The organism is Paractinoplanes ferrugineus (assembly GCF_016862195.1).
GTDB classification, from domain to species: Bacteria; Actinomycetota; Actinomycetes; order Mycobacteriales; family Micromonosporaceae; genus Actinoplanes; species Actinoplanes ferrugineus.
Genome location: NZ_BOMM01000067.1, coordinates 1 through 56,765, shown reverse-complemented (window position 1 = coordinate 56,765; position 56,765 = coordinate 1). Strand labels below are relative to the sequence as shown.

Genomic DNA, 56,765 nt, shown 5'->3' with positions numbered 1-56,765 from the left:
GCTCTATCAGTTCACCTATTTTGTCGGGCCGGTCAATTACTACTACCGCAGCGGTGACCGGTCGTTCTGCGTTCCGATGAGCACCGGTGACTCGGTGTGGGGGCTCCCCTTCGCACCGCATTCGTTCACCGCGCGCTCAGCGACCGAGCCCGCCTACATTCTGGCCCTCACCTACGGCGGTGAGCTCACCGGAGACGCACAGCGGGAGCTGTCCGCATTCGGCCACGCCATCACCGGCTCGCTCGCGCTGACCCCCGGCGATCACGGGGCGATGCTGCGGGCGCTGATGGCGGCCCGGCTCGTGACCGTGCCGGAACTCGCGCGCCGCTCCGGCCTGACCGGGGAGCGGATCTCACAGCTGGGCGCGACACCGGGCCGGGCCGGCTGGGACGAGCTCGTGGCGCTGGCCGGGGCGCTCGGCGTGTCCGTCCGGGAGCTACTGGTCCCGCACACCACCACCGAGCACGACGTACGGCTGCAGCCCGCCGGCGCCGCACCGACGTGGGAGCATCCCGGACCGGCCGGTCCCGCGTACCGCTTCACGCAACTCGCCGGCGACCCGCTGCACCCGCACACCACCAGCCTGCAGGTCGAGGTGCTGACGTCCCGGGCGGACTCCCCGCTGCCACCGACGTACCAGCATCAGTACCTGTTCGTCCTCGGGGACGAACCGCTGACCGTGCACTGGCACCACCACGACGAGCCGTTCGCGGCCCGCCTCGAACCGGGTGACTCCGCCTACGTCATCCCCGGCATCGAGCTGAGCCTGAGCGCCGAGGCGCGTACCCGCCTGCTGATGCTGCGCATCGCCGGCTCCACCACGCCGGAGGTCCGGTTCGCCCTGGGCGCGATGCCGGCCGGCGGCCTCGGCCGCTACGTCGCCGAGGACCGGCTCTGGTACTGACCCGCACCGCACCGACATCCGCAGGAAGGACATCCATGACCGGCACCGTCCGACCCCTCGCCGCGCCGCTGACCCGAGCCACCACGTGGTGATCGCGTCCCGGAGCATGCTGGACCTGCTTGCCGCCCACGACTACGGACTGGTGACCGGCGTCCCCTGCTCCTACTTCGCGGGGCCCCTGCGACTGCTGGCCCGAGGCGAGGGGCCGCGATACGTCGCCGCGGTCAACGAGGGCAGCGCGATCGCGATTGCCGCCGGCGCGGAACTGGGGGGCCGGCTGTCCCTGGTCCTGGCGCAGAACTCCGGCTTCGGCAACATGATCAATCCGCTCACCTCGCTGGTCCTGCCGTACCGCATCCCGATGACCGTGATGGTCAGCATGCGCGGCTGGCCGGTCGCGGACCCGGGCGAACCGCAGCACCACTGGATGGGCCAGGTGGTCCCGAGCTGGCTGGACTCGCTCGGCGTAGCCCACCGGATGCTCACCGCGGACGGCCCGTCCCTGGGCGACCTGCTCGAGTGGGCACGCTCGGCCCTGGACCACGGCCGGCCGGCCTTCATCCTGGTCGCCAAGGGCGCCATTGCCGACGACGCACGGGCCGACACCCCATCGGCTCCGGCCCGCCCGTCGCCGACCCGCGACGAGGTGGTCTCGGCGGTGCTCGCCGAGGCCGGCGACGCTCGCCTCCTCAGCACGACGGGCTATCTGTCGCGCAGCCTGTTCAACCTCGGCGACAGCGAGCGCAACTTCTACATGCAGGGCTCGATGGGGCACGCCGCCGGCATCGCGGCCGGTGCGGCCCTGGCCCAGCCGGAGCGCCGCTTCATCGTCCTGGACGGCGACGGCGCCGTGCTGATGCACCTGGGCTCACTGGCCACCATCGGCCATCTCGCTCCCGCCAACCTCACGCACGTCATCTTCGACAACGGCGTCTACGACTCGACCGGCGGCCAGCCGACCGGCGGCCGGCGGGTCGACTTCGCCGCGGTGGCGCGGGCCTGCGGCTACCGCAACGCCTGGCGGGCCGACTCGATCGAGCGGCTGCGCACGACCCTGCGCAGCGCACTGGACACCGATGGGCCCTCGGTCGTCGTGGTCACCGGCTCCCCGGGCGGGCCCGCCGGGGACCGGGCCTCGTCCAACGTGAGCGTCGCCGAGATCGGAGACCGCTTCCGCAAGAGCCTGGCGGCGGGCGACCCCCGTGCCGACGGCTGACGCGGCGCTGCCCAGCCGCGTGCGGCTGGCCCCCGGGGCGGTACGCGATCTGCAGCAGGTGCTCGGCGCCGCCCGGCGGGTGCTCGTCGTCCACGGCCGCCGCTCGTTCCGCACGGGCACGGCCGCGGCGGCCGTCGACGACCTCGACGCCGAGGTGCGCGACTACGGCGGCGTCCACCCGAATCCCGAGCTGCGACAGGTACGTGAGGCGGTCGCGCTGGCCCGGGACTACGGCCCCGACGCGGTCGTCGGCATCGGCGGGGGAAGCGCGATGGACGTGGCCAAGTGCGTCGCGGTCCTCGCGCAGTCGCCCGGCGACCCGGGCGCGTACCTGCTCGATCCCGGCGCGATAGCGGCACACCGGGCCGTCGCGCTGGTGCAGATCCCGACGATCTCCGGCTCGGGCAGCGAGCTCACCAGCTTCGCCACCGTCTACGCCGGCCGGCGCAAGCTCTCCCTGGACCATCCGAGCGCGCTCGCCGACCACGTCCTGATCGACCCCGACCTGACCTCGACGGTGCCCGCACCCACCGCCGCGGCCAGTGCCCTGGACGCGCTGGCGCAGGCGATCGAGTCGGCGTGGGCGGTCGCGGCCACGGCCGAGTCGCGCCGCACGGCGATCCTGGCGCTGGAGACGCTGCTGCCGGCGCTGGACAGCGCGACACGGCACGGCAGCTTCGCCGATCCGTGGCTACGGACCGAACTGGCCCACGGGGCCGCGCTGGCCGGCGCCGCCATCAACATCACCCGGACCACGGCGGCGCACGCGTTGTCGTACGCCCTGACGGCCCGGCACGGCATCGCGCACGGCGCCGCCGTGGGGCTGCATCTGCGCTGGCTGATCGGCCACAACGCGGCGGCGACCGACATCGACACCCGTCATCCCGACGGCGCGGAGGCGCTGCGGCTGCTCGTCGCCGATCTGCGGCGGCGGTGCCTGGGCGCGATCGGCGTGCCGGTGGAGGAGTTGATCGATCGCCTGCTCGATCTGCACGGGCTGCGGAACTTCCGGATACCGCTGCGCGACTGGCGCGATGACCTCTCCTCCGGACGGGCCGCCAACAACCCGCGCCTGGTCACCCCGCAGGACGTGCTGACCGGCACGAGCGGGCGCACGACGGGCCTACCGGACGATCACGTCCTCCGGTAACACCGAGACGGGGGTATCGATGCGCCAGCTTCAGCCCGGACAGATCTGCCGGATCTGGACCGCCGGCCCCGGCGAGCCGCCGGTCGCGCGATTCGCGACATCCCGGCTGCGGCTGGAGTCACCGAACTGGCTGTCCGGCGGGGACGACCTGGTCCTCAACGGCGGCGGCCGGCTGTGGCGGCTCTCGCCGGCCACCGGGCGGCTCGACGAGGTCCCGTTCACCGGGCTCCCCCCGGTCAACAACGACCACCTGCCTGACCCCGACGGCAAGCACATCTATCTGTCCGCCTACGACCGGAAGATCTACCGGGCGCCGGTCGAGGGCGGTGCCGCGGAGCTGATCACCGACGATCCCGCGGCCGAGGTGCTGCACTTCCTGCACGGCGTCCATCCGAGCGGCGACCGGCTGGCGTTCATCGGGTTGCCCCCGGGGCAGCGGCCCGGCGAGGGCCACGGCGACGTCTTCACGGTGTCGGCGCGCGGCCGGGACTACCGGCGGCTCACCTGCGGGCCCGGGCACTCCGACGGATGTGAGTACTCACCGGACGGCGAATGGTTGTACTTCAACACCGAGATGTTCGACGGGCACGCCCAGATCGCCCGCATCCGCCCGGACGGTAGCGGGCTCGAACAGCTCACCTTCGACGACGAGGTGAACTGGTTCCCGCACCTATCACCGGACGGGAGATGGGCCACCTACATCGCCTTCCCGGCGGGCACCCGTGGCCATCCGCCGAACGTCCGCATCGACGTGCGCATCGTCGCGCTCGACGACTGGTCCGCGGCCCGGACGGTGGCCACAGTGGCCGGTGGCCAGGGCTCGCTGGACACGAACAGCTGGTCCGCCGACAGCTCCGCGTTCGCCTTCGTGAGCTATCCGGCCGCGCCACCCGAATGACGATCATCACTCAGCAAGCGAGTCTGGAGTGGAAATGACGAGTCGAGCGCAGCGGAAGAGTGCCGGGTCCTACTTCAGTGGAGACGCGGCCCACTACAACGACTCCCGCCCGGCGTACCCGCAAGCTCTGATCCAGCGAATAGCGGAAGCCATCCCCGGAGGGGATGTTCTGAACGCCGGATGCGGCACCGGTATCGAGGCTCGGCAGTTCCAGGCGGCCGGGTGCAGTGTGCTCGGAGTCGATCCGGACACGCAGCTGGCCGAGTTCGCCCGCGGCACCGGTGTGCCGGTCGAGGTCAGTCGGTTCGAGGAGTGGGAACCGGCCGGCCGCACGTTCGACGCGGTCGTCGCCGGGACGGCCTGGCACTGGGTGGACCCGATCGCCGGGGCCGCCAAGGCCGCGACGGTCCTGCGCCAGCGCGGCCTGCTGGCGGTCTTCCACCACGCCTCGCTCACCCCGCCGGAGGTGGCCGACGCGGCCGGCATGTCGCTGCCCCCGTGGACGCTGCGCTCCGCCGACGCCTACCGTCAGGCGGCGTACGCCTCCGCCTTCTCCCCGGACGGACGCCGGCGCTCCCCGTTGGAGCTCTACCAGCCGATGTTCGACACCATCGCCGACGGGATCGGCCGGACCGGAGGCTTCGGCGAGGTGGAACAGTGGCATTTCGGCTGGGAGCGGACCTTCACCCGGGCCGAGTGGCTGAAACTTCTGCCCACCCAGGGCGCCCTGGCCCAACTCACGCCGGAGCGCCTGGCCGAGGTGCTGCGCGCGGTGGGCGACGCGATCGACCGGATGGGCGGCAGCTTCGCCATGCCTTACGCCACCATTGCCGTCGCCGCGGTACGAAAGACCGCAAACTAGGCTTGTCGTGGCACGGTAGTGGTGCCCGCAGCTGTCCGCGACGATCGACGTTTCCCCGAGCGAAGGGTTCACCTGTGCCGACCACCCACGCCAGCGCGGCCGCGACCGATGGTCACGCCACGATCCCCGTGATGTTCCTGACCGGCCCGCCGGGAGCCGGTAAGTCCACCGCCATGAAGGCGTTCCGTCGCCGGTTCCCCGGACTCGTCCACTTCGGGGTCCGGGTCTTCTTCGAACGGCAGGCCGAGCTGGGCACCCAGCTCGGCCTGCGGGCCCTGGAACTGGCCGGCCCCAACCGCTGGTGGCCGGACGAACTCGTCATCGAGGGACTGCCCGGCTGGATCGACGAGAACCTGCCGACCGCCACCTGCCTGATCTTCGAGGGTGGGTATCCCCGCAACCGGTCGCACGCCGCCGACCTCGACCGCGTCCTTGCCGAGCGGGGGCTGCGGGTGAACCGCGTGGTCTACATGGACGTGCCCGACGACGTGGCTACCGACCGCGTGCTCAACCGCCAGGTGTGTGTCGTCTGTGACACCCCGGTGGCCGAGGCGATCCCGGTCCCCGGCTCGGCCTGCGAGCAGTGCGGCCGACCGCTGGTCCACCGCCCGGACGACAACGAGCAGCAGTTCCGCAAGCGTCTGAACCAGCACCGGGAGAACGCCGCACAGTTGCTGGCCCACTACGAGGCTCAGGGCGTGGTCGTCCGGATCGACGGGACCGCCCCGCCGGCCGAGGTGGCCGCGGCCCTGGAAGCGGCCGCGCCGGACACCCTTCCCGACGCACCGGCCGAGCGCCTGCCGGCCTGACCGGAGCCCTCCTCGATCGCGGGTTCCGCCGGGACCAACCCGGGGAACCCGCGACGGGCGCCCGTCGCGCCGCTACGCGCAAGGGCCGCCGGCGTCATCGAGCGTGGTGCTCGGCTCACGGCACCCGTACCGCCCAGTGAGGTCGCTGGACGTCGTCGTTGTACACCACGACATCGGCGTTCTCGGCCGGGCCGGCCTCGGCGAAGTACATCTCCTGCGCCGGGAGATAGCGGATGCGAAATCGCCGCTCGACCTCCGTGACGGTGGCCAGCCGCGCCAGATCGCGGACCCGGGCCCGCTCCATCAGACGCTCGGCCGCGGACATCACGAGGATGCTCAGATCCCATTGGCCGGCAAGCTCCGGGCGCTGCAGGAACACACCGTCGAGCAGCAGCACGGCATCCGCGGGGGCGAGAACCGCGGGCCCGGACAGCGGGGCGTCGTTGTCCCAGTCGTACACCGCGTTCCGATAGTGCCGGTCCCCGCCCGGGCCCAGCGGCTCGAGCAGCACCCGGCGCAGCGCCGGGTAGTCGAAGGAGTCCTGGTAACAGGCCTCCGGCGAGGACTTCCCGCGCCGGTAACGGACCTCCCGCGGGAACATGAAGTAGTCGACGCACGCGCGTATCACCGCACGTCCCCGGGCCCGCAGGATCGCGGCCAGTTCGTCGGCCAGCATGGTCTTGCCCGCGGCGGGCGGGCCGTCGACCGCGACCCGCACCGGGTGCCCGGGGCGGACCGCCTCGATCAACCCGATCAGCCGGTCGAGGAGCTCACCACGATCACCTGCCGCCACGTGCCGTCCCGTTTCGTCGAGTTGTTCCATCACCGCTCCCCCGCCGGACCGTCGGCCGCGTACCGGCTCCGCGGCCGGGACAGGCCGTAGTGCTCGCGCAAGGTCGTGCCGGTGTATTCGGAACGGATCAGCCGGCGGGCCCGCAGAATCGGCACCACATGTTCGACGAACAGCTCGAACCCCGAGGGCAGCGCGGCCGGCATGATGTTGAAGCCGTCCGCCGCGCCCTCGCGCGCCCACTCCTCGATCATGTCCGCGACCTGCTCCGGGCTTCCGGCGAAGGTTCGGTGCCCACGACCGCTGCCGAGCCGTTCGACCAGTTGCCGCACGGTCATCCGCTCGCGCCGGGCCAGCTCGACGATCAGCGTGAACCGGCTCTTGTCCCCCTCGATGTCGTCCACCGTCGGCAGGTGGTCGGGCAGCGGCTCGTCCAGCGGCAACAGAGCCGGGTCCAGGCCCAACTGCCGGGCCACCCGGTTGCGGCCCGACTCCGCCGAGACCAGGCGGTCCAGCTGGCCGCTCAGCTCCCGCGCCTGCGCCTCGGTCGACCCGATCACCGGCACGATCCCGGGGAGGATCTTCACCTCGTCCGGGTCCCGGCCGGCCAGCTTGACGCGGCGCTTGAGGTCCGCGTAGAACGCCTGACCGTCGGCGAGCGTGTGCTGGGCCGTGAAGACCGCCTCGGCGTGCCGGGCCGCGAAGTCGCGGCCGTCCTCCGACGAACCGGCTTGCACCAGCACCGGGTGGCCCTGGGGCGAGCGTGGGGTGTTCGACGGGCCGCGTACCGCGTAGAAGTGATTCTGGTGCTCGATGGGGTGAATTTTCGACTCGTCCGCCCACACGCCGCGCTCGCGGTCGGCGACGACGGCGTCGTCCTCCCAGCTGTCCCACAATTTCTCGACGACCGCGACGAACTCGTCGGCACGCTGGTACCGCTCGAGATGGGAGGCCTGGGAGGCCAGTCCGAAGTTGCGGGCCGAGGCGTCGCCCGCGGTGGTGACGATGTTCCAGCCGGCCCGCCCGCCGCTGATCACGTCCAGCGAGGCGAACCGGCGGGCCAGGTTGAACGGTTCGTTGTAGCTGGTCGAGGCGGTGGCGATCAGCCCGATCCGGCGGGTGGCCCGGGCCACCGCGGTGAGCACCGTGAGCGGGTCCAGCCGGCCGGCCGGGCGGTACCCCGCGCCGTCGAGGGCGACATGGTCGGCCAGGAACACCGAGTCGAACTTCACCGACTCCGCGAGCTGGGCCATCCTCTCGTGGTACTCGATGTCGAGATTGGCCAGCGGGTGGCTGCCGGGCAGACGCCAGGCCCCCTCGTGATGACCGCTGCCGTTGTTGAACAGGTTGAAGTGCAGCGGCTTGCCGTCCGATGAGCCCGCCATCAGCCGGCCACCTTTGCCGTATTCTCCGGATCGCCCTTCAGCTGTGCCGCGTCGGGTGCGGTACGCGCGGCCTCCAGCAGCGCCTGGGCCACCTCGGCCGGGGGCCGGGTCCCGTCGACGCGCACGAGGACTCCGCGGGCCTCGTAATGGGCCAGCAACTCCACCGCACCCTGACGCTGACGGGCCAGGCGCCGCAGGAACGTCGGCCGGTCGTCGTCGGGTCTGCGGACCAACTCCCGGCCGCAGTGCGGGCAGGCGGATCCGGGCACCGGGATGGCGTCGGCCACGATGGTGTCACACTCCACGCACACCTCGCGGCCGGTCACCCGCGCGGCGCAGATCTCGTCGGGCACGTCCAGGGAGACCACGCGGTTCACCCGCAGGCCCCGCTCGGCCAGCAGCCCGTCCACGGCCCGGGCCTGCGACGCGTTGCGGGGAAAACTCTCGAAGACGATGCGGGTCGCGTCCGGCAGTGTCTGGTCCAGCCAGAGCGCGATGCCCTCGAGGATCATCTCGTCCGGGTGCCAGACCCGGCTCTCGTGGAACACCGCGGCGCGCACGCCCAGCGGTGTGCCCAGCTCGATCTGCCGCTGGAAGAAGACCCGGACCCCGAAGTGATCGAGCCCGGGAAAGGAGTGGCGGAAGGTCCGCATCGCGGTCGACTTCCCCGCGCCGGGCGGGCCGGTGAGGATCATGACCGGGAGATCGGACACGGCGACGGGTTCGACTGGCATGAACGGGTCCCTTCGTACGGGTCTGGCCTGGGTCGCAACGGCCCCGGCCGGCCGCGCGGGGTTCCGGTGCCGTGCCCTCGGCCACCGGCGTTCCAGGGCTGAGAGGCTTCCGCGCCATTTCCGAATACGAGCCGGTTCCGATCAAGGCCACTGACCGACGCTTTCCACTCCCCGTGCCCAGCGTCCGCCATGAACAGGAAAGACGATCGGACAGATATCCGCATCGCCGGTATCCGCACTGTTTGTCGCAGAACCACCTGACCGGACTCGTTCTGACCAGGCCGGTTGATCTGAAGGAGATTAACATCTCCACCGCTCGTATCGTCAAGGTCCGATGTGGCCACACATCGCAACTTCCGGTTCGCGAGGCGGGTGCCGCCCGCGGCGCGATCGGGGCGCCCGGACATTTGGCACCGCCTCCCGATAGGGGGAGTGCGGCCACCACCACGGGAAATGCGGCGGCCGACCGATTCACCGCCACCCGGCGAGCCAGGACTGCCTTGTCACGCTATGGCTTCTGTGGTCGTATGACAGTGGCTCCGATCGATTCCGAACGCCGCGTCGTCCGCTGGCACATGGCCGTGCCGGTCTCCACATGCGGTCACGAGTATCGCCCGTACGGGGGGACGGGAGGGTGGGCGAATTCTGTCGTCCACGCCGGAATTATGGGGCTTCCCGGATGATCCGGACCCCACCACGGCCTCAACCGCCACCGAGTCGGACCGGTGCGGCCGAATTCGCCTCGACACATGAAGGAGCAGTTGTGTGCGGAATTTTCGGCGGAATCGGAATCTCTGAACAGGAAGCTCTGATCGCCCTCGAGAACATCCGGAGAGGTGATGACGGAATCACGGTCCGGACCTATGGAGAAGTGGTTCTGGGCAGCCGCCGACATCTCGTCAAGGATTCCGGCAAGGCCGGCGTACCGGAAGGTCAGTCGGATCAGCCTTACGATTCCGGCGTCCGCCCCGTATCACTGGTCTTCAACGGTGAGTTCTTCAACTTCGCCGAACACAAAACGCATCACCTCGCCGGTTCCTCCTTCACGACGACCGGCGACACCGAGGTCTTCCTGAAACTCTACGAGGCCGACGGAATCGACTTCCTGAAGCGTCGTGACATCGATGCGATGTTCGCCCTCGGTATCCTCGACCGCGACCAGCGCAAGCTCTATGTCACCCGCGACTGGCCGGGCCGGGTTCCGCTTTTCTACTACTACGACCGGGAGAGCCGGACGTTCCTGTTCTCCAGCCAGCTCAGCGGGCTGCTCACCCTCGACCGGGTCGACCTGAACGAGGCCCAGGAGCTGGTCCCCGGCCACTACCTCACGCTGGACCTCGACACGTTCGAGCTCAAGACCACCTGTTTCTACAAGGCCGAGCCGATCAAGAAGAACCAGGAGATCCTCGAGATCGGCCGGGAGCTGCATCAACTGCTCCAGCGCAGTGCCCGGAACCGGACGATGGGTGACGTCCCGATCTGCACGATGCTCTCCGGTGGCATCGACAGCCTGATGACGACGTACTACGTCCTGTCGAACATCGACTTCGGCAACGTCTCCTACGAGCCGACCTCGTACGTGTTCTCGGTGGAGGGGTTCGACTCGCCGGATATCCATCGGGCGCGGGCCGCAGCCGAGGGCTTCCGGGAGATCGGCCTCGTCCACAAAGAGATCCATGCGACGGCCGAGCAACTCGTCGACGACCTTCCCGACATCATCCGGCTCTTCGAGATGCGCAACATCAAGGCGCTCAGTGTCTATCCTCTGCCCATCTACTACTACCTCGCGCCGGCCATGCGAGCCGACGGGTTCAAGGTGACGATCGGCGGGCACGGGGTCGACGAGCTGTTGGGCGCCTACGACAGCTGGAAGGAACTCAAGACCCCGCACAAGGTTCAGTCCGGTCATGCCGCGCGTCTTCTCTTCATCAACAACATCTGGGAGAACATGATGCGCCGCGCCTCCATCATCTTCATGGAGCGCGGACCGATCGAGGCTCGCTTCCCGTTCCTGCGTCCGGGGGTGTGTGAATATCTTCTGGGGGTCGATCCCCAGTGGCTCAGCATCAGCTCGCGCAACGCGGAGCTGATGCTGGAGCTGATCTCCCAGCGTGCCGGCCCGCGGGACAACTGGGGACTGCAGCTGCCCTGGGTGCACGACTACCTGGTCGCCTATGTGGACGCCGGCGGCACTCGCCCGGACGGCTTCGACGAAGCTCAGCACACCGACGTGGAGAAGCTGTTCTGGAAGTTCCCGCTGATGGTCGCCGGGATGCACGCCGCCGCCGAGTCGTTCCTGCCGTTCCATCTGCTGTTCAACGCCAAGCTCCGCGGCCAGCACGGCGCCGGGATCAGCGCACTCGAGCACCGGATCGTCGAGAAATACGCGGACCTGGGCGGCAGCGACATCGAGATCTTCCGCGCGATGACGGCCAAGGCCTTCCGCCTGCGCGACGACTGGTTCGCCAAGCCGGCCCGGCCCGGCCGATGATCGAGCACACGACGAGGGAGTGCCGACCGCCATGTTGCTGATTGACGGCAAATGGATCGAGACACCGGACCGGATCGCCGTCCACAACCCGTTCAGCGGGGAGATCGTCGGCTACGCCTCTCGCGCCACCCGGGAGCAGACCCTGCTCGCGGCCCGCTGTGCCAAGGCGTACGAGTCGACGCTGACCGCCTGGGACCGATCGGAGATCCTCCGCGGCACGGCCGCGCAGATCAGCCGCCAGGAGCAGCAGTTCGTCGCGCAGATCGTCGACGAGTGCGGCGCGGCGGTGAAGGAGGCGCGTAAGGAGGTCCGGCGCGCCGTCACATTGCTCGAGGTGTGCGCGGAGGAGGCCAGGCGGATCACCGGCGAGGCCATCCCGACCGACGTGACCGCCGACCGTAAGCGCAACCTGGCGGTGACGATCCGGGTGCCCGTCGGGCTGGTCTGCGCGATCACCCCGTTCAACCGGCCACTGAACCAGGTGGTGGTCAAACTGGCGCCGGCCATCGCGGCGAACAACTCGGTGATCCTCAAACCGTCCGAGAAGACCCCGCTGAGCGCCGCCCGGTTCGTACGGTGCCTGATCGAGAACGGACTGCCGCCCAGCATGGTCTCGCTGGTGACCGGCGACCCGCAGGAGGTTGGCGAGACGCTGGTGACCTGCCCGGACGTCGACATGATCACGTTCACCGGCAGCCGGGCGGTCGGCGAGCGGATCGCGAGGAACGCGGGCATGATCCGGACGACGTTCGAGCTCGGGGACAGCGGCGCGCTGATCGTGCTCGACGACGCCGACCTGGCCGCCGCCGCGGACGCCGCCGCGAAGGGCGCGTTCGCCACCGCCGGGCAGTCCTGCCGGGGCGTCAAGCGCATCCTGGTCCAGGAGTCCGTGGCCGACCGGTTCGCGGACCTGCTCGTCGCCGAGGCGGGCAAGCTGAGCTTCGGCGACCCGCGGCGCGACGACAACGACATCGGCTGCCTGATCGACGACGCGGCCGCCCGGGTCGTCGAGGAGCGCGTACACGAATCGGTCGAGGCCGGCGCCGTCCTGCTGCACGGCTCACCGCGCGACGGCGCCGTGCTGGGACCTCAAGTTCTCGACTTCGTCACCAAGGACTCGGCGCTGGTCCGCGAGGAGACCTTCGGGCCGTGCGCGCCGATCGTGCGGGTCCAGGGCCTCGACGAGGCCATCGAGTGGATCAACAGCGGCGATTACGGCCTGCAGACCGGCGTCTTCACCGCCGATCTGCACCGGGCGTTCGAGGCCGCCCACCGGATCAGGTCGGGGGCGGTCATCGTCAACGACGGGCCACAGTTCGAGTCGCCGTTCATCCCGTTCGGCGGTGTGAAGAGAAGTGGCCTCGGGCGCGAGGGTGCGCGGTTCGCCATCGAGGAGATGACCACCGTCAAGACCATCGTCTTCTAGGAGGAGCATGAAACCCGTCGTCGTCTACACCGACCCGTTCTGGGCGCTGGCGGACGGAGCGGTGAATCCGGCGCTGGCCACGATCGAGAACGAAGTCTTCGGTGACAAGGTCGAGCTGCGCTTCGGCGTCGTCCAGGACGGCGCGTATGTCAAGGGCGGCCCACGCTTCATCGACAACCTCAAAGGTGCGTCCGCGCTCGCCATCTACCGGGCGCAGATGACCGAGGAGGTCTTCGCCACGATCCGCGGCGAGGTGAAGGTGATCGGCCGGCAGGGTGTCGGCTACGACAACATCGGCCTGCCGTTCCTGAAGCCGAACGGCATCTTCGGGTTCAACGTCCCCGACTACTGTGTCGACGAGGTCTCCACACACACCCTGTCCCTGGTGCTGGCCCTCGAGCGGCAGATCTGCCTGCAGAACAACCACCTGAAGAGCGGGCACTGGGACATCTACGACGGCGGGTACCCGCGTCGTCTGCAGGGCCTGACGGCGGGCATCATCGGATTGGGCCGGATCGGCAAGGCCACCGCGCAGAAGCTCCGCTGCTTCTACGGCCAAGTCATCGGCTACGACCCGTACGTGCACGGCGACCACATGATCGGGTACGGCGTACAGAAGCGTCACACCCTGCCGGACCTGCTGCACCAGGCCGACGTCGTCATCCTGCACTGCCTGCTCGACGAGGACACCCGCAACCTGGTCGGCGAATCGTTCCTGCGCGAGATGAAGAGCGACGCGTTCCTGATCAACCCGGCGCGCGGTGGACTGGTCGACCCGCAGGCCGTGCACGCCGCCTTGTCCGAGGGCCGGATCGGCGGTTACGCCAGCGACGTGTTCACCCCGGAAGACCCCAACGACCACGAGTGGAACCGCAGGCTGCTGCCGTTCGAGAACGTCGTCGTCACCTCCCACCGCGCGTTCCTGTCCGCGGAGTCCGAGCTGAGCCAGCGGCGCCGGGTTGCCGAGGAGATCCTGCATGTGCTGGAGACGGGCCGGCCACCCCGCTGGGGCAGCCTCACCGACTGACCGCCCCGCGCCGGCTCACACCTCCACCTCAAGAGCGACCTCGCGGCACACCTCGAGAACCGATTCGATCCAGGCGGTGGGGTTCGCCGGATCGTACGTCCGCATCGTGGCCAGCTCCCAGTACCGGTCGAACGGAAGGATCGGCGACCCGATGATCTCCATCCGGCGAGCGCGCCACTTCGGCTCGATGCTGTATTCGTGGCTGCCGAGGCTCAACGCGTCGGCGGAGGCGGCCAGCGCGTTCTGCGCGGCGAGCACAGCCGAGGCGAAGTCGCCGGATTCGGTCATGCCGAGCGCGTCCCGCACCCAGGAGTCCGCCTCGGAAAGGCAGCGCAGCGCCAGCATCGAGCGGAAAGCCGAGGCCGCGACCTCCTCGCGCCGGCGGGTGACCCACTCGTCGCCGACGAGCACGAGCGCACTGGTGAGCCGGCTCAACAGTGCGGCCTCATGCTGGCTGAGCTTCTGGCCGAAGGAATCGGCGTTCTGGTACGCATCCCAGGTGACCTTGGCGAGGACCTGATCGAATTGACTCTCCTGCCAGTACCGGAGCTCGATCCTGTTGCCGTCGACGAAGGTCACATTCGTCGGGACGGACGCGGGATCGACGGCCACCGTGTTGAAGCCGTCGGACTCGCCCTCCCACGCCTCACCGGACACGAGGTAGAGGTCGGTGTCGCTTCGGGAGTGCTGCCAGCCGCGGGCCACCGATCCGCCGATGAAGACGGCGCGACACGAGTCAGGGACGAGCTCCTTCTCCCGCAGCGCGCCATACAGTTGCTCCACTCCGAGGTCCACGGACGTCACGAAGCCTCCCATCGGGGATTCGGCGGTGTCGCGGCCGGCGTGAGGTCGTTCAGCACACCCATCTCGAGCAGCGCCTGTACCACCTCGAGCGTATCGGCAAGGGCCTCGCTCGAGTCGACGGCATACTCATCGGCGACCATCGACGCGACGCCGGCCACCGTGCGCTTGCCGTCGAGCGCACGCCAGATGAATGAGGTCACCTCGGGCAGTGCGAATGTCTCCGCGTCGGGCAGGGCCACCAAGTAACCGTCCCGGGTGAGGCGGACCCGAACGTCCACCCGCGGACGGAAAACCGCTGTCGGCTGCAAGTCGGTGTGCATAGGCACCATCCAGCTGATCGTCGTTATGGCGTTGTTGATATCCGATAGGTCGGCCGGTGTCAATGCCGCAAATACGTCGGTGCGTTGCCCGCACGATTCGGGCAGGTACGATGATCGCGACGGAAGGAAAGGTACATGTCGATGCGGCGGCGTACCACCCGGTCGGGCTCCGGATGATTAAGGTGAATACCGATCCGGTGGCTCTCTCACACTTGCGCATCTCCCTCAGTCCGCTGTGGGAGACGTTCGGCAGTCTGTCGAGCCTGGCTTGGGGGCGGGCATCTTCGTGGCCGCACAGTGAATGGGGGCGAAATGCGGAGCAGGCGCTCGCCGGCCGTCCCGGAGCGGCGCTGGTCACCTGGATCCGCCGGTTGCACGGCCAGGTCCCGCAGGAGCTGACCCCCGTGCCGAGCACGATCGAGCGGTCGATCGACATGGAGCTGCAGGCGATGGTCGGCAGGCTGGCCGAGGCCGGGTCCGACCGTCTGGCCGACCTGATCGCAGGTTCGCCGATGCCGCCCGGTACGAGCGGGTCGGCCTGGTTGACCTGGTTGACCGAGGCCGTGCTCGACTACTGGGAAGCGGCACTGGAGCCGTATTGGGCGTCGATGCGGATGGCCTTGCGTAATGACGTGTCGCAGCGGGCGCAGCGGCTCGCCACCGAGGGCACGGACGCCGTCCTGGCCGCCGTGGACAGCCGTTTGCGCTGGCAGCGCCCTGTGCTGACGCTTTCCACGGCCGCTGTCTCGGCGACCGTGGAGTGCGACGAACGGCTGATCCTCGTACCCATGCTGTTCGGTCGCCGGGCGACGCGGTGCGTCGTCGAGCCGGCCGGCGTGGTGGGCGTGTCCTATCAGGCCCGGGGCGCGGCACTGCTGGCCAAACCGCGCACGGCGAGAGCCCCGTCCGACGACGACCGGCTGGCACTCCTGCTCGGCCGGGGCCGGGCAGCCGTTCTCCGGGGCCTGGCCGAACCGACCACGACCTCCGATCTGGCCGAGTCGCTGGGACTGTCCGCCAGCACGATCTCCGAGCATCTCAAGACGCTGGTGGCGGCCGACGTGGTCCACAAGCGGCGGGACGGGGTGCGGGTGATCTACGCCCTCGACGGCGCCGGTATGGCTCTGCTCAAGTACCTCGGCGACGAGGATGCCCCTCCCCCGCATTGACCCCACTTTCGGTGACAGCCGAATGCTTGACATTTCTCACCGGCCCGGACCCGCAGGCACCGTTCGGGGATTGCCGAAACATTGCCCCTCCGGATCGACCCCCATATAGTCCGATTCATCAGCGCCACAATTTGTGGCGAAGATGTCAGGGAGGTGACCAATATGAAGAAGTACCTGAAGCCGCGGCCGGTGGACCACAAGAACGTTCTTCGTGGCCCGTCCTGAAGATGACATGTGTGGCGCCGCGCGTCTTTGAGCGCGGCGCCACCTCTCTCTGTTTCCACGCCGGACCGGAATTGCATAATCGACAGGAAATAGGGGTGGCGAGAAATGTGTGGCCTTGCTGGGCTGGCCCGCTTCGGTGGCGTCGCGCTCGATGACGGGTCGACCGCGGTCCTGCGCCGGATGACCACCATGTTGAGCCACCGCGGCCCCGACGACATGGTCATTCAGCCTCTCGGCCCGGCGGGCCTGGGCTTCACCCGTCTCTCGCTGATGGACCCCGAGTTCGGCGGCCAGCCGTTCACCAGCGCGGACGGGCAGGTCACGCTCATCGCCAACGGCGAGGTCTACAACCACAAGGATCTCGCTTCCCGGCTCCCGGCCGGGGTGACACTACGGACCCGTTCCGACTGCGAGGTGCTCCTTCATCTCTACCAGAAGGATGGGCTGCGCTTCCTGGACCAGGTTCAGGGCATGTACGCCATCATCATCGTCGACCGCCGGCGCAACCGCCTGGTCCTGGCACGCGACCGGTTCGGGATCAAGCCGCTCTACTTCCACCAGGACAGGCACCGCATCGTTCTGGCGTCCGAGATCAAGGCCCTCTTCGCCGATCCCGGCACCCCGCGGCGGCTGGATTGGGCGGCCGCCCTGTCCCAACCGATGCTCAGCGCCGCCCCTCAACTCCTCGACGGCGAACCCACAACCTGGTTCGACGGCATCGGCCTGATCCCCGCCGCCACCATCACGGAGGTGGACCTCGCGGACGGCAGCCGTCGCGACCACCGCTACTGGACCTTCCCCGGCCCCGGTCGTGAGGTACCGCACGACGACGCCGCGCTGATCGCCGAGTATCGCGAGCTCCTCGCGCAGTCCGTCGTCGACTGCGCGTCGGCCGATGCCGAGGTCGGCCTCCTCCTCAGCGGGGGCATCGACTCGACGGCGGTGGCCGCACTCGCCGCCGGCACCGTCGAGTTGCACACCTTCTCGGTGATGTCCGGCAGCACAGTGCTCAACGGCGACGCCGAGCACGCCTACCGGGCCGCCGAGCAACTCGGAGTCACGCACCACCAGGTGCTGTTCGGGCCGACGCACACCCCGTCGGTGGCGGCGTGGAAGCGGTTGCTCTGGCTGTCCGAGACTCCCCTCTGCGGGGCGGAGATCTACTATCGGCACGAGCTGCATCGCTATGCCAAGCAGGTGCGACCGGAGCTGAAGGCGATGCTGCTCGGCGCGGCCAGCGACGAGATGAACGGCGGCTACACCACCAATTACGCGAACGGCGGCGACTGGGACGACTTCTCGGCGAACATCGCGCAGATGCACCGCCGCCGCGCCCTCGGGTCCCGCGGCGCCGCGCTGCTGTGGAACGAGCACTTGCCCGTTGCGGTGCTGGCCGACTCCGCGATCGACGCCTTGTCGGCGGGCACCCTGTCCGACCCGTACGAGGCCTACCTGGCGTTCGAATACCACAAGATCCAGCAGTACAACGTCTGGCACGAGGACCGCACGGCGGCCGGCAGCGGGATCGAGGCCCGCGTACCGTTCCTTGATCACCGTCTGGTCGAGCTGGTCACGGCCATCCCGCCGGCACGGCGCCGGGCACTGTTGTGGGACAAGCGCATTCTCCGCGAAGCCATGCGCGGCATCGTCCCCGACTACATCGTCGACCGCCCGAAGGTCCCGTTCTTCTACGGCGAGGGCGAGCGCTACACCCACGAGATGCTCATCCGTACGCTGACCCAGGACGACAACGCCCTCACCGAGGAGGCCCTGGCGACGAACGGAGGCCGTACCTTCCTCGACGGGGACGCCGTGCGTTCGCTCCTCGGCTCGATGGCCGGGGGTGCCTCGCGCGACAGCGTCGACCTCCTGCTTCGTCTGGTCAACCTCGGCCAGCTCGAGGTCATGCTGAACGAACAACCGCCCCCGCTGGTGACGAATCCCGTCCGCGAGTCGGTTGAAGTGCTGCCGATGGCCGAATGGGACGTCGTCGCGGCCACGGAGGCAACCATCGAGCGCACTGACGTCGACCTCGCCGGCCGGCCGGCGCTCACCGAGGGAACGCTGCTGCTCCGATCGGCGGCGGGCACGACCTATCTCGCCGTCCAGGGCTCCATCGAGTTCGTCCTCGACGACGACGAGCCGTACTGGCGCGCGTTCCTGGAAAAGGCCGACGGTGAACGCGACTTCGCCACGATCCTCGCCGAGATCGGATGCTCGCACCAGGACCTCGCCGCACTGATCCTCGAGGCCTCGGAGGCGGGGGTGCTCGAGACCCGGCCCGCATCAGCCGGCTGACCTCGTCGGCAGCGGCAAGGGGAGCCTTGTGCCGGCGCAGGAGCGCCCCGCGTTCGGTCCGGTGGAGGGTGAGCACGCACGGAGCGATGCTGAAGACGTCCGGCTCGAGGGCTATTAGGGCCCGACGGCATAGCGGGCATCACTGCGGTAACGCGCCGGGGTGTGCGTGCGGGCCTGCAACTCGTCGTCGGGAGGGCCCCGCTCCGGTCGGTTGCCTGCACGTCGGTCAGTGTGCGGAACGCGGGTCCCCGGCGGCGCGGCGCCGCGTTTCGGCTTGCAGGTAGTTGTCGATGAGCCGATGCAGGCGGTCCGGGCCGAAGCTGGGTCCGTGCCCGGCATGAGTCAGGTGTACCGGCAGGTCGCGCAGCCGCCGCAAGGATCGGGCGTACGCCTCTGGGTCGCCGCCGGGGAGCGAGTCCAGCAGGCCGCCGTCGTAGATGACGTCTCCGCTGAACAGCGTGCCGCCGGCCGGGTCGAACAGGGCGATGCTGCCGGGGCTGTGACCGGGCAGATGCAGGACGGTGAGAGTCCGGTCGCCGAGGTCCACGGTGTCGCCGTCGGTCAGTGCCCGGGTCACCGTCGGTGGCTGCACCCGGTATGCCGCGGGTTGGTAGCCGGTGTGCGGGAGAGCGGTGAGCAGTAGTGGCGGCAGTGGTCCGGTCAGGCCGAGTTCGGTGGCCAGGACCGGGCCGAGCAACGAGCCTGGTGCCGGGTGGCCGGCCTGCTCGAGCGGGTGTGCACAGACCTCGGCGAATTCGTGCGCCGAGCCCATGTGGTCCAGGTGCGCGTGCGTCAGGACGAGCACGGGTTCGCGATCGAAACGCTCGCGGAGGATCGGGATCAACGCGGTGACGCCGAGCCCGCAGTCGATGAGCAGGTCGCTGTCTCGGCCGCGCAGATGCCAGGCGTTCGCGCTGAGCAGCTCGTCGACGTGCGGCTCTTCGATGAGGGTGGTGCGCTCGTCCAGAGTGCTGAAGCGGAACCATTGCTGAGCCACGGGTAGCTGGGTAGCGTCCGCGCTGGTCATGCCCCCGCCTTCGAGAGAGGAGTCGATTACGAGACGGCAGCGATGCCGAGCGCCCAACCGTATCCGCCGGCCCGACATCCGGGACGAGTGCGCCTGCCCGCATCCGGTGCAGACCGCGGCGAGGAGCGGGACCGCCAGGCCCGGGTCACCCGCCGATGAAACTCACGGTTTCCGTCATGTCCGCCCGCCCGGTACGCAGCCGTGGCACGCCGTCCTGCTCGAAGCCCACCGAGACACCGCAGAACAGTAAGAGCTCGTCATCGGTGCCGACGGTCTGGCTGACGGTCTTGTGATACATCGTCCACATCACCTGCGGGCAGCTGTGCAATCCTTCAGCCCTCAGCAACAGCATGACCGTCTGCAAGTACATCCCGGCGTCGGCCCACTGCCCGGGCCCCATCGCCCGGTCGAGGTAGCAGAACAGTACGACGGGGGCCCCGAATGCTCCGGTGTTCAAGGCGGCGATCTTCAGGGGCCGGGCGGGGTCGTCCCGCTCGATTCCCAGCGCGGCGTAGCGCTGGGCGGCCGCAGCGGAGAACCGGCCCAGATACGGCGGGACCAGGGCGGCCGGGTACATCGGATACTCCCGCTCATCACCCGGGTCGCCCGTCAGCGCTCTGGCCGTCGCGCGCCGTTTCAGCTCGGCCAGGGGCGCACCGGTCACGACATACACCTGCCAAGGCTGGAGATTCCCACTCGACGGAGCTCGCGTCGCAGCGGTCAGCACGCGCTCGAGTACCTCCCTCGGTACCGGCTCGTCACTGAACGCCCGCACGGCGCGGCGACTGTCCACAGCTTCATACACGTCCATGCCTTCTCGTCCTCTCACCCGACGACAACCACTCTCTACCGCCTTCAGCACGTGCCGGAGGCAACACGTGATCCGGATCGAGCTTCGATCTGCGGCCGGCGGCAGCACCGTCTCTCAGGTAGAGACCTGGGGCGGACAGGCAACGCCAAAAATGATCTTGGTGAGCGAGTCCGCCCGCACCGGTCGGCGGGTGAGCCGCTGCGGCCGGCGTGTGCGGCGCAGGTCACCCTGGACGCGAAGCATACCCCTGGGGGTATGTTGGACCCGCGCAGCCGGGTACCCCCCGGGGTATGCTGACGGCGGAGGTGGCACCTGATGGAGATGAGTCCGGTCCTGCTCAAGGACGCACTGACCCGCTTGAAGCGCGCACAGGGGCAGCTCGGTGCGGTGATCGCGATGATCGAGAACGGTGAGGATTGCCGGCGGGTGCTCACCCAGTTGTCCGCGGTGTCCAGCGCCGTCGACCGGGCAGGCTTCAAGATCATCGCGACCGGGATGCGGGAATGTCAGACTGCCCGCCTGCGCGGCGAGGAGCCGCCGATGAGCGAGGAAGAGCTCGAGAAGCTGTTCATGTCTTTGTCCTGAGCCTTGGCGTGCCCCCGCCGCACCGGGTGGGGGCTTCGCCCTTCGTCATGGTCGAATCATGTCTTCCGTATACCCCCGGGGGTATACACTGATTGGAGTTTTCAAGTGATCCTGAGAGAGATTTCGGTTGCTCGTCTGCGGTCGGACGGCGTCGAGGGCGTGCTGCTCGATGTGCGCCACCCGGGCGAGTACGCCGGTGGTCATCTGCCGGGTGCGGTGAATGTGCCACTTGACGAGGTGTCGGCGGTGGCCGCCCGGTATGCCGGGCAGGCTGTGGTGACGGTGTGTCACTCCGGTGCCCGCAGTCTCGCCGCAGCCCGGCTGCTGTCCGCCGCCGGCGCCCGGGTGCAGTCCCTCGCCGGCGGGACCGAAGCGTGGCGCCAGGCCGGATATCCGGTCGAGACCCAGCCGCTGACCAGCGACAAGCCGATCGAGGAGGAGACGTGCGATGACTGAGGTGAGCGTGGAGGTCGTGCCGACCTCGTCGTTGGGTGACCGCAGCTACCTGGCCCACGACGGGCAGGTCGCGGTCGTGGTGGACCCGCAACGTGACATCGACCGGATCCTGGCCCTGGCCGGCCGACTCGGGGTGCGGATCACCCATGTCGCCGAGACGCACCTGCACAACGACTACGTTTCCGGCGGCCTGGCCCTCGCCCGGTTGACCGGCGCCACGTACCTGGTCGCAGCGGACGACAAGGTCGGTTTCGCGCGCCGGGCGGTGGCCGACGGCGACGAGATCGACGTGTCGGCGGAGATGCGCGTGCGGGTGGTGGCTACGCCCGGCCACACGTTCCACCACGTGTCGTACGTGCTCGATGACGGCGCCGGTCCGGTCGGGGTGTTCACCGGCGGGTCGTTGCTGTTCGGCACCACCGGGCGTACCGACCTGCTCGGCAAGGAGCACGCCCACACCCTCGCCGAGCGACAGCATGCCTCGGTGCGGCGCCTCGCCGACCTGCTGCCCGACGGCGCGCAGGTGTGGCCCACCCACGGCTTCGGCAGCTTCTGCTCGGCCACCCGGGCCGACGCGCCCGAGTCGACGATCGGCCGGGAACGCACCGCGAACCCGGCGCTGCGGCTGGAGACCGACGACTTCGTCACCGAGAACCTCGCCGGTCTTGACGCGTACCCGGCGTACTACGCGCACATGGGCGCGCGGAACACCGCCGGCGCCGACCTGATCGACCTGACCCCGGTGACCACCGCGGACCCGACGGAGCTCGCCGCCCGGATCGCGGCCGGTGAATGGGTGGTCGACCTGCGCCACCGCAAGGCCTTCGCGCACCGGCACCTGGCCGGCACGCTCAGCTTCGCCCTGGACGGGCCGATGGCGACCTGGCTGGGCTGGATGGTCCCGTGGGGCGCACCGATCACCCTGCTCGGCGACAGCGCTCAGCAGGTCGCCGACGCGCACCGCGAGTTGGCCCGCATCGGTATCGACCGGCCCGCCGCCGCAGCCGCCGGCAGCCCGGACGACTGGGCCGGCGGCGACGACACCCGCCTGGCCGAGCTGAGCACGGCGACCTTCGCCGATCTGGCCGCCGCCCGCACGGGCAGACCGCCGCACGAGCTGCCCGGCGCGGACGTGGTGCTCGACGTGCGGATGGACAACGAGTGGCGCACCGACCACATCGACGACGCCGTACACATTCCGCTGCCCGACCTGCCCACGCGGCTCGGCGACGTGCCCGCCGGCACGGTGTGGGTGCACTGCGGCTCCGGCTACCGCGCGGCCGCGGCCGCCGGCCTCCTGGCCCGCGCCGGGCGTCAGGTGGTGCATATCGACGACGCCTACCCCGAGGCCGCCGACGCCGGTCTGCCCATCGTCCGCGGACACTGAACCGGAGAACCACACCCGATGACCAAGCCCACCAGCACCCCGGCCGGCCTCGACGTCCCGGCCCTGCACCACCTCGTCACCACCGGCCACCCGCCGCGGCTGATCGACGTGCGCACCCCGGCCGAGTTCGAGGCCGCGCACATCCCGGGCTCCTACAGCGTTCCCCTGGATCTGCTGCGCGAGCACCGCGACGAACTCCGCGATCACCTCGATGAGCAGGTCGTGCTGGTCTGCCGTTCCGGGCAGCGGGCCGCCCAGGCCGAACAGGCCCTCGCCCGCGTGGGCCTGCCCAACCTGCGGGTGCTCACCGGCGGCATCACCGCCTGGCAGGCCGCCCACGCGCCGGTGACCACCGGCACCCCGCGCTGGGACCTGGAACGCCAGGTCCGCCTGGCCGCCGGCAGTGTCGTCCTGGTCGTCGTGCTCGCCAGCACCCTGGCCGAGCCGCTCAAGTGGGTGGCCGCGTTCATCGGCGCCGGCCTGACCTTCGCGGCGCTGACCGACACCTGCGCGATGGGCATGCTCCTGGCGAGGCTGCCCTACAACCGTGGCCCGCGCACCGACCTCGACCAGGTCGTCGCCGCCCTTACCGGCGACCGGCGGTAATCCCATGCCGCGTCACCACAGCATCCGCTTCCGGTCGGCCCGCGCCGGCCGACCGGGGCGAGACGAGCCATGATCACCGCGATCGGGTTCGGGGCGCTCATCGGCGTCCTGCTCGGCCTGCTCGGTGGCGGCGGCTCGATCCTTGCCGTTCCCGCTCTCGTCTACGGTGCCGACCTGCCCGTCGCCGCGGCCGTGCCCACGTCGCTGCTGGTGGTCGGCATCTCGTCGGCCACCGCGCTGATCCCCCGTTTGCGCGGAGGGCTGGTGCGGTGGCGCATCGCCGGGATCGTCGGCGGCACCGGCGCCGCCGCGGCGTTCGCCGGTGCCGCCGTCAACCGGCTCCTGGACCCGCGCCTCATCCTGATCGGCTTCGCCGCCCTCATGGTCGCCGCCGGGTGGCGGATGCTGCGCGGCACCGACGACTCCGGCGGCGACTGCGCCCTGCCCGGCGGCGGGATCAACTGGCGCGGCTGCCTTCCGAAATCGATCGCCGCTGGGCTCGCGGTCGGGTTCCTGACCGGCTTGTTCGGCGTCGGCGGCGGCTTCCTCATCATTCCCGCCCTCGTCCTGGGGCTCGGCCTCAGCATGCCCGCCGCCATCGCCACCAGCCTGGTCATCATCGTGGTCAACTCCGCCGCCGGCTTCGCCGCGCACACCGGCGACGCGACCATCGACTACCGAATCGCCGCGGCGTTCACCCTCGCCGCCATCACCGGCTCCCTCGCCGCCGGCCGTCTCGCGAACCGGCTGCCCACCCAGAAGCTGCAACGCGCCTTCGCCTGGCTCGTCTTCGCCATCGCGGCCTTCGTCGCCGTCCAGGCCATCCTCAACCCCACTCCCGCCTGAGCAACCTCTCCCGGGAAGGGTCCTCAGGTCGGCGACGCCCACCGCACCCATCACCCTCACATACCCCCAGGGGTTTCTGCTGTACAGGTGGCCGCCCACGGACGTGGGCTCGGCCGTAGCGGATCACCACATCAGCCAGGACCAGGAGGACACCCATGTCTGTTGCCGCGCTGCTCACCAGGATGTTCCGCAAGCCATACCAGTCCGTGGATCCGCAACAGGCCGCCGCGTTGGTCGCGGACGGTGCGGTGCTGCTCGACGTGCGCGAGCCGGCCGAGTGGCGCGCCGGGCACGCGCCATCGGCCCGGCACATCCCCCTCCGGCAGCTCACCGCCCGCCTTGCCGAGGTGCCGGCCGACCGGCCCGTGATCACCGTCTGCCGCTCCGGGGTCCGCTCGCGGCAGGCCGCCGCCCTGCTCGCCCGCGAGGGCCGGCAAGTGCACAACCTCACCGGCGGCCTGCGCGCCTGGGCGGACGCCGGCATGGGGCTGCAGGCCAAGGGCGGCCGCCTCGGCCGGCTCGCCTGACCCACCCCGAAGACCCCATACCTCCGAGCAATCGAGGGCGTCGTCAACACCCACTTCCACGCCGACTTCCTCGCCGGACACCTCGAGGTCGCCGCCGCCACCGGCGCCCGGATCGGCTACGGCCACCGCGCCGACACCGAATACGAACACGCCACCGACACCATGCCGTACGGCGTACTCACCGGCGACGCGCTGTTCATCGGCGACGTCGGCCGCCCCGACCTGCTCGCCTCCGCCGCTACGACAGCGTGCAGCACAAACTCATGACCCTGCCCGACGAGGTACGGGTGTTCCCCGCCCACGAGCTGTTTCGTCGGCTAAACTTTCATCGACATCGATAGATGTATTGCCCTTCCCGGCATGTCGAACTTCGCCTCGTCCGTGAAATGCACTTCCTTGGCGGCGATCAGGATCGGCTCCCCCCGAAGCTGCCCGGTCGCGCCCCGGGAGCGGATCCGGTCCTCACCCCTTCGGAAGGAACCACGCATCATGAGATCCCTGCGTAACGTCCTCGCCGCATCGGCTGCGGCCACCGTCGTCGGCCTCGGCCTGTTCTGCGCCCCGGCGTTCGCGGCCACGGTCGTCGTCAGCAACGTGACCGACCTGTCCAACGCCATCAAGAACGCCACCGCCGGAACGGTCATCCAGGTCCGGGGTGGCACCTACTATCCGACGACCACCCTGCAGTCGACGGCCAACGGGAGCTCGTCCTCGCCGATCACGCTCACCGCGTACGGTTCCGAGGTCGTGAAGATCAGCGGTACGAGCCTGCCCAGCGGTTCCTGGATCTTCAAACTGACCGCCGACTACTGGAACGTCTCCAACATCATCTTCCAGAACTCGCCGGACAGCGCGGTCGTCTGCCAGTCCTGCATCGGCACCAACTGGAACAACATCAAGACCATCAACGGCGGCGACTCCGGGTTCACCCTGACCGGCGACGGCACCTCGAACAACACGGTCAGGAACCTGGACTCGTACGGGAACTACGACGCCGCCGAACACGGGGAGAACGCCGACGGGGTGGCCATCAAGTTCGGCTCCGGCACCGGGAACCTGGTGACCGGCGCCCGGCTCTACAACAACTCCGACGACGGCATCGATCTGTGGTCGTTCTCGTCACCGGTCACCATCGAGCACACCTGGTCGTTCGGCAACGGCAAGAACCGCTGGAGCGACTCGGCCTTCGCCGGTGACGGCAACGGCTACAAGCTCGGCGGTGACGGCGAGACCGTGGCTCACGTCGTGAACAACTCGGCGGCGTGGGACGACGCGGGCAACGGGTTCACCGAGAACTCCAACAAGGGCGCCATCGTCATCAACCGCACCACCGCGTACGCCAACGGCAACTACGGCTACTACTTCGCCACCAGCTCGGCGAAGCTCGGCAAGAACCTGGCGGTGGGCAACGGTCGCGGCTCGGTGAGCAAGGGTTCCTCGGTCACCTCGGCCGGCAACAACTGGGACAGCGGGATCAGCACCCCGTCCTTCCTCTCCACAAACGCCACGACCTGTTACAACGCCCGCTCCTCCAGCGGCACCCTGCCCGCCACCACGTTCCTGACGACGGGAAGCAGCACCATCGGAGCCACCATGAACTGACCCGGTCCCCGGCTTACGGCGGCCGGTCAGGGGCCGCTGTGAGTCACCGCTTGGCCGGGAGCCGTTCCGGCGTCCGGATAGTTCGGAGCCTTATACGCTGCAGGTATATACCGGGTTTATACACTCGGTGTATAGTCGGCGCATGAGTGTTCCTCTGACCTTGCTCGGGCTGCTGGAACGGCAGCCCAGCCACGGGTACGACCTGAAGCGTGACTACGACACCTACTTCGGCCGGGGCAAGTCGCTGCCGTTCGGCCAGGTTTATTCGACGCTTGCCAGGCTGACCCGTGACGGCAAGGTGGTGATGGATGAGCTCGCGCCCGGCGACGGCCCGGACCGCAAGCGTTACGTCATCACCGAGGCCGGTGCTACCGAGGTCGACGCCTGGCTGGCCGAGCCCGTGCAGGCCGAGCCTCACCTGCAGACGGTCCTGTTCGCCAAGGTCGTACTCTCTCTGATGCTCGACCGCGGGGCCAAGTCCTACCTCGATGCTCAGCGCCACGCCCACCTGCAACGCATGCGCGAACTCACCGAGATCAAGCGCTCCGGTGAGCTGGTCGACGGTCTGCTCGCCGACCACGGACTCTTCCATCTCGAGGCCGATCTCCGCTGGATCGACCTGACCGCGGCCCGGCTCGAGCAGTTGCGTGCGCAGGTCCGGCGGTGAGCGCCGCGTTGCGGGCCAGCGGCGTCGAACTGTCGTTCGGGGCCACCCCGGCCCTGCGCGGCGCCGACCTGACGATCGCCACGGGGGAGATCGTCGCCGTGATGGGGCCGAGCGGCTCCGGCAAGTCGACACTGCTGCACTGCCTTGCCGGCATCCTGGTGCCCGACGCGGGCCAGATCCTGGTTGACGGGCAGCGCATCGACACGCTCAGCGAGACCCGGCGCAGCGAACTGCGCCGCGACCGGTTCGGGTTCGTCTTCCAGTTCGGACAGCTGGTTCCCGAGCTGACCGCGGCGGAGAACGTGGCTCTACCTCTGCTGCTGGGCGGCGTACGCCGCAAGCCCGCGCTGCAGCAGGCTCGGGAGTGGTTCGACCGGCTCGGCCTGGAGGGTTTGCACGGCCGCCGCTCCGGCGAGCTGTCCGGCGGGCAGGCCCAGCGGGTCGCGCTGGCCCGCGCGCTGGTCGGCGGCCCACAGGTGCTGTTCGCCGACGAGCCGACCGGCGCGCTCGACTCGATCACCGGCGAGCAGGTCATGGAACTGCTGGTGAGCCTGGCCCGTGATCGGGGCACGACGGTCGTACTCGTCACTCATGAGGCGCGGGTCGCGGCGTACGCCGACCGCGAGGTGATCGTGCGCGACGGTCGCGTCACCTCGTTCGACACGCAGGAGGCGGCCGCGTGATCCGCCTCGGACTGCGGATGGCGGTGGCCGGCGGCCGCGCCGCGGTGGCCCGGCTGGCGATCATCGGCGCGGCGGTCGCGATCGGCGTCGGCCTGGTCCTGGCGGCGTTGGCCGGCACGACCGCCGTGCAGCGCCAGAACGCCCACTACGGCTGGCTCAACAGCGCGCATGCCGAGGCCGCGACCGGGCCGAGCGCGGCCGATCCGGCCTGGTGGGCGTTTCGTGAGGACTACTTCCGGGGTCGGTCGATCGCCCGGATCGACGTCGCGGTCACCGGCCCGCACGCTCCGGTGCCGCCCGGTCTGAGTGCCCTGCCCGGCCCCGGCGAATACGCGGTCTCCCCCGCACTGGCCGAGCTGCTGAGGACCACACCGCCCGATCAACTCTCCGAACGCTTCCCCGGGCGCCGGACCGCCGTGCTGGGCCGCGACGCGCTCGCCTCACCCGATCTGCTGATCGCCGTTGTCGGACGTACCCCCGCCGACGTGGCGGGGCTGCGGGACGCCACCCAGCTCACCCGGTTCGTCAGCGTGTCACCCGAGCACTGCCTACGCTGCTACGTCGGGACCGGGATCAACGGCATGGCCCTGATCCTCGCCGTGGTGGTGGCCGCCCTGCTGTTCCCATTGCTGATCTTCATCGGCGTCGCCACCCGGCTGTCCGCCGCCCGCCGGGAGCAGCGACTCGCCGCGATGCGCCTGGTCGGCGCCACTCCGCGGCAGGTCGCGACGCTGGCCACGATCGAGTCGATGATCGCTGCGACGGCCGGCACCCTGCTCGGATTCGGGCTGTTCCTCCTGCTGCGCCCGGTACTGGCGCACGTTCCGTTCACCGGTTTGCGGTTCTTCCTCGACGACCTGGAACTCACCTGGCCGGCGGCGCTCCTGATGCTCTTCGGCGTACCGATCGGGGCCGCGCTGTCCGCGCGCCTTGCGCTTCGCCGGGTACGGATGTCACCGCTCGGCGTGATGCGCCGCGTCACCCCGAAACCACCGCGGGCCTGGCGCCTTTTACCCCTGATAGCCGGCCTGGCCGAACTGACCTGGTTCGTCGGACGCAAGCCGTACACCACCAACGGGCAGACCGCGGCCTACCTCTCCGGCATCCTCGTCGTGATGATCGGTGTGGTCGTCGCCGGGCCGTGGGTGACCATGACCGGCTCCCGGCTGCTGGCCCGCCTTGCCCGCCGGCCGGCCGGCGTCATCGCCGGGCGACGGCTGGCCGACGACCCACGCGCCGGATTCCGGTCGATCAGCGGACTCGCTCTCGCACTGTTCGTCGGTAGCGTCGCCACCGGAGTGATCACCAGTTACGTGGCCGAGCGCGGCGACAGCGCGGCCACGCCGATCATCCACAACCTGATGACCGTCACCTCCTGGAGCGGCCACGGACAGCAACCGCTCGACCAGGCCTCGGTACCGCCCTCGCTGACCGCGGTGCCCGGCGTGCGAGCGGTGGTGCTGATCCGCGACAACCCACAGATCGACAAGAACGACCCCAACTCGTGGCCCGGCCTCATCAGCTGCGCCGATCTCACCCGCATTCCGGGCAGCGGCCACTGCTCCCCCGGTGCGGCGGCCGCGCAAGTCTTTCCCAACCTGGTCCCGCCGTACGGCGGCAGCGTCCGCGGCGGCAGCGATCCGCAGTGGCCGCCCGCCCCCGAGGTCCCGCTCGACCGGCAGGCCGTCATCGGCGTCGCCGTCGACACCGACGGCTCACCGGCTGCGCTCGAGACCTCCCGCACGCTGTTGGAGAACGCATTTCCTCAGGTCGACGGCGCCGCCTCGGAGGGCGACATCCGCGACGACTCCACGCGCCTGCTCCGCCAGATGCAACGCCTCGCCGACATCGTGATCATCGCCAGCCTGGTGATCGCCGGATGCAGCCTCGCGGTCAGCATCACCGGCGGCCTCAACGAACGCAAACGGCCCTTCGCCGTACTCCGGCTGGCCGGCCTGCGGCTCAGCGATCTGCGTGGCGTCGTACTGCTGGAGAGCGCCGTTCCGCTGCTCGCCGTCTCCGCCGTCGCCGTCGCGGCTGGTTTCGTCTCCGCCGCCCTGTTCCTCAAATCCCAGCTCGGCTACGAGCTGCGGCCGCCCGGTGCCGGCTATTACGCCGTCACCGGGACCGGCCTGCTCGTATCCCTTGCTCTGATCGCGTCGACGATGCCGCTGCTACGCCGCCTGACCGGCCCTGCTTCCGTCCGTAACGACTGACGCCACCGGAGGAACCCATGACCGTCGTCCTGACCCGCCGGCACCTGCTGACCGCCGCCCTCGCTGCCGGAGCTGCCGTGCCGTGGGCCGGCACCGGGCCCGCCTCGGCCGCGTCCACCCGGCTCACGCTGCCCAAGCCCACCGGACCGGACGTCGCCGGAACTGTTGCCCTGCACCTGATCGACGAGGCCCGCGCCGGCCGCGAATTGATGATCAGCGTCTGGTACCCCGCTTCCCGCGACGTCCGGCATCGTTCCAAGGCCGCCTGGCTGGCCGATGCGCCCCTGCGTGCGCTGCTCGACGCGAACGGGTTCCCGGCCGATGCCGCCACCTCGCCGATCACCGTCGCCCACGAGAACGCGCCGGCCTCACGGAGGATCGGCCGGCAACCGGTGATCCTGTACTCGCACGGCGCCGGCGGCCACCGTTCCGAGACGACCATCGTCGCCCAGGAACTCGTCAGCCACGGTTACATCGTGGTCACCGTCGACCATACCGACGATGCGTACACCCAATTCCCGGACGGCCGCCTCAGCCTCCCCGCCGACGACCGACCGGCCACCCCGTGGGGCCAGGTCGCCGACATGCGGTTCGTCCTCGACCGCATCGAGGAACTCGCCGCCGGCGGTAATCCCGACGCCGAACGGCGCCCGTTGCCCGAAGGGCTGGCCACCGCGCTCGACCTGCGTCGCGTCGGCATGTACGGCTGGTCCAAGGGAGGCACCGCCACCGCTCTCATGATGAACACCGACCGGCGTGTTCAGGCCGGCCTCAGCCTCGACGGCCCGATGGAGTCCGATCCACCGGTCACCCGCATCGACCGGCCGTTCATGCTGATGACCGCGCAGTTCACCCGTGCCGCCGAGCCCGCTGTCGCGAGGTTCTGGTCACTTCTGCACGGCTGGCGCCGCAACGTGCAGGCTGACGGCGCCCGGCACGGCGGCTACTGCGACCACCAATGGCTCATCCCTGAGCTGGCGACGATCACCGGCATGAGCAACAAGGACCTCACCGACTGGATCGGGACTCTCGATCCCGCTACCGCCGTACGAATTCAGCAGGCCTACCCCCTCGCGTTCTTCGAACAGCACCTCCGCGGCCGGCGGCAACATCTGCTCGCCGGCCCGAGCCCGGCATTCCCCGAAGTGCGATTCCTGCCCTAGACCACTCGGCTGCGCCACCGACGACGCTCGTGACGGCGTTGCCGAAGCCCGACCTGCCGCCGAGAGGCGACTGCGCGAGGAGGTGTCCCAGGAGGGCGCTGCCCGAGTGGGCCAACCTGGACCGGTTGACGGATCATCGCCGGGCGCGGGAAGGGCTACGGCGTTTGCGATGCCGAGTCGATCAGGAGTCCTTCATCGCGGCGAGCACCTTGTGCAGCAACGCGTTGAGCGTCGTGTCCTCCGGCGGGGTCAGCCCGAGTGCCTGCGGGCTGTTCATCGCCTGGATCAGCGGCGTCGCCCGGTCCAGGGCCGCTCTTCCGGCATCGGTCACCCGCACCTCGCTCGCCGTGCCGCGGGGGCCCCGCCGGCGCGAGATGTAGCCCAGACGTTCCAGCGAGGTAAGTAGTTCGCCGATGCTCTGCGGGGTCACCAGCACCCGGCGGGCCAGCTCGGCCTGGCTCACGCCCGTGCCGCCTACCACCTCGACCAGGACGCCGAACTGGGTCGGGGTCAGGCCGGCCCGCGCCAACGTCTCGGTGAAGCGGCGGGCGACGGCGTGGTGGGTGCGTACCAGCGTCCAGCCCGTCACCCTGCCGGGGTCACCGCCGGACCAGCCCGCACCGTGCTGCTCGACATCACCCATAGGCAGACTATAAGGTTCCTGACAGACCATAAGGCCCCTTATAGTTCGGTGGAATGATGCGACGCTGGACCACCTGGATGTTGCGCCATCGTGCCCTGGTGATCATCGCCTGGGTCCTGATCGCCGCGGCCGGGGGCGTTCTCGCCCCACGCACCGTCGAGGCGCTGCGATACGAGTTCGCTCTGCCCGGTCAGCCCGCTTACGAGGCCAACCAGCGCATCACCGCGGCAACCGGCGGCGGTGGGGCGGTCGACCCGCTGGTCCTGGTCGCCCGCCCGCGCCAGGCCGGGCCGGCCGCGCGCGAAGCGTTCGAGACTCAGGTGGCCAGGGTCACCGCCGCGGCTCCGGGCAGCCGGGTGCTCACCCCGGCCGGTGCGAGCGAGCTGGCATCCCCGGACGGCGAGGTCCTGGTCGCTCTGGTCTACCCCCATGTCCTACCGGGACCGGAGCCGTACGCCGCGGCTCTGCCGGCGCTCGAGGCCGCCGCCGCCCAGGCCGACGTCGGCGGGCGCCCGCTCACCGTCACCGGCACCACGGTGCTGGAGGAGACCTCGGGCGGCGGGCGGCGGGGAGTGCTCGTCGAGGTCGTCCTGGGCGGGCTCGGTGCGCTCATCGTGCTCGCCGCGGTGTTCGGCTCGCTGCTGGCCGCCGTACCGTTGCTCGTAGCCGTGGTGTCGATCCTCGCCACCTTCCTCTGCCTGCTGGGCCTGACCGCGCTCACCGACGTCTCGTTCGTGGTCCAGTACCTGGTGGCGTTGATCGGGCTGGGTGTCGCCATCGACTACTCGTTGCTCATCGTCATGCGATGGCGCGAGCAGCGGGCCGGCGGCCTGGACAGCACGGCCGCTGTCGTGTCCGCCATGGCCACCGCCGGGCGGTCGGTGGTGCTCAGCGGTGTCACGGTCGCCGTCTCACTCGCCGCCCTGGTGCTGGTCCCGCTGCCGTTCCTGCGCAGCATCGGCCTGGGTGGCCTGCTGATCCCGTTATTGAGCGTCGCCACCGCCACCACCCTCGTACCGGTCGTGCTGGCCACCGCCGGCGAACGCCTTCAATGGCCGCGCCGGCGGATCACCGATCCGAGCAGCCGAGCCTGGCGACGCATCGCCACCGTCGCGGTCCGTCACCCCGCCCTCGTCGCCCTGGCAAGCACTCTGCTGCTGCTGGCACTGGCGGCACCCCTGCTGGGCCTCCGGCTCGGCTCACCACGGCTGGACGCCTACGACGCGAGCACCCCGGCCGGCGTCGCCACGGCACAACTCACAGCTTCCGGCATCAGCCCGGGCGTACTGCGCCCGACCGAGGTACTGCTGCCACCCGCCCGAGCGGCGGACGCCGTGGCGCGTTTCGCCGCCCTGCCCGGTGTCGCTGCCGCAGTCGCCCCGACGTCCGCCGGCTGGCGCACCCCCGCCGGGCAACTGATCCAGGTCTGGACCGGCGAGGACCCCGCAACGGCCACCAGCCGCACAGCGGTGCGCACGGTACGCGACGTCGCGGCGACCATCCCGGGAGCCGAGGTCGGCGGGCACCCGGCCGAGGACGCCGACTTCGTCACCGCGGTCTACAACGACGCCCCGCTGGTCGTGCTCGGCATCGTCGTGGTGACGTTCCTGCTGCTGGCCCGGGCCTTGCGCTCGCTCTGGCTGCCGATCAAAGCACTGCTGCTCAACGTGGTCTCGATCGCTGCGGCCTACGGCATCACGGTGCTGATCTGGCAAGACGGCGTCGGCAGCGACCTGATCTTCGGTACGCCCGCCAGCGGCGCCATCACCATCTGGGTGCCGATCGCCGTGTTCGCATTCCTGTTCGGCCTGTCGATGGACTACGAGGTCTTCATCCTGTCCCGGATGCGCGAGGCGTACGACGAGCACGGCTCCACCCCGCTGGCGGTGATCGACGGCATCGCCCGCACCGGCCGGCTGGTGACCTCCGCGGCGCTGATCCTGTTCCTGGCCTTCGTCGCCCTGTCCACCGTACCGGCCGTCGAGGTGAAGATCCTCGCGACGGCACTGGCGCTGGGAATCGCCATCGACGCCCTGATCGTGCGCGCGCTACTGGCCCCCGCCCTGGTGGTGCTGCTCGGCCGGCTCAATTGGTCGCTACCGCGGCCGCTCGCCCTGGTGCTGCGCCTCCCGCCGGAACCCTCCCCCCGTCCGCCGTCAACGGCTGCCCGAGAAGCACCCGACGAGGCAAGCCCGTCGTCCTGAGGCCGCAGAGGGGTGTGCCTCGCGGCAACTACGGCTCCAACCTCGACGTTGACCGTTCACCAGGACCTTGCAGGGCCCGACCGCGGAATGCATCAATGCCAGGCCGGCACGCATGGTGCCGTATCCCATGAGGTGCTGGCCGTACCCTGAGTTCCATGATCGGAGTCGACCGGATGGAGCCGCCATGCTGCACGTACGGGTCATCTCGCCGACCGCGGTCACCGAGGGGCTGACCCGGCACCTGACTGACGACGAGGCCGTCACGCATCTGATGGTCCTCGACGGCGCCGCCAAGATTCCGCCCGGCGACGTCATCGAGTTCGACGTGGTGCGCGAGGGCGCCAGCCGGGTGCTCGACGACCTGCGCGGCCTCGGGCTCGACCGCGACGGGGCCATCGTCGTCGAACGCATCGACACCGCCCTGTCGGCGTCGGCCGACCGGGCCGCGCGCCGGGTGCCCGGTCTGGGCGTGGACGCGGTCGTCTGGCACGAGATCGAGCACCAGACCGGCGAGGAAGCCACCCTGTCCGCTTCCTACCTCGCCTTCATGATCGTCGCCATGATCATCGCCGCCGTCGGTGTGCTGCTCGACCAGCCGATCCTGATCGTCGGGTCGATGGTCGTGGGGCCGGAGTTCGGTCCGCTCGCCGCGCTGTGTGTCGGGCTGGCCCAGCGCAAGCTCCGCATGGTGCGCCGGTCGGTGCTCGCGCTCGGGGTCGGTTTTCCGGCCGGCATGGCGGCCACGGTGCTGGCGGTGTGGCTGCTGACCGCGGCCGATCTCGTCGACAAGTCGATGCTGCTGGACGACCGGCCGCTGACGGACTTCATCTGGCGACCCGACGCCCTCTCCTGGGTCATCGGCTTCCTGGGCGGCGTGGCCGGAATCTTGTCGCTGACCTCGGCCAAGGCGGGCACGCTGGTCGGGGTGCTGATCTCGGTCACGACGATCCCGGCCGCGGCCAACGCCGCCGTGGCGCTGGCCTACGGCGTCCGGGCCGAGGTCTTCGGCTCCACGCTGCAGTTGGTCATCAATGTGGCCGCCATCGTTCTCGGCGGTGTCCTCACCCTCACCGTCCAGCGAGCCGCCTGGGGCCGCCCGCGCCGGAGCGCAGGTCAGGGCCGGAAGCGGTGACCCATGCGGGGCTCGTCGTCCATCCCGGGCCGGCCCACGTCCAGTACGATCAGGTCGGGTCACGACGGGTCCACCGGCGCAGGTACGGGAAGCGAGATCACGGCCGATGCCCGGTCGCTTCGACCGAAATGTCGGCTGCGCTGACGGGTGGATCACCGGCCGTGGGGATCGACCGTTCAGGGTGCAACAATGCGGGGCATGGACGTTCGGGCGCGCAATCACGTCACCTTCACGGGCCGAGAACACGGCCCGGTGGTGATGCTCGCCCACGGCTTCGGCTGCGATCAGAACATGTGGCGCCTGGTCACCGACACGCTCGGGGAGCAGTCCCGGGTGCTGTTGTTCGACCACGTCGGCGCCGGGCGTTCCGACCTGAGCGCGTGGGACCCGGACCGCTACGCGACCCTCGACGGGTACGCCCGCGATGTCCTGGAGATCTGCCGCGACCTCGACCTTCAAGACGTGATCTACGTAGGGCACTCGGTCAGCGCCATGATGGGTGTGCTGGCCGCCGCCGAGGCGCCGGAACTCTTCGCCGGCCTGGTCCTGCTGGCCCCCTCGCCCAGCTTCATCGACGACGACGGCTATCGCGGTGGATTCTCCCGCGACGACATCGATGAACTGCTCGAATCGCTGGACAGCAATTATCTCGGCTGGTCGGCCGCCATGGCGCCGGTGATCATGGGAAATCCGGACCGGCCGGAGCTGGGCGAGGAACTGACGACCAGTTTCTGCCGCACCGACCCGAGCATCGCGAAAGCGTTCGCCAAGGTGACCTTCCTGTCCGACCATCGCGCGGACCTGCCGAAGGTACGGGTGCCGACGCTGATCATCCAGTCCGCGGTCGACGCGATCGCGCCGCCCGAAGTGGGGGAATACGTCCGCGACCGGATCGCCGGCAGCCGTCTGGTCACGCTCGCCGCGACCGGGCACTGCCCGCAGTTGAGCGCGCCGCAGGCCACGGCCCAGGCCATCGCGGCGTTCGTGGCCGAGCGCCGATGAACGAACCACTGCCGCGTCTCGACGCGCCCGGCGGGACGGAGCGCCGGGTGCCCGAGAGCCGGGTGCCGGAGAGCAGGGTGCCGGAGAGCAGGGTGCCGGAGCATGTCACGGCGTTCCCGGCGATGCTGGAGGACAACATCGACGACCTTTACGACAGCGCGCCGTGCGGGAACGTGTCGACGCTCCTGGACGGCACCATCGCCAAGATCAACGCGACGTTGCTCGTCTGGCTCGGCTATACCCGCGACGAGGTCGTCGGGCGGAAACGCTTCAGCGACCTGCTCACCGTCGGCGGGCGGCTCTACCACGAGACCCACTTCGCGCCGCTGCTGCAGATGCACGGGGAAGTCAACGGCGTCGCGCTCGAACTCAAACGCGCCGACGGCGGCCGGCTGCCGGTGCTGGTCACCTCCGTGGTCAAGACCGGCAGCGACGGCCAGCCCATGTTGATCCGCAGCACCATCTTCGACGCCCGCGAACGCCGTGCCTACGAGCAGGAGCTCCTGCACGCCCGGCGGGCGGCCGACGCGGAACGCGAACGGCTGCGCGGGCTGATCGGCGGTCTGCAACGCAGCTTGCTGCCGGACGTCGTGCCGACCCCGCCGGGGATGCAGAGCAGCGCTTACTACCACATGGCCTCGGCCGACCGGATCGGCGGCGACTTCTACGACCTGTTCCCGCTGCCCTCCGGCCGGTGGGGTTTCTTCCTCGGCGACGTGTGCGGCAAAGGCCTGGCCGCGGCGGCCACCACCGCGGCCGCCCGGCACACCCTGCGCACCGCTCTGGCCTTCAATCCCGATCCCGCCGCTGCGCTGACCTACCTCAACAACGTCCTCTACCAGGACCACGACAGCCCGTCCCACCGGCACTGCACGGTCATCCTGGGCACCCTGACCCCGGCCCCGGGCGGCTGCTCGATCACCATCGCCGGGGGCGGGCACCCGGCCCCCATGCTGCTGCGCACCGGCGGCACCCTCGAGCCGCAACCCACCACCGGCGGCACCATCATCGGCATTCTGCCCGCGCCGCGCATCGCGACCCGGACCTTCGACATGACGCCGGGTGACACGCTGATCCTCTACAGCGACGGCCTGCTCGAAGCCCACGCCGGTGACCGCGACGAACGCTACGGCGAAGAGGCGCTGCAGGACTTCCTCGTGCGCCTGGCACCCACCAGCGCCGCTGCGGCCGTCACCGCGCTGACCGAGCTGCTGGCCACCCTGGGACGGCTCGACGACGACGTGGCCCTGCTGGCGCTCTCGCTCGACGACACAGCCCCGACGGGCTGAACAAAGCTGTCGGACAGCCGGCCGCTGCCCACCGGTGTCACCGCTCAGCCGCCCGGCTTCGCTGAGGTGTGTGGGCGGGCTGCCAGGGGGTCGGTCATGACGCCAGGAACCGGCCGCGAGCTCCGATACCTTCGCCCGCGTACCCGCGTCGGTGCGAGCGTATCGTCGGGGCATGCGCGCCCGCGACGTGTCGATCCCGATGACTACCGTGACCGAGGACATGCCCGCCCGGCAGGCGGTGACGCTGCTGGCCGGGCAGGATCTGCCCGGTCTGATCGTGGTGGACGACCGAGGCCGGCCGCTGACCGTGCTGGCCGGCACACAGGTACTGCGGATGGCGCTGCCGTCGTACTGTCAGGATGATCCGGCGCTGGCCCGGGTGATCGACGAGGCAGCCGCCGATGTCATCCTCCGCGGGATCGGTGACCGCACCGTCGCCAATCTGCTGCCCCGTAACCGGCCGGAGCTGCCGGCGGTCAGCGCGGACGCCACCCTGCTGGAGGTTGCCTCGGTGATGGCGCGCTCGAACGTGCCACTGGTCGCGGTAGTCGACGATCATCGGGTGATGACCGGGGCGATCACACTCGACGGGTTGCTCGACCGGACGATGGGCACCTGAGGAACCTCAGAAGGCGAAGAACCGCAACCAGAGGTACGGCACCGCCAGGGTGACCGAGATCGCGGTGACGATCAGGCCGTATTTGGTGAAGCCCCAGAACGAGATGCGATGTCCGGCGCGTTCGGCGATGCCCAGCACCACCACGTTGGCCGAGGCCCCCACCGCGGTCGCGTTGCCGCCCAGGTCGGCGCCGAGGGCCAGCGCCCACCACAGCACCTGGGCTTTGTCGTTGCCGCCGGCCGCGTCGACCAGGTCGGCGACGATCGGGCTCATCGTGGCCACGTAGGGGATGTTGTCCACGATCGCCGAAAGGCCGGCCGAGGCCCACAGCAGCAGCATCGTCGCCGGCCACAGCTTGCCCTCCACCGCGCCGGTGGCCGTGCGGGCGAGAGTGTCGATGACGCCGGTCTCGACCAGGGCACCGACCATGACGAACAGCCCGGCGAAGAACACCAGGGTCGGCCATTCGACGTCCTTGGCGACCTCACCCGCGTCCAGTCGCGACAAGGCCAGCAGCAGCAGACCGCCCAGCAGCGCCACCACCGACGGCTCAAGGCCGAGCACGGTGTGCAAGCTGAAGGCGACCAGCACCATGCCGAGCACTACCAGGCTCATCACCACGAGCCGCCGGTCGCGGATCGCGTCGCCCTCGCGTAATGCCATCACCTGAGCGGCCCGCTCGGCGTCGAAGCGGAATGCGCGGCGGAACATGACCCGGCAGAGCAGCACCAGCACCACGAGAACCAGCAGGACGAACGGCGCGAGAACGCTGAGGAAGTCGTTGAAGCTCAACCCGGAGCGGCTGGCGATGATGATGTTCGGCGGGTCACCGACCAGCGTCGCCGTGCCGCCTACGTTGGAGGCCAGGACCTCCGCGATCAAGAACGGCACCGGGGGCACCCCGAGCCGGTCGCAGACCAGCAGCGTCACCGGGGCCACCAGTAGCACAGTGGTCACGTTGTCCAAGGCAGCGGACACCACACCGGTCACCACAATGAGGATGACCATGATCGGGAACGGCCGGCCACGTGCCTTCTTGGCCGCCCAGATGGCCACGTACTCGAACAGCCCGGTGCGTTTGAGCACCCCGACGATCAGCATCATCCCCATGAGCAGGAAGATGACGTTCCAGTCGATGCCGGCGTCCTCGGAGAAGAAGGCGTGCTCGGCGTCCGTCGCACCGAGCACCAGCATGATCGCGGCGCCGCCGAGCGCGACCGCGACCCGGTTGATCTTCTCAGTCGCGATCAGCACGTACGCGATCGTGAAAACTGTCACGGCGAGCCAGGCCAGCGTGCTCATGAGTCTCCTGGATCGGGGCGGGTGTCATCGATCGCCGACCAGTCTTCCCGGCACACCACGATCAACCTACCCGCACCCCGCGCGCCGCGCTCCGGTAGAGCACGGTTGAACGCGGAGACGGTGGCCGAGGTTGCCGCTACCAGTCGGAACTGTGTGCGCACGCGGCGCGGGTGGTGGCCGAGTCCCGGCAGGTGTGAGACAGAAGCCGTGAGTCCCGTCCTCGCCTGGCACGACATGATCGTGGGCATGCCGGCCGGCACGAGTGCGATTGCCGGTGTACCGGAATAGTCACCTCCGGAGAACCGAGCCGGAATCAACTGTCGAATTCGGCCGCTCAGCGGCCTCTCGAGGGCACACCCGGGCAGGTCAGCAGTCGCGCTGCGAGGCGTCGTCGTCTCCCACCGCGTTGCTCCATCGCCGCTGCCATTCCGCGTCGGACACCTCCCCGGCCGCCTCGACGAGCGCGTTGAGGACGGAGGCGAAAGCCAGGGGCCGGGTTATCGAGAGATCCGAGACCAGGGCCGCGATGGAGGTCCGGCGGCGGCGGGTGACCTCGCCGACCAGGTCTCGTCCGGCCGGGGTGAGGGTCACCCAGGCGGCCCGCCGGTCGTCCGGGCGCTCCTGCCGGGCCACGAGATCCTTGCGTACCAGCCGGTTGCACATCCGTACCGCGGTCGACGAGGTGACCGCGAGTTCGTCGGCGAGGTCGACGATGCGCTGCGGACCCCGCGAGACGAGCACGACCAGTGCCCGGAACTGGGGCAACGTCACTTCCTCGTCGAGGTCGGCCAGCGAGCGGGCGGCCAGACCCACAAACACGCGGCTGAGCGCGAGCAACGCGCCAACCACCTCGTCCTCGCTCGCGGATGGCGCCGTCTCGGAAATCACGGGTCCCACTGTGACATGACCTTCGTTCCGGTTGTCATCCCACCGCCGTCCATCTGCGGTGTCACCGTAATAGTCGCGGAGCACCGATGGCGTGCCGGGCGAGCCCGGCGCTCGCCCCGGGCGGACGTCAAGCCCGGGCGCGCATCATCCGCACACCGACGGTCCCGACGGCGGCGATCGCCGCGGCCAGCACGATCCAGAGGACGATCGGGCTGACCGGCGGAGTCACCCCGGTGTTCGCCACGGCGATACCCATCGCCGACAGGTCCTGGGCCGGTGGCATGGCTGCCGGTGGCAACTTCTCGTACTGCACCAGGCCGGTGGTCTCCAGCATCTGCATGTGATGCATCACGAAGACGTTCGCCTGGTCGGCCAGTTCGCGGACGATCGGATTGCGGGTCGAAGCACGCACCGCACCGATGACCGGGAAGATGAAGCCGTGGGCCGCCCGTAGCCGGGTCACGAAGGACTGGTCGAACTGGATGCCCTTGTTGTTCTGCATCTCGGTCAGGAATCCCTGCTGCTGCGCGGTCGGGGTGGAGGGGATCGTCGTGCCGAGCTTGTTCGCGGCGTCGACGACCAGCTGGTCGAGCTGGACATGCTGGTCGGCGATCATCTGCCCGACCTGGCGTACTTTTTCGTTCTGGCCTTTCTGCGCGGCCATCTGCCCGGCCGGGATCTCCCACAGGCCGGCCTGCCGGACGCCGTTGAGCAGCGTCATGTCGGCGGCGTTGAGCTGGGTGGGCGAGGGCGCCGCCGATGCCGGAGCGGGCACGAGAGCGACGAGGGCAAGCGCGAACGCCGCAGCGGTCAAGCCACCAAGGCGTAATGCGGACGTACGGAACATGGAAACCTCCGGAGACCTGGCACCGTCGGCTACAGGTACGGTCGTGAATCCGAATCGGTTCACCCATGCACCTAATTTTCGGATGGTGCTCCGTTCCGCACAGAGCCACCTCCGGTCGACACCGCTTGGAACAGGACTTTTAGTGTCTTCTGCCGCCATAGGCAATCCTGGGAAAGATGCACTGTGGCAATGATTTGTCGAACCCGGGAGAGTCGGGTGATCATAGCCACGCCCGGCGCGACCTACTCTCCCCTTCCCGGAAGGTAGGGTTCCGAGGGTCGCCGGAAGCTGCTCTCCGGGCACCGGCGTTTCTCCGGGCACAGACGTTCGGTGGCGATGCCGCTGAATCGACCGTGGCTCACTCCCCCGGTCTCCGTAGCAGGTCCCAGCAGGCACATCGGTCGCGGGTGTGCCGTGTGCGGCTTCAGCGCCGTACCCGTCGAGTCGAAATGAGTTCTATGTCGTCGCTGCCGTCGGCAGTGCGCCCTTCGCGCATGTCCCGTCCTGACTGGCTGTCCTCGCCACGGGTGCTGCGCACCGAGGTGCTCGCCGGTCTGGTTGTCGCGCTCGCGCTGATTCCCGAAGCGATCTCTTTCTCGATCTTGGCCGGGGTCGATCCGAAGATCGGTCTCTTCGCCTCGTTCACCATGGCGGTCACGATCGCCTTCACCGGTGGCCGCCCGGCGATGATCTCCGCGGCGACCGGCGCTGTCGCCCTGGTCGTCGCCCCGCTCGCGAAGGAGCACGGACTCGGCTATCTGGTCGCCGCGGTGATCCTCGGCGGTTTGTTCCAGGTGATCCTGGCCGTGGCTGGGGTCGCGAAGCTGATGCGGTTCATCCCGCGCAGCGTCATGGTCGGCTTCGTCAACGCGCTCGCCATCCTGATCTTCACGGCCCAGCTGCCGCACCTGATCGGCGTGCCGTGGCTGGTCTACCCCCTGGTCGCGGTCGCTCTGGCGATCATGTGGTTCCTGCCCAAGGCGACAACTGCCGTCCCGGCGCCGCTGGTTGCCATCATCCTGCTGACCGCCTCCGTCATCGTCACGCACGTGGCCGTGCCGAATGTCGGGGACGAGGGCACGCTGCCTGACAGCCTGCCGGTACTCGGCCTGCCCGACGTGCCGTTCACTCCCGGCACGCTGTCCACGATCGCCCCGTACGCCCTGGCGATAGCCCTGGTCGGACTGATGGAATCGCTGATGACGGCAAAACTGGTCGATGACATCACCGACACCCACTCGAACAAGACCCGCGAATCCTGGGGTCAGGGCGTCGCGAACATCGTCACCGGTTTCTTCGGCGGCATGGGCGGCTGCGCCATGATCGGCCAGACGATGATCAACGTGAAGGCTTCCGGTGCGCGTACCCGCCTGTCGACGTTCCTCGCCGGCGTGTTCCTGCTGATCCTTGTAGTGGCGCTCGGTGACGTGGTCGCGCTGATCCCGATGGCCGCTCTGGTCGCCGTCATGATCATGGTCTCGGTGGGCACGTTCGACTGGCACAGCATCGCCCCGGCCACACTCAACCGGATGCCGGCCGGCGAGATCATCGTCATGCTGCTCACCGTCGCCGGCACCCTGGCGACGCACAACCTCGCCATCGGGGTCGTCCTCGGTGTCCTCGCCGCCATGGTGATCTTCGCCCGCCGGGTCGCCCGCTTCGCCGAGGTGACCAGCGCTCCGGATCCCGACAGCGGCGCCCGGATCTACCACGTGCGCGGGGAGCTCTTCTTCGCCTCCAGCAACGATCTGGTCTACCAGTTCGACTACGCGAACGATCCCGACCGGGTCGTCATCGACATGACCGGCGCCCACATCTGGGACGCCTCCTCGGTGGCCGCCCTCGACGCGATCACCACCAAATACGCGTCGCGCAACAAGCAGGTGGAGATCATCGGCCTCAACTCCGAGAGTGCCAGATTCCACGAGAACCTCGCGGGCAAGTTGAAAGTCGGCCACTGATGGAAGCCGGGCACACCGGTGCGATGACCGGACGGCACAGGCAGATCGGATGCTGAGGCCGCCGAACGCGTCGGCCTCAGCATCCGCACCATCCGGCACTACGAGGAAGCCGGCCTGGTCATCCCGAGCGCCCGCGGCGACGGCCGGTGCCGGCTCTACACCGAACCCGACCTCGACCGGCTACGCCTCGTCAAACGCGTGCCTGCGCAGCACGTCCGCGATGTTGACACCGCGGCTGGTCGAACTCGCGCTGACCATCGAGGCGTCGTGCCAGGTCGTACCGTTCGGAAGTCCTTCGAAGGCTCAGCCGTGGCCGGCTCTTCCCCGGGAGGGCGACGTCGACGTAGAAGGAGTCGAGCGAGAAACCGATCCGGAAAGGCCGCCGAGGCCCTGAGTCGACGATCACCGCCGCCCCGGGGCCGTGCGGGAGCGCGGGTGGACAGGTCGGCGGTCATGATCCGCTCCCGTCGAGAGTGATGACGACCTTGACGTCGTCGTCGGTGGCGGTGACGGCGTGGGTGAACGATTCGAGCGGGACGCGGCGGGTGATCAGCCGGGTCAGCCAGCCGGTGTCCGCTTGACCGAGGGCGTCGGCTGCGGCGGCGTAGTGGGAGAGGTTGGCGTTGACCGAACCGATGATGACGTCGTTCTCCAGGACGATGTCGCGATTCAGCTTCCCGGCGTCGAGTTTGAGGGTGTGTCCGGCTGAGGAGACGCCGGTGAGACAGAGGATGCCGTACGGGGCGGTGTGCGCGGCGGCGGCGAAGATCACCGGTCCGGCGCCGGTGGCCTCGATGACCACGTCCGGCCTGATCTTCGCGGCCACCCGGTCGACGTCGTCGTGGTGATAGCTGGCGCCGAGGTCGCGCACCAGGGCCGGCTTGAGGCCGCCGGTGACCCGGTCCAGGACGTGCACGTCGAGGCCACGCTGCACGGCGAGCAGGGCGGCGAGCAGGCCGATCGGCCCGGCCCCGGTGATCAGCGCCGTCCTCGGTTCGTACCAGGCGCGGGCACCGACCCGGTCGACCTCGTCCCAGGCCTTGGCGACCACGCTGGTGGGCTCCAGGAGCATGCCGACCTCGGCCAGCCGCGGATCGAGTTTGACGGCGTAGTCGGCCTCGACCGTCCAGGCCTGGCCGGCGTACCCGTCGAGTTGTTTGATGCCGCGTTCGGTGTAGCGGCCGTTACGGCACATGTCGAACTGCCCGTGGGCACAGGCCCCGCAGGGCACCGGGTCGGGGCGACGCACGACGCCGACGACGAGGTCACCGGCGGTGAAGCCGCTGCCGGCCGGCGCCGTGCGCACGCGGCCGAGTGATTCGTGGCCGATGACGAGGCGCTCGCGGCCGGACGGCGCCCAGCCGTACTCGCCGGCGGCGATCTCCTTGTCGGTGCCGCACACGCCGACGGCGAGGCCGTCGACAAGCAGTTCACCGTCCGCGGGTTGCGGGTCGGGCACGTCACGGACGGCGATGGAGTCTTTTTGCCGGGGGATCACGGTCAGGGCGCGCATCAGTGCTCATCTCTCGTGGCGTCGCGGGCGGGCCTCGCCGTGGACAGGTGGCGGGCCGCGTTGACCAGTCCGACGTGGCTGAAGGCCTGGGGGATGTTGCCGAGCTGCCGGCCGGTGGCCGGGTCGTACTCCTCGCTGAGCAGTCCGAGGTCGTTGCGCAGGCTGAGCAGGCGTTCGAACAGCTCGTGCGCCTGGCGTTCGCGGCCGATGCCGTGCAGGGCGTCGGCCAGCCAGAACGTGCAGGTGAGGAACGCGCCTTCGGCGCCGGGCAGGCCGTCGACGTTGCCGTCGGCCTGCGGCCGGTAGCGCAACAGGAACCCGTCGGAGCTGAGTTCCCGTCGCACCGCGTCGACGGTGCCGGCGACGCGCGGGTCGTGCCAGGGCAGGAAGCCGACGCGCGGGATGAGCAGCAGGGCGGCGTCGAGCCCGGACGAGCCGTAGAACTGGGTGAACGTGTTGCGTTCGGCGTCGAAGCCGCGCTCGCACACCTGAGCGTGGATCGTGTCGCGGGTGGCGCGCCACCGATCGACGGGTCCGTCGAGGCCGAACCGTTCCACCGCCTGCACGGCCCGGTCCAGGCCGGCCCACGCCATCACTTTGGAGTGTACGAAGTGCCGGCGGTCGCCGCGCACCTCCCACAGGCCGTTGTCCTCCTCCGCCCAGTGGCCCTCCAGGTAGTCGAGCAGCGCTCGTTGCAGGTCCCAGGCGTCCTCGTCGGCCTGCAGGCCGGTTTGACGTGCTTCGTGCAGCCCGTCGAGGACCTCGCCCCACACGTCGAGTTGGAACTGGCCGGACGCTGCGTTGCCGGCCCGCACCGGCGTCGCCCCTTGATAGCCGGCCAGCCAGTCGAGGGTGTATTCCGGCAGCCGGCGGGTGCCGTCGATGCCGTACATGATCCGCAGATCGGCCGGGTCGCCGGCGGCAGCTCGCAGCAACCATTCGCGCCATGCCCTGGCCTCGGCGACGAAGCCGGAGCCGAGCAGCGCCTGCAGGGTGAACGTGGCGTCGCGCAGCCAGCAGAATCGGTAGTCCCAGTTACGCGGTCCGCCCAGCTGTTCGGGCAGGGACGTGGTGGCGGCGGCGACGATCCCGCCGGTCGGGGCGTAGGTAAGCGCTTTCAGGGTCACCAACGAGCGGCGTACGGCCTGGTCCCACTTGCCGTCGTAGCGCAGCCGACTCATCCACGACGTCCAGAAGTCCTCGGTGCGACGCAGTGCCTGCTCGGCGTCCACCGGGTCGGCTCTCGGTTCGTGGGACGGGCGGTAGGTCAGCACGAACGGCACCCGCTGCCCGGCTGACACCGTGAACTCGGCATGGGTCGCGAAGTCTTCGCCGTGAACAGGGACTGGAGTGTGCAGCCACGCGGCGTCCGGACCGGCGACCGCGGCGAGCTGGCCGGCACGGTGCCGGACCCACGGCACGATGCGGCCGTAGTCGAAGCGCAGCCGCAACGCCAGGCGCATCGGCACCCGGCCGCTGATGCCTTCCACCACCCGCACGACGTCGGCGGTCTCCCCGCGCGGCGGCATCGTGTCGACCACCCGTACCGATCCTTCGGGGGTGTCCCATTCCGTCTCGAGGATCAGGGAGTCGCCGCGGTAGCGGCGGCGCGTGGACAGTCCTCCGGCGGCCGGCGCGAGGCGCCAGAACCCGGCCCGCTCGTCGCCGAGCAGCGCGGCGAAACACGCCGGCGCGTCGAACCGGGGCAGGCACATCCAGTCGATCGATCCGTCCCGGCCGACCAGCGCCGCCGTCTGCAGATCGCCGATCAGGCCGTAATCCTCGATCCTCAATGCCACCGCACACCTCCCCAGGAACCGCCGCGAACATTTCGTGCCTACCCGTGCGTAGCGCACGTATGCGCTGGGCATGAAAGTTTTTGTGCCCCGCTCCCCTGACCTGGATCACCCGGTCGACGACCACCTCGTCGAGGCGTTCCTCACCGCCAGCCGGGTGCTGGTGGCGGTGGCCGCCCGCTCCCTGGCCGCCGGAAACGCCGAGATCACTCTGGCCCAGCACCGAGCCCTGGTCGTGCTCGCCGCGCACGGCCCGCAACGCGTCGCCGACCTGGCCGAACTGCTCGAGGTGAACAGCTCCAACGCCACCCGCAACTGCGACCGGCTGCAACGCCGCGGCCTGGTGCGGCGCGACCGGGACCCTGACGACCGCCGCGCCGTACGGGTGTCACTGACCCCGCCCGGCGAACACCTGGTCCAGCAGATCACCGCCGCCCGGCGAGAAGAGATCAGCCGCATTCTGAGCGCCATGCCGGGCAGTGCCCCCGGTCCTCTGCTGACCGCACTGCGCGCCTTCACCGACGCCGCCGGTGAAGTGCCGGGACCCAGCTGGTCACTGGGCTGGGGAACAAACCCGGAGAACCGAGCGTGACGGGATGGAAGCCGGGCGTCGAGCTGCTCAGGGGCCCGCAACCCGGGCCGATGAGCGGGCAGGCGACAAAACTACGTGTCGCAAAAGCCGCTCCGTCCAGCGACCGGAGTGTCGGACGATCATCATCTGGGAGAATCGTGCGATGACCGTGCTGGATGAGATGAGCGCAGCAAGCGCAGACCTGATATTCGCCGCGCTGGACTATGCGGTGGAAAATGCCGGGCTCTCCGACGAGGGCTTCACGCCCTTCGCGTTCTCGGACAGCCCGAAGGGTCGCGGTTTGACGAGGTTCCTGGCCGGCGAAGGGGCAGATCTCCAGGAAGGTCTTGCCGCCGGGCGTACGGCACTGCGCGTGGTCGAGCACGACGTCACCTGTGTGGCGCTGGCATGGGACGGCTACTACACGCACGAAGGCCGGCGCAGTGAAGCGGTCTTTGTCGAGGGCTACCAGATCGGCCACGACCGGGGCGTCCTGCTCGCCCAGCGATACACGCGACAGGACGGCGCCCTGTCGACCGAGGGCAACCCTGTTCTGATCGACGAGCCCGTGCCGCTGGTCCAGAGCCGGCGACCGATCGATGGGGCCTGAGCAGGTCCGGGACACCGCCGCTCGGCGCGTTTCCGGTCACGGGGCGGTCGCCCGGTCGACGCCGGCCCAACTCCGGCGGGGCGTTGTCGGCAAGCAGAACCTCGCGCCAGACATGCGTGGCCGCCGCGGCGGCCACACGAAAATCGTCAAGCCATCCGGGGCGTTCATCGCGGGCACCGAGGTAGTCGGTCGGACGACTGACGGTCGTCGCGTGCTCGCACCGATCTTCGGTGGTGGCGGCTTCGCCGAGCGGGCGGTAGTGAAAGACGCCGACGCGGTGGCCGGGGGCGTCGGCTCCCTCGCTGTCCAGCTCGCCAAGCTCTTCGGTGCCGGGCGGGTCATCGCGACAGCTTCCACAGACGCCCGACGTGACCTGGCTCTGTCCCGGCACCGCGCGGCGAAGCGGTAACCCACCCGGACGCCGCGTGTTCCACGCGCAGCGTGGAGGGAATCTCCGTCCGTTAGGACGGAGAGGATGTCAAAGGCCCATCTGCCGCAGGGTGGCGTTCGCGGCGTCGGCGTAGTGGGTGGTGCCGGCGAGTTTCGGGTGGAAGGACTCGTTGACGTCGGAGCGGATGCCGTGGATGGTTTCCGGGCTGCCGCAGATGGCCTGGCCGGCGAAGTAGATCGTGGGGTCGGCGAAGTAGACCGGGAAACCGCCGGCGCGCAGGCCGTCGGCGACGCCCTTCATCATCGGGGCGACGATGTCGGTGGACATCTGGTTGAGCCATGGCGCTTCGTCGGTTCCGATGCCGATCACGCATTGGCCGTTGTTCTCGAACAGTTTCGGGTAGCCCATCAGCATGATCTTGGCGTTCGGGGCCCGTTTGCGGATCTCCCGCAGGGTTTGCGTGATGGAGTCCTTGACCGGGCCGTTGACGGATCGGGGCACCGACACCGAGAGCGGGTCGGATTCGCCGCTGAGGTGGGCGTCCTGGCACGCTTTGAGGCCGGCGAGGGCGAGGCATTCAAGGATGACGTCCTTGAAGCGGGCGTCGTTGCCGCCGATCGAGAGCATGACGAGGGTGGTGTTCTCGTCGAGGTAGCCCTTGTCGATCTGGGAGACCTCGCCCCACTGGCCGCCGGACCACTTGCCGAGGGCGTTCTGGATGGGCTGCCCGTCGTCGTTGCTGTGGCGCGGGTTGAGGTTGAAGGTCTCGGCGATCGAGCAGGCGTGGAACTGGAAGTCCAGGGTGTTGTCGAAGCGGTCGGCCCGGGTGCCGAGCGACTCACCGGTGTTGTCGGCCAGCACGGATTTGCGGGGCCAGGACTGCTTCGACCGGTGGCACTTGTTTCGCACGTGCCCCTCGTCGACGTTGGCTTCGCGGTAGTAGTCGGGGTTGTTCTCGTCGGAGGCGCCTTCGCCGGCCGTGTAGGAGTCGCCGAGCGCCACCACGAAGTCGGCCGGTTTCGCGGTGAGCGGCTGGATCGCCACCGCGTCCCAGGCGATGTCGTCGTCGCCGGTGCCGTCCCAGGTCTCGTTGGACAGGGCGATGGTGGGCGTGCCGGCGAACTGCATGACGCCCAGCGATTTCCACTCGTTGTGCTGGGTGTTCTGCAGGGCGTAGCGGGTTTTGACGCGTCCGCCGCCGAGCCCGATCGTGTAGGCCGCCTGCTGGGTCTGCGCGCCGACGTCCGGCATGTGCACCAGGACGCGCGCCCAGCCGGTGTAGGCGTTGGTGAATGTCCAGGTGCCGGTGACCTTCAGTTTGCCGCCCAGGTCGTAGGGCGCCACGGTGTGGGTGAACCAGGCGTGCCCGCCGAGACCGACGCCGATCTGGTGGGTGTCGACCTTGGATGGGTAGCGGCCCTGCGAGTCGGCGGCGAACGTGAAGGCGAACGACCCCGCGTTGGGCCCGAAGTTGGCGCCGCATGGCCTCTGCCCGGTCTGGATCGGGGCGGCCGAGGCCGGCACGTCGTCGACCACCAGGGCCCCGGCCGGCAGCCCGGACTTGTCGCAGTGCGGGGTGGAATTGATGCCGTCCGGCTGCTCGCCGTAGGTGGAGTCGAAGCGCAGCAGCTCGTGCCCGCACGCCCCGCCGGCGCAGTCGTTGAACGTCACCGCCGAATGCCACCAGCACTTGAGGTCGTACTGCAGGAACTCGTTGATGTGGCTGCACGGGCCGGCCTTCTCGCCTTTCACGTCGTCGGCGTTCGGGGTGTACTGGCCGGCCAGGTCGCAGTGGTCGCCGGCCATCGTGCAGAACGTACCGATCGACGGTTTGGCCTTGTCCCGGTTGCCGTTCGACGTCCACCACGCCGCCCGGAAACCCGGCCCGTCCGCGGTCGCGATCGAATAGGCGGCGAAACCGATCACCTTCTCCGGATAGGGCCACTTGCCGGGGTTCGCCGCGTCGGCACCGGCGGCCCCGAAGAACCCACGGTTGACCGGGTAGCGCGGGTTGACGGGGTTGTTCAGCCAGCCCAGTCCCCAGGCGCCGTTGTTGGCGGCCGCTTCCGATTGCGGGTGCAGGCCGCTGTTGTAGGCCCACACCGCGAAGAACCAGTTCTCCAGGTATTGCGGGTCGCCATTGCTGTGGATGATTCCGGCCGCCCGGGTCTGGTTCCACTTGTCCTGCAGGATCCGCAGTCCGGCGGCGATGTTGGTGGCGTAGTCGACCGCGACCGCCCGCTGCCGGGTGGGGCTGAGCGCGACCTCGTTGGGCCTGGTGTGCCCGGCCTTGCGCATGCCATCGGTGATCTGTGTGACGCCGTAGCCGCAGTCGGCCTTGGCGAAGTCGATGTCCCAGTCGTTCGAGGCGTCCTTGTCGTAGATGTCGCGCCCGTAGTAGTTGCCGATCAGCGGGTTGCCCGGCACGCCCGGCAGGGAGTGGCCGGAGGCCTGCCACAGGTTGGATTCCTGGGCCATGACGCCGAGGAAGATCTGCACCGGGACGCGGCCGCCGCCGCTGAGCGCGAGCGGCGGGAACAGGCCCTGCGGTGACCAGGACGTGCTCATGTGGGCCTGGTGCCAGTTGGCGTCGCGGGTCAGCGTCAGGTTGCCCACCACGGCCTGGTCGGCGGCCCACTCCACCTGCCGCGGGGTCGGCTGTTCGACCTGGGTGTACGGGTCGTTGCGGGCGATCGAGCAGGTCGCGTCGGCATCGACCGGGTCATTGCCGGCGGCGGCGACCGCGAGGGATCTGGGGGCGGTGCCCGCGGTGCGGGCGAGGCCGCTCAGCGGATGCGGGGCCGAGCCTTCGGCGATGCGGGCCGAGGGGCGCTCACCGGGGCGAGCGGTCATTTGAAACGTACGGTCGGTGCCCGCCACCCGCGCGGTGTAAGTCGTCTCCGGCGCGGTCTTCAGTTGTTCGGTGACGGTCGGGGCGACGTCGACGCTCACTTTGCCGAGCGACGAGGTGGCGAGCGGGACGGTGCCGTCGACGACGCGTACGGCCGGGGGAAGCGCCGCCCGGCGGGTCAACGACCCGGTCAGCTGGACCGAGCCGTGCGCGCCGCCCCGCACGTCGACGGAGCGCAGTGGCCCGTCGGCGAGCAGCATGGAGCGCTGAGGCGTACTCGTCACGGGCACCCGCCGGATCTCCCCGCGCTCCCCCGCCGCGTCGAGATAGACCACGCCCCCGGCCTGGTCGGGGGTGATCCGGGACGGCGTCGAGGCGGTCTTGGCGAGGGTGTCGAGTCGACCGTCCGGGTGGACCGCGACCAGCCGACCGGCCGCCGCCGCGACGATCCGGCCGGACGCCGGCACCGCCGAGGTGATCTGCCCGACGACGTCGACCGGCTTACCCGTCGTGCCCTTGGTGGTGTCCACCGTGACCAGGCGGGTGCGGGCCGCACTGCCGTCGGCGCTGTCGTCCTCGCCCCGCGACTGGGTGATCACGGCCTGCTCCCCCGCGCCGCAGCCGGGGCTGAAGTAGGCCAGCGAGGACCGCACCGGCACCTTGTCGACCGCTCCGGTGTGCAGGTCGACCACGGCGGTCAGGCCGCCCCGTTCGGCCAGCACCGGCGAGTTGGTCCAGGCTCTCGGCGCGTAGACGACCACGGCCCGGTCGCCGGAGCCGGTCACGCAGACGTTGCCGATCCAGCGGTCGGTCTCGACGCCGGGCTCGCTCAGCGACGCGACCGTACGCCAGGCGTATCCGTCCTTGTCCGAGGCGATCAGCAGATGGAAGGCCTCCTGGTCGCCCTGGCCGACCACGACGACGTCGGCTTCCGGGCCGGTACGGGTGGGCTCGGCGTGCGCCGGCCCGGCCGCACCGCCCAGCACCAGGGTCATGACGGACAGCATCAGCATCGCGGGACGCAGCATCGACACCTCTCCCAGGTCGCTCGCAGCTTGCGGCGAGGCATCCTGAGGATCGGGTGCGCGGCCGATCGGCGGCACCTACGAGGACGGATATTGACCCTCGTGCATCGTTACCGGTATCTTGGCCGCGCACTGCGCCGACTGGGGGTTCGCTTGCAGACGCTGATCATCGAGCTGCCCGGCGATGAGCGCGTACCGCGATTGTTGCGGCTGGAGCCCGGGGATTCGGTTCGATTCGGGCGCGGCGCTCCGGGCACTCCTGTCGATTTCGTGCTCGACGATCCGGCGGTGGCGCGGCTCGCCGGCGAGGTGACGGCGGCCGAGGATTATTGGGCGCTGACCAACTACAGCCGTTCGACGACCTATGTGGTCGAGAATCCCGAGGGTGCGGGCGAGCACGTCAAGGTGACGCCGGGGCGGGTCGGGGCCCCCGTACCGTTCGAAATCTCTCGCGTGGTTCTGCCCGGCCGGCAGGCGCCGGTGTATTTCCGGGTTTTCGCCCCGTTGCACGCGCACCTCGATCCGCGCCGGACCGATCCGGGTGACGGCAGCGGCACGTTGTCGGCGTTCCCGCTCGACGAGACGGCGAAGTACTTCCTGGTGTTGGTGGCGTTGTGCGAGCGGCGGCTGCGGGACGAATCGGTGGTGGCGATTCCTTCGGTGCCGGCGGTGGTGGAACGGCTGCGCCCGCTGCCGTCGTGCCGGGATCTGACCGCCGAGGCGGTCAATTTCCACGTCGATTATCTGGCCCGGGAAAAGCTGCGGATCCGCACCGCCGCCGCCGGCGAGCGGGCGGCCGATCCGGGCGGGTTCCGGCGGGAGGCGGTCGTCTCGCTGGCGTTGCGCTTCGATCTGGTACGGGAGGAGCACCTGAACCTGCTTCCCGCCCGGGTGAAGCGGCGCGCGTCGGTGCATGGCGCCTGACGTCTCGACCGTCGGGTGGGCGGTCTCGGTGCCGTCGGGTTACCGGGCCGGTCGCTGGGTCGTCACCGAGCCGATCGCCACCGGGCAGTGGGGCAGCGTGTATGCCGCGGCCGACGGTGACACCGAGGTGGCGCTGAAGTTCCTGCCGACCGGAACGGTCACGCCACGGCAGGTCGGACATCTGCGGGAGATGGCCGAACGGGAGGCCCGTGGCCACGCCGAGTTGACCGGTCGCCGGCTGATCCGTTCTCTCGAGGTGCTGACTCTGGACGACCCGGCCCGTCCCGAGTTGGACGGCGCCGTCGTCATCGTGCTGGAGCGGGCCGCCGCGTCGCTGGCCGACCGGTTGCGGCAGGCCGGCGGGCGGCCGGTGCCGGAGGCGCCGCGGTTGCTGGCCGAGGCCTGCGAGGGTCTGGTCGAGTTGCATGCGGCGGGTTGGGTGCACGGCGATTTCAAGCCGGACAACATTCTGGTCATGCCGGACGGTTCGGTGCGGCTCTCCGATTTCGGGCTGACGGTGGAGCTGGAGGGCACCCACGGCTATCTGCCACCGGTCGGCTCCTCCGACTACGTGCCGCCCGAGCGCGCCCAGGAGGCGTTGGGTGAGCGCGGCCTCGCGGTGCGGGCGAGCGCCGACGTCTGGGCGTTCGGCGTCACCGCGTGCCAGCTGCTCAGCGGCCGGTTGCCGTTCGAGGGAGCGACGACGCGGGCCCGGGCGCTGGCCGCCGACCGGTACGCGGCCGGTCAGGGCGAGCTGATCCTGCGCGGGCTGCCGGGCGGGTGGCGGCCGATCGTACGAGATTGCCTGGCCCCCACCCACGCCCGGCGGCAGGCGCACGGCGCCGCCGAGGTGCTGACCCGCATCCGCGCGCTCGACGAGCCGCCCGCCCGCGGCCACCGCCGGTTCGCCGCCCGGGCCGTGCTTCTCCTACTGCTGGCCGCCACCCTGTTCGGGGTGGCCGGGCCGGAGCTTCGGACCGCCGACGAATACCGCCCCGACCTGTTGCGCACCGGCGCCGGTATCCCCCCGCAATACCGTCAGCTGATCGTCGCGGCGGCACGCAGCTGCAACGAGCCGGGCGTCTCCCCGGTGCTGATCGCCGCGATGCTGCAGGCGGAGAGCAACTTCGACGCCGGCCTGGCCGACCCGGTCAAGGACGAGTACGGCATCGCCCGGTGGACGCCGAGCGTGCTGCGCTTCTACATGCCCGAGGGCCGGCGCGCGGTGGTGCCGCAACCGCCGTTCCCGCCCGACATCTCGATCCCGGCGATGGGGCGTTACCTGTGCTTCCTGGCACCCCGGCTGGCCGGCCTCCCGGGTGACCCGGCTCTGCTGCTGGCCGCGTCCTACCGCACGTCGGCGACGACGATCGTCAAGGCGCGCGGCATACCGGCCCGGCTCGACCCGTACGTCGATCTGGTGAAGCGCAACATGGAGCAGTACCGGCCGAGGTAGACGGGCGCCCGGCCGGGCGCCCGTCGGTGGTGAGTGTCAGCGGTCTTCGCAGCGGTCGAGGTCGGGCCAGTTGGTGATCTCCGGCCCCTCGAGGCACCAGTCCTCGATGGACTGCAGCGGCGAATAGGCCGACGCGCCGTGCGCCACCACGGTTCCCTTGGTGCCCTTGACGTCGACGTAGCCCTTGGCGCCCTTGGCGTAGCAGCCCGAGTTGTCGGAGCAGAGGCTCGCCGGGCCGTTCTGGCCGGTGTTGTTGTAGATGGTGAAGGTCTCGCCGGGGTCGATGGTCACGCCGGAGAAGTAGGTCTGCTGGCTGTCCAGGTGCGCCTGCGAGGACATGTAGTTGTACCAGCGCTGCCAGTTGGCGGTGACGGTCTGCGTGCCCGACCCGTAGTTGCGGATGGCGATGCCGGTGATCACCGTCGACGAGATGTTCCACGAGCAGGCCCAATACTTGATCTTGTACGCGTCGATGTAGACCGAGGTGCCGCAGTCCCCGCTCGAGTTGAACGGCCCGAATCCCGTCTCCGTCGTGGCGAAGGCCGGGGCGACGTTGACTCCGGTCACCGCCACCACGGTGGCCGCCACAACAGCAAGCACGCGACGCACTGTCGATCGCACAGAGGCTCCCTTCCACAGGACGCCGGCCGAGCGCGCGGCGCCGCACTCATGCTGGCCGCCGCCTCGCCCGCGCAACACCTACGGCGACATAGGGACGACCGCCGACCCGGTGAGGTAGGGACGGCGAGGGAGTGGCTCGGCGAGCAGCGACCAAGACGCTCGCGCCGGCCCCGCACGCACCGGATGCCGTCAGCGCGGAACGCCCTTGCCGCAATCATCCATACCCTTCGCCGACGGAGAACCGGAATCCCGCTCTGGTCTGCGGCGAGGTCGTCGACGACCGGGTCCGCCCGGCGTACCCCGTCGACCTGTTTCGAGACGTGCTGAGCTACGGCAGGCCCGATATCGACGGCCGCCTGGCCTCGGATGTCGGAGCGGGCACCGGCCGGGCCACCGAGGCGTTTGCCCGAGAGGGTCGGCGCGCACTGTCGGCGGCAGATCAGTGCGGCTCCGGGATGTCGGCCCTTCGCTTCGATGCCGCATTGATTGCCTCAGATATCGTGGGCGTCCGGATCCATGCCGTTGACCCATACCAGGGAGTATCGCCACATCAAGTGGCGCCGCCAATGGACTCCAGGCAGCAGTTCGCCGGCTAACCGTCGCATCGTGGAATAGCGTTCCGGTGGCGGCCAAATGATTGGTGCCGCAGGCTCGCCCGCGGATCTGGTTGGGCGGCTTCGGAACAAGCCGGCAATCTGAGCCGCGACCTCGATGGGGAGGTCCTTCGGCAGGTCTGGCCGAGCCGGCCCGATGACAATCAGGACGCCGCCCGGCGCCACCAGGCTGCGCAGCCGGAGCAGCCCTTCGCGGGCGTCCATGTGGTGCAGCGAGGCCACCGCGCTGACAAGCTCGAATCCTTTCGGCGTCAGGCCCGCATTGCTGAGGTCACCGACGACGTACCGGATGTCACCTGCCTCGGGATGCATCCGGCACCGCTGAATGCACGGCTCATCCCGGTCCAAGCCCATGATCTCTGGAACACCGCGTCGATGCAGCTCACGGGTGAGTTCACCGTTGCCGCAGCCGACGTCGACGGCCCGCTTGCAGCCAGCCGGGATTACGTCGAACACCAACGATTCGTATCGAGAGCTCACGGAAGCGGAGCTTAGGAGGCCGATGCAATCTGTTTCTCGCCCCCTCCGGAGCGAGCTCGTCAACGTGCATTGTCATCGGCATGTCCGGGAGCTTTCAATGCCTGATGGTTTAGATCGTTTTGTGGGTCAGGTGCTCGGCGATGAAGGTTCGCCACCCGGTAATCGCCACTGGGGTGGTGCGCGCGTGCCGGCCGGGCTCGATGACCAGACGCTTGCTGGTGGATCCGACCAGGTCGAACAACTCCCGCTGACCGTCGCTGGGGAAGACCTCATCGTCGTCCTGGACGTGGAACATCAGAGGCGCGGTGACACGAGCCGCGTCCACCGCGACCCGGGTCGGTGCGGCCATGCCAGGATGCATGGCAGCACACTGCCGCAAGCCGAACTTCCCGACGACCACCGCGGCCAGCCGGTCGTTCAGCTCGGCCGCCAGCGCGAGACCGAACCGCGCCCCCATCGACATGCCGAGATAGCCCAGCCGCCCGGCGTCGACCCGGGCGCAGCCGGCAAGACCAGCAAGGACCGACTTCCAGTCGTCGACCATCCGGTCGAGGACCACCTGCATCCCGACCTCGGCGATCCGGGCCTGATACTGCTCGGCCGGCATTGGCGCCGGTACCCGCTCTCCGTGGTACGGGCCGTCGATCGCGACCACGGCACATCCAGCATGTTCAGCGAACCAGCGAGCGTGCTCGACCACCCGCGCGCTGCGCTTGTGCCCACTGCCACCGTGCCCCACCAGCACCAGTGGCGCCGCAACCGAGCCGGGCGGCGGCAGCCACAACACGCCTGGAACGCGACGGCCCGACCAGTTGGTACGAAACGAGTATTCGGTGACCCCGCTGATGACGTGATCGTCAAGCCATTCGATGTCCGGCCGCACAGCGCCATGTAACCAGGTGACCGACGCCGTCGCACGCATCGCACCGCGCCTACATTGAG

Annotated in this window: 50 protein-coding genes and 2 pseudogenes (1 of these 52 running past the window's edge); 35 read left to right on the top strand and 17 right to left on the bottom strand. The window is 69.7% G+C overall.

All coding sequences use genetic code 11. The features are described 5' to 3' along the window. From Afe05nite_RS36315 to Afe05nite_RS36290, 6 genes are all read left to right on the top strand, one after another. A protein-coding gene (locus tag Afe05nite_RS36315; RefSeq protein WP_203821837.1) for a helix-turn-helix domain-containing protein crosses the window boundary here: on the top strand, positions 1-904 show its 3' portion. Its footprint begins 449 nt before the window's first position; the window shows 904 of its 1,353 coding nt (coding positions 450-1,353); the start codon falls outside the window, past its left edge; it ends in the stop codon at positions 902-904. Positions 905-1,010: 106 nt separating this feature from the next. After that, positions 1,011-2,120: a phosphonopyruvate decarboxylase gene (aepY, locus tag Afe05nite_RS36310; protein ID WP_203821836.1), complete on the top strand. Its 1,110-nt coding sequence runs from the start codon at positions 1,011-1,013 to the stop codon at positions 2,118-2,120. Beyond that, positions 2,107-3,270, top strand: coding sequence for an iron-containing alcohol dehydrogenase (locus Afe05nite_RS36305; protein ID WP_203821835.1), 1,164 nt, complete (start codon positions 2,107-2,109; stop codon positions 3,268-3,270). The genes aepY and Afe05nite_RS36305 overlap by 14 nt, the downstream gene beginning before the upstream one ends. 19 nt (positions 3,271-3,289) lie before the next feature. Then, complete coding sequence (locus Afe05nite_RS36300) at positions 3,290-4,168, top strand: TolB family protein (RefSeq protein WP_203821834.1); 879 nt, start codon at positions 3,290-3,292, stop codon at positions 4,166-4,168. Positions 4,169-4,202: 34 nt separating this feature from the next. After that, positions 4,203-5,030, top strand: a complete 828-nt coding sequence (locus Afe05nite_RS36295) for a class I SAM-dependent methyltransferase (RefSeq protein WP_203821833.1) — start codon at positions 4,203-4,205, stop codon at positions 5,028-5,030. A 74-nt stretch (positions 5,031-5,104) separates the two neighbouring features. Then, complete coding sequence (locus Afe05nite_RS36290; protein WP_203821832.1) at positions 5,105-5,839, top strand: adenylate kinase family protein; 735 nt, start codon at positions 5,105-5,107, stop codon at positions 5,837-5,839. Positions 5,840-5,954: 115 nt separating this feature from the next. Here the strand turns inward: Afe05nite_RS36290 and Afe05nite_RS36285 are convergent, their stop codons facing one another. The 3 genes from Afe05nite_RS36285 to Afe05nite_RS36275 are packed head-to-tail and all read right to left on the bottom strand — an operon-like array spanning position 5,955 to position 8,748. Then, positions 5,955-6,662 carry a nucleoside/nucleotide kinase family protein gene (locus tag Afe05nite_RS36285; RefSeq protein ID WP_239118458.1) on the bottom strand — a complete coding sequence of 236 codons (708 nt, stop codon included), beginning with the start codon at positions 6,660-6,662 and terminating at the stop codon, positions 5,955-5,957. Next, a complete protein-coding gene (locus tag Afe05nite_RS36280) occupies positions 6,662-8,014 on the bottom strand; it encodes an LLM class flavin-dependent oxidoreductase (RefSeq protein WP_203821831.1) in 1,353 nt (450 codons plus the stop codon). The genes Afe05nite_RS36285 and Afe05nite_RS36280 overlap by 1 nt, the downstream gene beginning before the upstream one ends. Continuing rightward, on the bottom strand, positions 8,014-8,748 hold the full coding sequence (locus Afe05nite_RS36275; RefSeq protein ID WP_203821830.1) for an adenylate kinase family protein: 735 nt from the start codon (positions 8,746-8,748) through the stop codon (positions 8,014-8,016). Before Afe05nite_RS36275 ends, Afe05nite_RS36280 begins: the two co-directional genes overlap by 1 nt. Before the next feature lie 595 nt (positions 8,749-9,343). Here Afe05nite_RS36275 and Afe05nite_RS36270 point away from each other — a divergent pair. From Afe05nite_RS36270 to Afe05nite_RS36260, 3 genes are read left to right on the top strand one after another with little or no spacing between them, the layout of a single operon-like run. Further along, complete coding sequence (locus Afe05nite_RS36270) at positions 9,344-11,239, top strand: asparagine synthase-related protein (RefSeq protein WP_498371348.1); 1,896 nt, start codon at positions 9,344-9,346, stop codon at positions 11,237-11,239. A 31-nt stretch (positions 11,240-11,270) separates the two neighbouring features. Next, complete coding sequence (locus Afe05nite_RS36265) at positions 11,271-12,665, top strand: aldehyde dehydrogenase family protein (protein ID WP_203821828.1); 1,395 nt, start codon at positions 11,271-11,273, stop codon at positions 12,663-12,665. A 7-nt stretch (positions 12,666-12,672) separates the two neighbouring features. After that, positions 12,673-13,692, top strand: coding sequence for a C-terminal binding protein (locus Afe05nite_RS36260; RefSeq protein WP_203821827.1), 1,020 nt, complete (start codon positions 12,673-12,675; stop codon positions 13,690-13,692). 15 nt (positions 13,693-13,707) lie between these two features. On the opposite strand, the gene Afe05nite_RS36255 is transcribed toward Afe05nite_RS36260, so the two are convergent. Then, positions 13,708-14,496: a hypothetical protein gene (locus tag Afe05nite_RS36255; protein WP_203821826.1), complete on the bottom strand. Its 789-nt coding sequence runs from the start codon at positions 14,494-14,496 to the stop codon at positions 13,708-13,710. After that, entirely contained in the window at positions 14,493-14,735 is a 243-nt protein-coding gene (locus Afe05nite_RS36250) for a PqqD family protein (protein WP_203821825.1), read from the bottom strand. The genes Afe05nite_RS36255 and Afe05nite_RS36250 overlap by 4 nt, the downstream gene beginning before the upstream one ends. A gap of 278 nt (positions 14,736-15,013) precedes the next feature. Here Afe05nite_RS36250 and Afe05nite_RS36245 point away from each other — a divergent pair, with 278 nt between their 5' ends. Together Afe05nite_RS36245 and asnB are read left to right on the top strand one after the other, a co-directional pair. After that, the gene (locus tag Afe05nite_RS36245) at positions 15,014-15,985 is read left to right on the top strand and encodes an ArsR/SmtB family transcription factor (RefSeq protein WP_203821824.1); all 972 of its coding nucleotides are present in this window, start codon (positions 15,014-15,016) and stop codon (positions 15,983-15,985) included. A gap of 330 nt (positions 15,986-16,315) precedes the next feature. After that, positions 16,316-18,508 (top strand): asparagine synthase (glutamine-hydrolyzing), encoded by a 2,193-nt coding sequence (gene asnB / locus Afe05nite_RS36240; RefSeq protein ID WP_203821823.1) that lies wholly within the window; start codon positions 16,316-16,318, stop codon positions 18,506-18,508. A gap of 226 nt (positions 18,509-18,734) precedes the next feature. Here the strand turns inward: asnB and Afe05nite_RS36235 are convergent, their stop codons facing one another. Both Afe05nite_RS36235 and Afe05nite_RS36230 read right to left on the bottom strand, forming a co-directional pair. Beyond that, positions 18,735-19,535 carry an MBL fold metallo-hydrolase gene (locus tag Afe05nite_RS36235; RefSeq protein WP_203821822.1) on the bottom strand — a complete coding sequence of 267 codons (801 nt, stop codon included), beginning with the start codon at positions 19,533-19,535 and terminating at the stop codon, positions 18,735-18,737. Between the two features lie 145 nt (positions 19,536-19,680). Then, positions 19,681-20,346: a nitroreductase gene (locus tag Afe05nite_RS36230; protein ID WP_203821821.1), complete on the bottom strand. Its 666-nt coding sequence runs from the start codon at positions 20,344-20,346 to the stop codon at positions 19,681-19,683. 315 nt (positions 20,347-20,661) lie between these two features. Between Afe05nite_RS36230 and Afe05nite_RS36225 the strand changes: the two genes are divergently transcribed. The 12 genes and pseudogenes from Afe05nite_RS36225 (at position 20,662) to Afe05nite_RS36175 (ending at position 31,084) form a co-directional block, all read left to right on the top strand. Beyond that, complete coding sequence (locus Afe05nite_RS36225; protein ID WP_203821820.1) at positions 20,662-20,931, top strand: metal-sensitive transcriptional regulator; 270 nt, start codon at positions 20,662-20,664, stop codon at positions 20,929-20,931. Positions 20,932-21,036: 105 nt separating this feature from the next. After that, positions 21,037-21,387, top strand: coding sequence for a rhodanese-like domain-containing protein (locus tag Afe05nite_RS36220; RefSeq protein ID WP_203821819.1), 351 nt, complete (start codon positions 21,037-21,039; stop codon positions 21,385-21,387). After that, positions 21,380-22,774, top strand: a complete 1,395-nt coding sequence (locus tag Afe05nite_RS36215; RefSeq protein ID WP_203821818.1) for an MBL fold metallo-hydrolase — start codon at positions 21,380-21,382, stop codon at positions 22,772-22,774. The genes Afe05nite_RS36220 and Afe05nite_RS36215 overlap by 8 nt, the downstream gene beginning before the upstream one ends. An 18-nt stretch (positions 22,775-22,792) precedes the next feature. Continuing rightward, positions 22,793-23,380, top strand: a complete 588-nt coding sequence (locus Afe05nite_RS36210) for a rhodanese-like domain-containing protein (protein WP_203821817.1) — start codon at positions 22,793-22,795, stop codon at positions 23,378-23,380. Between the two features lie 69 nt (positions 23,381-23,449). Further along, positions 23,450-24,226, top strand: coding sequence for a sulfite exporter TauE/SafE family protein (locus Afe05nite_RS36205; RefSeq protein ID WP_203821816.1), 777 nt, complete (start codon positions 23,450-23,452; stop codon positions 24,224-24,226). Positions 24,227-24,381: 155 nt separating this feature from the next. Then, positions 24,382-24,753 (top strand): rhodanese-like domain-containing protein, encoded by a 372-nt coding sequence (locus Afe05nite_RS36200; protein ID WP_438869485.1) that lies wholly within the window; start codon positions 24,382-24,384, stop codon positions 24,751-24,753. A 30-nt stretch (positions 24,754-24,783) separates the two neighbouring features. Next, positions 24,784-25,055: pseudogene (locus Afe05nite_RS44875) on the top strand (MBL fold metallo-hydrolase); the annotation flags it as partial. 187 nt (positions 25,056-25,242) lie between these two features. Continuing rightward, positions 25,243-26,355 (top strand): right-handed parallel beta-helix repeat-containing protein, encoded by a 1,113-nt coding sequence (locus Afe05nite_RS36195; protein WP_203821815.1) that lies wholly within the window; start codon positions 25,243-25,245, stop codon positions 26,353-26,355. A gap of 142 nt (positions 26,356-26,497) precedes the next feature. Beyond that, positions 26,498-27,022, top strand: coding sequence for a PadR family transcriptional regulator (locus tag Afe05nite_RS36190; protein WP_203821814.1), 525 nt, complete (start codon positions 26,498-26,500; stop codon positions 27,020-27,022). Further along, on the top strand, positions 27,019-27,705 hold the full coding sequence (locus tag Afe05nite_RS36185; protein ID WP_203821813.1) for an ABC transporter ATP-binding protein: 687 nt from the start codon (positions 27,019-27,021) through the stop codon (positions 27,703-27,705). Before Afe05nite_RS36190 ends, Afe05nite_RS36185 begins: the two co-directional genes overlap by 4 nt. Beyond that, positions 27,702-29,921: an FtsX-like permease family protein gene (locus Afe05nite_RS36180; RefSeq protein WP_203821812.1), complete on the top strand. Its 2,220-nt coding sequence runs from the start codon at positions 27,702-27,704 to the stop codon at positions 29,919-29,921. Before Afe05nite_RS36185 ends, Afe05nite_RS36180 begins: the two co-directional genes overlap by 4 nt. A gap of 17 nt (positions 29,922-29,938) precedes the next feature. Further along, the gene (locus tag Afe05nite_RS36175; protein ID WP_203821811.1) at positions 29,939-31,084 is read left to right on the top strand and encodes an alpha/beta hydrolase family protein; all 1,146 of its coding nucleotides are present in this window, start codon (positions 29,939-29,941) and stop codon (positions 31,082-31,084) included. 181 nt (positions 31,085-31,265) lie between these two features. Here the strand turns inward: Afe05nite_RS36175 and Afe05nite_RS36170 are convergent, their stop codons facing one another. Continuing rightward, complete coding sequence (locus Afe05nite_RS36170; protein ID WP_203821810.1) at positions 31,266-31,727, bottom strand: MarR family winged helix-turn-helix transcriptional regulator; 462 nt, start codon at positions 31,725-31,727, stop codon at positions 31,266-31,268. A 53-nt stretch (positions 31,728-31,780) separates the two neighbouring features. Between Afe05nite_RS36170 and Afe05nite_RS36165 the strand changes: the two genes are divergently transcribed. The 5 genes from Afe05nite_RS36165 (at position 31,781) to Afe05nite_RS36145 (ending at position 37,973) form a co-directional block, all read left to right on the top strand. Continuing rightward, entirely contained in the window at positions 31,781-33,931 is a 2,151-nt protein-coding gene (locus Afe05nite_RS36165; protein WP_239118457.1) for an MMPL family transporter, read from the top strand. Positions 33,932-34,115: 184 nt separating this feature from the next. After that, entirely contained in the window at positions 34,116-35,063 is a 948-nt protein-coding gene (locus Afe05nite_RS36160; RefSeq protein ID WP_203821809.1) for a DUF389 domain-containing protein, read from the top strand. 198 nt (positions 35,064-35,261) lie between these two features. After that, on the top strand, positions 35,262-36,065 hold the full coding sequence (locus Afe05nite_RS36155; RefSeq protein WP_203821808.1) for an alpha/beta fold hydrolase: 804 nt from the start codon (positions 35,262-35,264) through the stop codon (positions 36,063-36,065). Next, positions 36,062-37,354: a PP2C family protein-serine/threonine phosphatase gene (locus Afe05nite_RS36150; RefSeq protein WP_203821807.1), complete on the top strand. Its 1,293-nt coding sequence runs from the start codon at positions 36,062-36,064 to the stop codon at positions 37,352-37,354. The genes Afe05nite_RS36155 and Afe05nite_RS36150 overlap by 4 nt, the downstream gene beginning before the upstream one ends. Before the next feature lie 172 nt (positions 37,355-37,526). Continuing rightward, on the top strand, positions 37,527-37,973 hold the full coding sequence (locus Afe05nite_RS36145; protein ID WP_203821806.1) for a CBS domain-containing protein: 447 nt from the start codon (positions 37,527-37,529) through the stop codon (positions 37,971-37,973). A gap of 6 nt (positions 37,974-37,979) precedes the next feature. Here the strand turns inward: Afe05nite_RS36145 and Afe05nite_RS36140 are convergent, their stop codons facing one another. From Afe05nite_RS36140 to Afe05nite_RS36130, 3 genes are all read right to left on the bottom strand, one after another. Next, positions 37,980-39,275, bottom strand: coding sequence for an ArsB/NhaD family transporter (locus tag Afe05nite_RS36140; protein ID WP_203821805.1), 1,296 nt, complete (start codon positions 39,273-39,275; stop codon positions 37,980-37,982). A 366-nt stretch (positions 39,276-39,641) separates the two neighbouring features. Continuing rightward, the gene (locus tag Afe05nite_RS36135; protein ID WP_239118456.1) at positions 39,642-40,163 is read right to left on the bottom strand and encodes a MarR family winged helix-turn-helix transcriptional regulator; all 522 of its coding nucleotides are present in this window, start codon (positions 40,161-40,163) and stop codon (positions 39,642-39,644) included. A 127-nt stretch (positions 40,164-40,290) separates the two neighbouring features. Next, positions 40,291-41,010, bottom strand: a complete 720-nt coding sequence (locus Afe05nite_RS36130) for a DUF4142 domain-containing protein (protein ID WP_203821803.1) — start codon at positions 41,008-41,010, stop codon at positions 40,291-40,293. 458 nt (positions 41,011-41,468) lie between these two features. Between Afe05nite_RS36130 and Afe05nite_RS36125 the strand changes: the two genes are divergently transcribed. Both Afe05nite_RS36125 and Afe05nite_RS44220 read left to right on the top strand, forming a co-directional pair. Further along, complete coding sequence (locus tag Afe05nite_RS36125) at positions 41,469-42,971, top strand: SulP family inorganic anion transporter (RefSeq protein WP_203821876.1); 1,503 nt, start codon at positions 41,469-41,471, stop codon at positions 42,969-42,971. A 54-nt stretch (positions 42,972-43,025) separates the two neighbouring features. Next, a pseudogene (locus tag Afe05nite_RS44220) lies at positions 43,026-43,172 on the top strand (MerR family transcriptional regulator); the annotation flags it as partial. A gap of 250 nt (positions 43,173-43,422) precedes the next feature. Here the strand turns inward: Afe05nite_RS44220 and Afe05nite_RS36115 are convergent. Continuing rightward, entirely contained in the window at positions 43,423-44,484 is a 1,062-nt protein-coding gene (locus tag Afe05nite_RS36115; protein ID WP_203821802.1) for a glucose 1-dehydrogenase, read from the bottom strand. After that, positions 44,484-46,283, bottom strand: a complete 1,800-nt coding sequence (locus Afe05nite_RS36110) for a glycoside hydrolase family 15 protein (RefSeq protein WP_203821801.1) — start codon at positions 46,281-46,283, stop codon at positions 44,484-44,486. The genes Afe05nite_RS36115 and Afe05nite_RS36110 overlap by 1 nt, the downstream gene beginning before the upstream one ends. 70 nt (positions 46,284-46,353) lie before the next feature. Here Afe05nite_RS36110 and Afe05nite_RS36105 point away from each other — a divergent pair, with 70 nt between their 5' ends. From Afe05nite_RS36105 to Afe05nite_RS36095, 3 genes are all read left to right on the top strand, one after another. Beyond that, complete coding sequence (locus Afe05nite_RS36105; protein ID WP_203821800.1) at positions 46,354-46,872, top strand: MarR family winged helix-turn-helix transcriptional regulator; 519 nt, start codon at positions 46,354-46,356, stop codon at positions 46,870-46,872. 142 nt (positions 46,873-47,014) lie between these two features. Continuing rightward, positions 47,015-47,461, top strand: coding sequence for a hypothetical protein (locus tag Afe05nite_RS36100; protein WP_203821799.1), 447 nt, complete (start codon positions 47,015-47,017; stop codon positions 47,459-47,461). Positions 47,462-47,672: 211 nt separating this feature from the next. Further along, positions 47,673-47,870: a zinc-binding dehydrogenase gene (locus tag Afe05nite_RS36095; RefSeq protein WP_203821798.1), complete on the top strand. Its 198-nt coding sequence runs from the start codon at positions 47,673-47,675 to the stop codon at positions 47,868-47,870. A 69-nt stretch (positions 47,871-47,939) separates the two neighbouring features. Here Afe05nite_RS36095 and Afe05nite_RS36090 read toward each other — a convergent pair whose 3' ends face one another. Beyond that, positions 47,940-51,731 (bottom strand): GDSL-type esterase/lipase family protein, encoded by a 3,792-nt coding sequence (locus Afe05nite_RS36090; protein WP_203821797.1) that lies wholly within the window; start codon positions 51,729-51,731, stop codon positions 47,940-47,942. Positions 51,732-51,881: 150 nt separating this feature from the next. Between Afe05nite_RS36090 and Afe05nite_RS36085 the strand changes: the two genes are divergently transcribed. Further along, positions 51,882-52,652 (top strand): FHA domain-containing protein, encoded by a 771-nt coding sequence (locus Afe05nite_RS36085; protein WP_239118455.1) that lies wholly within the window; start codon positions 51,882-51,884, stop codon positions 52,650-52,652. Continuing rightward, the gene (locus Afe05nite_RS36080; RefSeq protein WP_203821796.1) at positions 52,642-54,108 is read left to right on the top strand and encodes a protein kinase domain-containing protein; all 1,467 of its coding nucleotides are present in this window, start codon (positions 52,642-52,644) and stop codon (positions 54,106-54,108) included. Before Afe05nite_RS36085 ends, Afe05nite_RS36080 begins: the two co-directional genes overlap by 11 nt. Before the next feature lie 36 nt (positions 54,109-54,144). On the opposite strand, the gene Afe05nite_RS36075 is transcribed toward Afe05nite_RS36080, so the two are convergent. From Afe05nite_RS36075 to Afe05nite_RS36065, 3 genes are all read right to left on the bottom strand, one after another. Beyond that, on the bottom strand, positions 54,145-54,708 hold the full coding sequence (locus Afe05nite_RS36075; RefSeq protein WP_203821795.1) for a hypothetical protein: 564 nt from the start codon (positions 54,706-54,708) through the stop codon (positions 54,145-54,147). A 512-nt stretch (positions 54,709-55,220) separates the two neighbouring features. Then, positions 55,221-55,799, bottom strand: coding sequence for a class I SAM-dependent methyltransferase (locus Afe05nite_RS36070; protein WP_203821794.1), 579 nt, complete (start codon positions 55,797-55,799; stop codon positions 55,221-55,223). Positions 55,800-55,932: 133 nt separating this feature from the next. Continuing rightward, the coding region (locus Afe05nite_RS36065) for a dienelactone hydrolase family protein (RefSeq protein ID WP_203821793.1) at positions 55,933-56,765 on the bottom strand (833 nt) is incomplete at its 5' end.

What these genes read in the sequence shown, in the direction of transcription:
- aepY (WP_203821836.1), top strand. Translation starts at nt 1,011, where the DNA reads ATGCTGGACCTGCTTGCCGCCCACGACTACGGACTGGTGACCGGCGTC.
- Afe05nite_RS36300 (WP_203821834.1), top strand. Translation starts at nt 3,290, where the DNA reads ATGCGCCAGCTTCAGCCCGGACAGATCTGCCGGATCTGGACCGCCGGC.
- Afe05nite_RS36295 (WP_203821833.1), top strand. Translation starts at nt 4,203, where the DNA reads ATGACGAGTCGAGCGCAGCGGAAGAGTGCCGGGTCCTACTTCAGTGGA.
- Afe05nite_RS36285 (WP_239118458.1), bottom strand. Translation starts at nt 6,662, where the DNA reads ATGGAACAACTCGACGAAACGGGACGGCACGTGGCGGCAGGTGATCGT.
- Afe05nite_RS36280 (WP_203821831.1), bottom strand. Translation starts at nt 8,014, where the DNA reads ATGGCGGGCTCATCGGACGGCAAGCCGCTGCACTTCAACCTGTTCAAC.
- Afe05nite_RS36275 (WP_203821830.1), bottom strand. Translation starts at nt 8,748, where the DNA reads ATGCCAGTCGAACCCGTCGCCGTGTCCGATCTCCCGGTCATGATCCTC.
- Afe05nite_RS36270 (WP_498371348.1), top strand. Translation starts at nt 9,344, where the DNA reads ATGCGGTCACGAGTATCGCCCGTACGGGGGGACGGGAGGGTGGGCGAA.
- Afe05nite_RS36265 (WP_203821828.1), top strand. Translation starts at nt 11,271, where the DNA reads ATGTTGCTGATTGACGGCAAATGGATCGAGACACCGGACCGGATCGCC.
- Afe05nite_RS36260 (WP_203821827.1), top strand. Translation starts at nt 12,673, where the DNA reads ATGAAACCCGTCGTCGTCTACACCGACCCGTTCTGGGCGCTGGCGGAC.
- asnB (WP_203821823.1), top strand. Translation starts at nt 16,316, where the DNA reads ATGTGTGGCCTTGCTGGGCTGGCCCGCTTCGGTGGCGTCGCGCTCGAT.
- Afe05nite_RS36235 (WP_203821822.1), bottom strand. Translation starts at nt 19,535, where the DNA reads ATGACCAGCGCGGACGCTACCCAGCTACCCGTGGCTCAGCAATGGTTC.
- Afe05nite_RS36230 (WP_203821821.1), bottom strand. Translation starts at nt 20,346, where the DNA reads ATGGACGTGTATGAAGCTGTGGACAGTCGCCGCGCCGTGCGGGCGTTC.
- Afe05nite_RS36225 (WP_203821820.1), top strand. Translation starts at nt 20,662, where the DNA reads ATGGAGATGAGTCCGGTCCTGCTCAAGGACGCACTGACCCGCTTGAAG.
- Afe05nite_RS36215 (WP_203821818.1), top strand. Translation starts at nt 21,380, where the DNA reads ATGACTGAGGTGAGCGTGGAGGTCGTGCCGACCTCGTCGTTGGGTGAC.
- Afe05nite_RS36210 (WP_203821817.1), top strand. Translation starts at nt 22,793, where the DNA reads ATGACCAAGCCCACCAGCACCCCGGCCGGCCTCGACGTCCCGGCCCTG.
- Afe05nite_RS36205 (WP_203821816.1), top strand. Translation starts at nt 23,450, where the DNA reads ATGATCACCGCGATCGGGTTCGGGGCGCTCATCGGCGTCCTGCTCGGC.
- Afe05nite_RS36200 (WP_438869485.1), top strand. Translation starts at nt 24,382, where the DNA reads ATGTCTGTTGCCGCGCTGCTCACCAGGATGTTCCGCAAGCCATACCAG.
- Afe05nite_RS36195 (WP_203821815.1), top strand. Translation starts at nt 25,243, where the DNA reads ATGAGATCCCTGCGTAACGTCCTCGCCGCATCGGCTGCGGCCACCGTC.
- Afe05nite_RS36190 (WP_203821814.1), top strand. Translation starts at nt 26,498, where the DNA reads ATGAGTGTTCCTCTGACCTTGCTCGGGCTGCTGGAACGGCAGCCCAGC.
- Afe05nite_RS36175 (WP_203821811.1), top strand. Translation starts at nt 29,939, where the DNA reads ATGACCGTCGTCCTGACCCGCCGGCACCTGCTGACCGCCGCCCTCGCT.
- Afe05nite_RS36170 (WP_203821810.1), bottom strand. Translation starts at nt 31,727, where the DNA reads ATGGGTGATGTCGAGCAGCACGGTGCGGGCTGGTCCGGCGGTGACCCC.
- Afe05nite_RS36165 (WP_239118457.1), top strand. Translation starts at nt 31,781, where the DNA reads ATGATGCGACGCTGGACCACCTGGATGTTGCGCCATCGTGCCCTGGTG.
- Afe05nite_RS36160 (WP_203821809.1), top strand. Translation starts at nt 34,116, where the DNA reads ATGCTGCACGTACGGGTCATCTCGCCGACCGCGGTCACCGAGGGGCTG.
- Afe05nite_RS36155 (WP_203821808.1), top strand. Translation starts at nt 35,262, where the DNA reads ATGGACGTTCGGGCGCGCAATCACGTCACCTTCACGGGCCGAGAACAC.
- Afe05nite_RS36150 (WP_203821807.1), top strand. Translation starts at nt 36,062, where the DNA reads ATGAACGAACCACTGCCGCGTCTCGACGCGCCCGGCGGGACGGAGCGC.
- Afe05nite_RS36145 (WP_203821806.1), top strand. Translation starts at nt 37,527, where the DNA reads ATGCGCGCCCGCGACGTGTCGATCCCGATGACTACCGTGACCGAGGAC.
- Afe05nite_RS36140 (WP_203821805.1), bottom strand. Translation starts at nt 39,275, where the DNA reads ATGAGCACGCTGGCCTGGCTCGCCGTGACAGTTTTCACGATCGCGTAC.
- Afe05nite_RS36130 (WP_203821803.1), bottom strand. Translation starts at nt 41,010, where the DNA reads ATGTTCCGTACGTCCGCATTACGCCTTGGTGGCTTGACCGCTGCGGCG.
- Afe05nite_RS36125 (WP_203821876.1), top strand. Translation starts at nt 41,469, where the DNA reads ATGTCGTCGCTGCCGTCGGCAGTGCGCCCTTCGCGCATGTCCCGTCCT.
- Afe05nite_RS36115 (WP_203821802.1), bottom strand. Translation starts at nt 44,484, where the DNA reads ATGCGCGCCCTGACCGTGATCCCCCGGCAAAAAGACTCCATCGCCGTC.
- Afe05nite_RS36105 (WP_203821800.1), top strand. Translation starts at nt 46,354, where the DNA reads ATGAAAGTTTTTGTGCCCCGCTCCCCTGACCTGGATCACCCGGTCGAC.
- Afe05nite_RS36100 (WP_203821799.1), top strand. Translation starts at nt 47,015, where the DNA reads ATGACCGTGCTGGATGAGATGAGCGCAGCAAGCGCAGACCTGATATTC.
- Afe05nite_RS36090 (WP_203821797.1), bottom strand. Translation starts at nt 51,731, where the DNA reads ATGCTGCGTCCCGCGATGCTGATGCTGTCCGTCATGACCCTGGTGCTG.
- Afe05nite_RS36080 (WP_203821796.1), top strand. Translation starts at nt 52,642, where the DNA reads ATGGCGCCTGACGTCTCGACCGTCGGGTGGGCGGTCTCGGTGCCGTCG.